This is a genomic window from Streptomyces sp. NPDC018019 (genome assembly GCF_044327805.1).
Taxonomy (GTDB): domain Bacteria; phylum Actinomycetota; class Actinomycetes; order Streptomycetales; family Streptomycetaceae; genus Streptomyces.
This window is the reverse complement of sequence record NZ_JBIRGD010000007.1, coordinates 223,636-281,306: the sequence shown is the minus strand read 5'-3', so window position 1 is coordinate 281,306 and position 57,671 is coordinate 223,636. Positions and strand designations below refer to the sequence as shown.

At 72.6% G+C, this 57,671-nt stretch carries 46 protein-coding genes (2 of these 46 only partly in view); 27 read left to right on the top strand and 19 right to left on the bottom strand.

Going from position 1 to position 57,671, the window contains the following annotated elements:
• On the top strand, positions 1-147 hold the 3' portion of the coding sequence (locus tag ACH4FX_RS15100; protein WP_398478880.1) for a DUF397 domain-containing protein. 63 nt of this gene lie to the left of the window's left edge; only the last 147 of its 210 coding nucleotides appear in the window; its start codon lies off the left edge, out of view; it ends in the stop codon at positions 145-147.
• Between the two features lie 60 nt (positions 148-207).
• Here ACH4FX_RS15100 and ACH4FX_RS15095 read toward each other — a convergent pair whose 3' ends face one another.
• The 5 genes from ACH4FX_RS15095 to ACH4FX_RS15075 form a co-directional block, all read right to left on the bottom strand.
• Entirely contained in the window at positions 208-3,363 is a 3,156-nt protein-coding gene (locus ACH4FX_RS15095; RefSeq protein WP_398478879.1) for an efflux RND transporter permease subunit, read from the bottom strand.
• A 240-nt stretch (positions 3,364-3,603) separates the two neighbouring features.
• Entirely contained in the window at positions 3,604-4,290 is a 687-nt protein-coding gene (locus ACH4FX_RS15090; protein WP_398478877.1) for a response regulator, read from the bottom strand.
• Positions 4,287-5,597 (bottom strand): sensor histidine kinase, encoded by a 1,311-nt coding sequence (locus ACH4FX_RS15085; protein ID WP_398478875.1) that lies wholly within the window; start codon positions 5,595-5,597, stop codon positions 4,287-4,289. The genes ACH4FX_RS15090 and ACH4FX_RS15085 overlap by 4 nt, the downstream gene beginning before the upstream one ends.
• Positions 5,598-5,756: 159 nt before the next feature.
• Positions 5,757-6,035, bottom strand: coding sequence for a hypothetical protein (locus tag ACH4FX_RS15080; RefSeq protein WP_398478873.1), 279 nt, complete (start codon positions 6,033-6,035; stop codon positions 5,757-5,759).
• Positions 6,036-6,110: 75 nt separating this feature from the next.
• A complete protein-coding gene (locus ACH4FX_RS15075; protein ID WP_073761907.1) occupies positions 6,111-6,911 on the bottom strand; it encodes a PspA/IM30 family protein in 801 nt (266 codons plus the stop codon).
• 305 nt (positions 6,912-7,216) lie between these two features.
• On the opposite strand from ACH4FX_RS15075, the gene ACH4FX_RS15070 reads away from it, so the two are divergent.
• The 4 genes from ACH4FX_RS15070 to ACH4FX_RS15055 all read left to right on the top strand — a co-directional run bounded on the left by ACH4FX_RS15070 (position 7,217) and on the right by ACH4FX_RS15055 (position 11,848).
• A complete protein-coding gene (locus ACH4FX_RS15070; protein WP_398478871.1) occupies positions 7,217-7,813 on the top strand; it encodes a DUF3043 domain-containing protein in 597 nt (198 codons plus the stop codon).
• A gap of 86 nt (positions 7,814-7,899) precedes the next feature.
• Positions 7,900-8,628 carry a class I SAM-dependent methyltransferase gene (locus ACH4FX_RS15065; protein ID WP_398478869.1) on the top strand — a complete coding sequence of 243 codons (729 nt, stop codon included), beginning with the start codon at positions 7,900-7,902 and terminating at the stop codon, positions 8,626-8,628.
• Positions 8,629-8,881: 253 nt separating this feature from the next.
• Positions 8,882-10,732 carry an ABC transporter ATP-binding protein gene (locus ACH4FX_RS15060; RefSeq protein ID WP_398478867.1) on the top strand — a complete coding sequence of 617 codons (1,851 nt, stop codon included), beginning with the start codon at positions 8,882-8,884 and terminating at the stop codon, positions 10,730-10,732.
• 15 nt (positions 10,733-10,747) lie between these two features.
• The gene (locus tag ACH4FX_RS15055; protein WP_398478865.1) at positions 10,748-11,848 is read left to right on the top strand and encodes a S1C family serine protease; all 1,101 of its coding nucleotides are present in this window, start codon (positions 10,748-10,750) and stop codon (positions 11,846-11,848) included.
• Between the two features lie 325 nt (positions 11,849-12,173).
• On the opposite strand, the gene ACH4FX_RS15050 is transcribed toward ACH4FX_RS15055, so the two are convergent.
• On the bottom strand, positions 12,174-12,380 hold the full coding sequence (locus tag ACH4FX_RS15050) for a hypothetical protein (RefSeq protein WP_398478863.1): 207 nt from the start codon (positions 12,378-12,380) through the stop codon (positions 12,174-12,176).
• Between the two features lie 234 nt (positions 12,381-12,614).
• Here ACH4FX_RS15050 and ACH4FX_RS15045 point away from each other — a divergent pair, with 234 nt between their 5' ends.
• The 5 genes from ACH4FX_RS15045 (at position 12,615) to ACH4FX_RS15025 (ending at position 18,517) form a co-directional block, all read left to right on the top strand.
• Positions 12,615-13,874 (top strand): bifunctional adenosylcobinamide kinase/adenosylcobinamide-phosphate guanylyltransferase, encoded by a 1,260-nt coding sequence (locus tag ACH4FX_RS15045; RefSeq protein WP_398478862.1) that lies wholly within the window; start codon positions 12,615-12,617, stop codon positions 13,872-13,874.
• Between the two features lie 89 nt (positions 13,875-13,963).
• Positions 13,964-14,905, top strand: a complete 942-nt coding sequence (locus ACH4FX_RS15040; RefSeq protein ID WP_398478860.1) for a class I SAM-dependent methyltransferase — start codon at positions 13,964-13,966, stop codon at positions 14,903-14,905.
• Between the two features lie 10 nt (positions 14,906-14,915).
• Positions 14,916-15,962: a nicotinate-nucleotide--dimethylbenzimidazole phosphoribosyltransferase gene (gene cobT / locus ACH4FX_RS15035; RefSeq protein ID WP_398478858.1), complete on the top strand. Its 1,047-nt coding sequence runs from the start codon at positions 14,916-14,918 to the stop codon at positions 15,960-15,962.
• A 90-nt stretch (positions 15,963-16,052) separates the two neighbouring features.
• The gene (locus tag ACH4FX_RS15030) at positions 16,053-17,822 is read left to right on the top strand and encodes a phosphatidylglycerol lysyltransferase domain-containing protein (protein WP_398478856.1); all 1,770 of its coding nucleotides are present in this window, start codon (positions 16,053-16,055) and stop codon (positions 17,820-17,822) included.
• Positions 17,819-18,517: a hypothetical protein gene (locus ACH4FX_RS15025; protein WP_398478854.1), complete on the top strand. Its 699-nt coding sequence runs from the start codon at positions 17,819-17,821 to the stop codon at positions 18,515-18,517. Before ACH4FX_RS15030 ends, ACH4FX_RS15025 begins: the two co-directional genes overlap by 4 nt.
• A 26-nt stretch (positions 18,518-18,543) precedes the next feature.
• Here the strand turns inward: ACH4FX_RS15025 and ACH4FX_RS15020 are convergent, their stop codons facing one another.
• A complete protein-coding gene (locus ACH4FX_RS15020) occupies positions 18,544-19,281 on the bottom strand; it encodes a hypothetical protein (RefSeq protein WP_398478852.1) in 738 nt (245 codons plus the stop codon).
• A gap of 135 nt (positions 19,282-19,416) precedes the next feature.
• Between ACH4FX_RS15020 and ACH4FX_RS15015 the strand changes: the two genes are divergently transcribed.
• Entirely contained in the window at positions 19,417-20,172 is a 756-nt protein-coding gene (locus tag ACH4FX_RS15015) for an adenosylcobinamide-GDP ribazoletransferase (protein WP_398479013.1), read from the top strand.
• A gap of 17 nt (positions 20,173-20,189) precedes the next feature.
• On the opposite strand, the gene ACH4FX_RS15010 is transcribed toward ACH4FX_RS15015, so the two are convergent.
• The 5 genes from ACH4FX_RS15010 to ACH4FX_RS14990 all read right to left on the bottom strand — a co-directional run bounded on the left by ACH4FX_RS15010 (position 20,190) and on the right by ACH4FX_RS14990 (position 27,623).
• Positions 20,190-21,104 carry an endo alpha-1,4 polygalactosaminidase gene (locus ACH4FX_RS15010; RefSeq protein WP_398478850.1) on the bottom strand — a complete coding sequence of 305 codons (915 nt, stop codon included), beginning with the start codon at positions 21,102-21,104 and terminating at the stop codon, positions 20,190-20,192.
• The gene (locus ACH4FX_RS15005) at positions 21,101-21,796 is read right to left on the bottom strand and encodes a spherulation-specific family 4 protein (RefSeq protein WP_398478848.1); all 696 of its coding nucleotides are present in this window, start codon (positions 21,794-21,796) and stop codon (positions 21,101-21,103) included. Before ACH4FX_RS15005 ends, ACH4FX_RS15010 begins: the two co-directional genes overlap by 4 nt.
• Positions 21,797-21,959: 163 nt before the next feature.
• Positions 21,960-23,423 carry a hypothetical protein gene (locus ACH4FX_RS15000; RefSeq protein ID WP_398478846.1) on the bottom strand — a complete coding sequence of 488 codons (1,464 nt, stop codon included), beginning with the start codon at positions 23,421-23,423 and terminating at the stop codon, positions 21,960-21,962.
• A complete protein-coding gene (gene pelF / locus ACH4FX_RS14995) occupies positions 23,420-24,994 on the bottom strand; it encodes a GT4 family glycosyltransferase PelF (RefSeq protein WP_398478844.1) in 1,575 nt (524 codons plus the stop codon). The genes ACH4FX_RS15000 and pelF overlap by 4 nt, the downstream gene beginning before the upstream one ends.
• Positions 24,995-25,538: 544 nt before the next feature.
• On the bottom strand, positions 25,539-27,623 hold the full coding sequence (locus ACH4FX_RS14990) for a hypothetical protein (RefSeq protein WP_398478842.1): 2,085 nt from the start codon (positions 27,621-27,623) through the stop codon (positions 25,539-25,541).
• Between the two features lie 363 nt (positions 27,624-27,986).
• On the opposite strand from ACH4FX_RS14990, the gene ACH4FX_RS14985 reads away from it, so the two are divergent.
• The 6 genes from ACH4FX_RS14985 (at position 27,987) to ACH4FX_RS14960 (ending at position 37,959) form a co-directional block, all read left to right on the top strand.
• Complete coding sequence (locus tag ACH4FX_RS14985; RefSeq protein WP_398478840.1) at positions 27,987-29,531, top strand: leucyl aminopeptidase; 1,545 nt, start codon at positions 27,987-27,989, stop codon at positions 29,529-29,531.
• A gap of 313 nt (positions 29,532-29,844) precedes the next feature.
• Positions 29,845-31,233: a dihydrolipoyl dehydrogenase gene (gene lpdA / locus ACH4FX_RS14980; protein ID WP_398478838.1), complete on the top strand. Its 1,389-nt coding sequence runs from the start codon at positions 29,845-29,847 to the stop codon at positions 31,231-31,233.
• A gap of 54 nt (positions 31,234-31,287) precedes the next feature.
• On the top strand, positions 31,288-33,090 hold the full coding sequence (gene sucB / locus ACH4FX_RS14975) for a 2-oxoglutarate dehydrogenase, E2 component, dihydrolipoamide succinyltransferase (RefSeq protein WP_398478836.1): 1,803 nt from the start codon (positions 31,288-31,290) through the stop codon (positions 33,088-33,090).
• A 174-nt stretch (positions 33,091-33,264) separates the two neighbouring features.
• Positions 33,265-33,888, top strand: coding sequence for a GntR family transcriptional regulator (locus tag ACH4FX_RS14970; RefSeq protein WP_398478834.1), 624 nt, complete (start codon positions 33,265-33,267; stop codon positions 33,886-33,888).
• Between the two features lie 251 nt (positions 33,889-34,139).
• Entirely contained in the window at positions 34,140-36,806 is a 2,667-nt protein-coding gene (gene aceE / locus ACH4FX_RS14965) for a pyruvate dehydrogenase (acetyl-transferring), homodimeric type (RefSeq protein WP_398478832.1), read from the top strand.
• A gap of 172 nt (positions 36,807-36,978) precedes the next feature.
• Positions 36,979-37,959: a helix-turn-helix transcriptional regulator gene (locus tag ACH4FX_RS14960; RefSeq protein ID WP_398478831.1), complete on the top strand. Its 981-nt coding sequence runs from the start codon at positions 36,979-36,981 to the stop codon at positions 37,957-37,959.
• 112 nt (positions 37,960-38,071) lie between these two features.
• Here the strand turns inward: ACH4FX_RS14960 and ACH4FX_RS14955 are convergent, their stop codons facing one another.
• Positions 38,072-39,151, bottom strand: coding sequence for an SDR family oxidoreductase (locus ACH4FX_RS14955; RefSeq protein ID WP_398478829.1), 1,080 nt, complete (start codon positions 39,149-39,151; stop codon positions 38,072-38,074).
• A gap of 154 nt (positions 39,152-39,305) precedes the next feature.
• Here ACH4FX_RS14955 and ACH4FX_RS14950 point away from each other — a divergent pair, with 154 nt between their 5' ends.
• A complete protein-coding gene (locus tag ACH4FX_RS14950) occupies positions 39,306-39,824 on the top strand; it encodes a DUF4240 domain-containing protein (RefSeq protein WP_398479011.1) in 519 nt (172 codons plus the stop codon).
• Between the two features lie 121 nt (positions 39,825-39,945).
• Here the strand turns inward: ACH4FX_RS14950 and ACH4FX_RS14945 are convergent, their stop codons facing one another.
• A complete protein-coding gene (locus ACH4FX_RS14945) occupies positions 39,946-40,437 on the bottom strand; it encodes a GNAT family N-acetyltransferase (protein WP_398478827.1) in 492 nt (163 codons plus the stop codon).
• Positions 40,438-40,484: 47 nt separating this feature from the next.
• Here ACH4FX_RS14945 and ACH4FX_RS14940 point away from each other — a divergent pair, with 47 nt between their 5' ends.
• Both ACH4FX_RS14940 and ACH4FX_RS14935 read left to right on the top strand, forming a co-directional pair.
• Entirely contained in the window at positions 40,485-41,408 is a 924-nt protein-coding gene (locus ACH4FX_RS14940; RefSeq protein WP_398478825.1) for a TIGR01777 family oxidoreductase, read from the top strand.
• 376 nt (positions 41,409-41,784) lie between these two features.
• The gene (locus ACH4FX_RS14935; protein WP_398478823.1) at positions 41,785-43,011 is read left to right on the top strand and encodes an FAD-dependent oxidoreductase; all 1,227 of its coding nucleotides are present in this window, start codon (positions 41,785-41,787) and stop codon (positions 43,009-43,011) included.
• A 154-nt stretch (positions 43,012-43,165) separates the two neighbouring features.
• Here the strand turns inward: ACH4FX_RS14935 and ACH4FX_RS14930 are convergent, their stop codons facing one another.
• A complete protein-coding gene (locus ACH4FX_RS14930; RefSeq protein ID WP_398478821.1) occupies positions 43,166-44,725 on the bottom strand; it encodes a regulator in 1,560 nt (519 codons plus the stop codon).
• A 360-nt stretch (positions 44,726-45,085) separates the two neighbouring features.
• Here ACH4FX_RS14930 and lipB point away from each other — a divergent pair, with 360 nt between their 5' ends.
• The 4 genes from lipB to ACH4FX_RS14910 all read left to right on the top strand — a co-directional run bounded on the left by lipB (position 45,086) and on the right by ACH4FX_RS14910 (position 48,218).
• Positions 45,086-45,901, top strand: a complete 816-nt coding sequence (gene lipB, locus ACH4FX_RS14925; RefSeq protein WP_398478819.1) for a lipoyl(octanoyl) transferase LipB — start codon at positions 45,086-45,088, stop codon at positions 45,899-45,901.
• A 206-nt stretch (positions 45,902-46,107) separates the two neighbouring features.
• Positions 46,108-47,058, top strand: coding sequence for a lipoyl synthase (gene lipA, locus ACH4FX_RS14920; RefSeq protein WP_398478817.1), 951 nt, complete (start codon positions 46,108-46,110; stop codon positions 47,056-47,058).
• Between the two features lie 217 nt (positions 47,059-47,275).
• Positions 47,276-47,494, top strand: coding sequence for a hypothetical protein (locus ACH4FX_RS14915; protein WP_398478815.1), 219 nt, complete (start codon positions 47,276-47,278; stop codon positions 47,492-47,494).
• A gap of 10 nt (positions 47,495-47,504) precedes the next feature.
• Positions 47,505-48,218: a DUF4191 domain-containing protein gene (locus ACH4FX_RS14910; protein WP_398478813.1), complete on the top strand. Its 714-nt coding sequence runs from the start codon at positions 47,505-47,507 to the stop codon at positions 48,216-48,218.
• Between the two features lie 359 nt (positions 48,219-48,577).
• On the opposite strand, the gene ACH4FX_RS14905 is transcribed toward ACH4FX_RS14910, so the two are convergent.
• Positions 48,578-49,045 (bottom strand): RDD family protein, encoded by a 468-nt coding sequence (locus ACH4FX_RS14905; protein WP_398478811.1) that lies wholly within the window; start codon positions 49,043-49,045, stop codon positions 48,578-48,580.
• Positions 49,046-49,499: 454 nt separating this feature from the next.
• On the opposite strand from ACH4FX_RS14905, the gene glnA reads away from it, so the two are divergent.
• The 3 genes from glnA to ACH4FX_RS14890 all read left to right on the top strand — a co-directional run bounded on the left by glnA (position 49,500) and on the right by ACH4FX_RS14890 (position 54,941).
• Entirely contained in the window at positions 49,500-50,909 is a 1,410-nt protein-coding gene (gene glnA, locus ACH4FX_RS14900; protein WP_398478809.1) for a type I glutamate--ammonia ligase, read from the top strand.
• A gap of 1,196 nt (positions 50,910-52,105) precedes the next feature.
• Entirely contained in the window at positions 52,106-54,505 is a 2,400-nt protein-coding gene (locus tag ACH4FX_RS14895; RefSeq protein ID WP_398479009.1) for a germacradienol/geosmin synthase, read from the top strand.
• A 97-nt stretch (positions 54,506-54,602) separates the two neighbouring features.
• Complete coding sequence (locus ACH4FX_RS14890) at positions 54,603-54,941, top strand: hypothetical protein (RefSeq protein WP_398478807.1); 339 nt, start codon at positions 54,603-54,605, stop codon at positions 54,939-54,941.
• Positions 54,942-55,150: 209 nt separating this feature from the next.
• Here the strand turns inward: ACH4FX_RS14890 and ACH4FX_RS14885 are convergent, their stop codons facing one another.
• The 3 genes from ACH4FX_RS14885 to ACH4FX_RS14875 form a co-directional block, all read right to left on the bottom strand.
• The gene (locus ACH4FX_RS14885; protein WP_398478805.1) at positions 55,151-55,534 is read right to left on the bottom strand and encodes a hypothetical protein; all 384 of its coding nucleotides are present in this window, start codon (positions 55,532-55,534) and stop codon (positions 55,151-55,153) included.
• Between the two features lie 139 nt (positions 55,535-55,673).
• Complete coding sequence (locus ACH4FX_RS14880) at positions 55,674-56,339, bottom strand: hypothetical protein (RefSeq protein ID WP_398478803.1); 666 nt, start codon at positions 56,337-56,339, stop codon at positions 55,674-55,676.
• Positions 56,336-57,671 carry the 3' portion of a sensor histidine kinase gene (locus ACH4FX_RS14875; protein ID WP_398479007.1) on the bottom strand. Its footprint extends 290 nt past the window's final position, so the window shows 1,336 of its 1,626 coding nt (coding positions 291-1,626); its start codon lies off the right edge, out of view; the stop codon is at positions 56,336-56,338. Before ACH4FX_RS14875 ends, ACH4FX_RS14880 begins: the two co-directional genes overlap by 4 nt.

Below are 57,671 nucleotides of genomic sequence, written 5' to 3'. Positions count from 1 at the left end.
AACACCAACGGTGGCGAATGCATCGAGATAACCGAGGACTTCCCCGGCACCGTCCCCGTACGCGACAGCAAAACCCCCCACGGCCCCATCCTCACCTTCCCCACCGCTTCCTGGACCGCGTTCATCGCCAGTCTCAAGGCGGCCTGATATGACTCGGCCCGTCCCAGAACGTTTCTGAGACGGGCCGGGTCATATGCGTCAAGCGCCTCAGACGCCCGCGGGCTCCGGCGTGCGGGGCTCCTCCGCGGGCTGTGCCCGCTTCGCCGCCCGCTTGGCCGCGCGTCGCTCCTTGCGGAGTTCGATCATCGCGTACAGCGTCGGGACCAGCAGCAGCGTCAGCAGCGTGGACGTGATCAGGCCGCCGATGACGACCACGGCCAGCGGCTGGGAGATGAAGCCGCCGTCGCCGGTGACGGACAGGGCCATCGGGAGCAGGGCCATGATCGTGGCCAGGGCCGTCATCAGGATCGGGCGCAGCCGGTGGCGGCCGCCCTCGATGACGGCCTCCACGACGCCGTAACCCTGCGCGCGGTACTGGTTGATCAGATCGATCAGCACGATCGCGTTGGTGACCACGATGCCGATCAGCATCAGCATGCCGATCATCGCCGGGACGCCCATCGGAGTGCCGGTGGCCAGCAGCAGGCCGATCGCGCCGGTGGCCGCGAAGGGGATCGAGACGAGCAGGATCAGCGGCTGGATCAGGGACCGGAACGTCGCCACGAGCAGCATGAAGACGATGGCGATGGCGGCCAGCATGGCCAGGCCGAGCGAGGAGAACGCGTCGGACTGGTCGGCCGAGACCCCGCCGATCTCCGCCGTGGCGCCCTGCGGCAGCTTCAGGTCCTTGATCTTGGACTGGAGCTGCGCGGTCACCGCGCCGGTGTTGTCACCGGTCGGCTTGGCGGTGACCGTGGCGGACCGGGCACCGTCGATGCGCGTGGTCTGCACCGGCCCCGCGACCGTACGGATCGTGGCCAGGTCACCGAGCCTGGCCGGGCCCGCCGGGGTCGGTACGGCCAGGTCGCGCAGCGCGGCCCCGGACGTGACCGGGTGGGCGGACTTGATGACGATGTCCCGCTCGGCGCCGTCGATCGTGGCCTTGCCGCCGGTGGTGCCGCGCACCGCCTGGGCGACGACCTGGCCGAGGGCGGCCTGGCTGTAACCCGCCTCCGCCGCCTTCGCGTTGGCCTGCACGGAGATCCGCGGCACGCTCCGGGCGAGGTCGCTCTGCACGTCGGTGACGTGGTCGAGCCCGGCGACGGCGGACCGTACCTGCTCGGACGCCTTCTTCAGTACGTCCGCGTCGGCGGCCTTGACCACCACGCTCAGGTCCTGGTTGCCGAACCCGCCGCCGGACGAGACGGTGGTCTCGCCGATGCCCTTGCCCAGCTTGCCGAGTTCGGCGCGGAGCTTGTCGGTGACCTTCCCGGAGTCCGCGGAGTCCTTCAGCTTGAGCTGGTACGACGCCTGGTTGGCGCCGCTGCCGCCGCCGAAGGCCGCCATGAAACCGGACGAGCCGACGGTGACCTGGTAGTCCGCGACCTCGTCCAGACCGGCGAGGACCTTCTCCACCTTCTTGGCCTGCGCGTCGGCGGCGTCCAGGCTGGTGCCCGGCGCCAGTTCCTGCTTGACGCCGAGTGTGTTCTGGTCGCCCTGGTCGAAGAAGTTGGTCTTGAGGAGCGGGGCCATGCCGAAGGTGCCGAGGAGCACGACCACGGCGATGACGATGCTGGTGACGCGGCGGCGTGTGGCGAAGCGCAGGACGGGGACGTACAGACGCTGGAGCGGGCTGCCGCTCTCCTTGGCCTCGGCGGCCCGGCGCAGTTCCTCGGGGTCGGTACCCTCGGGGAGCTTCGGGGCGCGCAGGAACCAGTAGGACAGGACCGGGACGACGGTCAGGGAGACGAGGAGCGAGGCCAGCAGGGCCACCGTGACGGTGATCGAGAACGAGCCGAACAGGGCGCCGACCATGCCGCCGACCACACCGATGGGCAGGAACACCGCCACCGTGGTCAGGGTGGAGGAGGTGATCGCGCCGGCCACCTCGCGGACGGCGGTGAGGATGGCCTGCTGCCGTTCCTCGCCGTAGCCGAGGTGCCGTTTGATGTTCTCCAGGACGACGATCGAGTCGTCCACCACCCGCCCGATGGCGATGGTCAGCGCGCCGAGGGTGAGCATGTTCAGCGACAGGTCGCCGGTCCACAGCACGATCAGCGTGATGACGACGGACAGCGGGATGGAGACCGCGGTGACCAGTGTCGAGCGCAGGCTGAGCAGGAAGACCAGGATCACGATCACGGCCATGACCAGGCCGAGCAGGCCCTCGGTGGTCAGCGACTCGATGGACTTGGAGACCGCCGGGCCCTGGTCGGAGACGACCGTGACCTCGGCGCCCTTGCCCAGCGCCGTACGGATCTTCGGCAGCTTGTCCTTGACCGCCTCGGAGATGTCCACGGCGCTGCCGTCCTGGCCCATGGTCACCATGACGGCCAGGCTGGGCCTGCCGTTGGTGCGGGTGATGGACGTCGGGGTGGCGGCCTCCTCCTTGACGGTGGCGACGTCGCCGACGCGTACCGGCTTGCCCGACGCGCCGCCCCCGGAGCCGCCGGGGCCCGCCGCCGGGGTGACCGTCAGGTCCCGGATCTGCTGCGCGGAGGTGAAGCCGGAGCCGACCTGGACGGTGTTGCTCCGCCCCCGCTCGGCGAACGAACCGGCGGGCACGGAGGCGCCGCCCGCCTCCAGTGCCTGGCCGAGCGCGGCGGCCGTCAGCCCGGCCCGGGCCAGCTTGGCGTCGTCGGGGGTGACGGCGACGATGCGGTCCTGGACGCCGTCCACGGTGACCTGGCCGACGCCGTCGATGTTCTTCAGGTCCGGCACCACGCTGCGGTCGAGCTGGTCGGCCAGCGCCTGCTGGTCCCTGCCGGTGGCGGAGACTGCGAGCACGACGGCCGGGATGTCGTCCGTCGAACCGGCCACGACCTGCGGGTCCACGTCCTTCGGCAGCTTGGCGCGGGCCCGGTTGACGGCCTGCTGCACATCGGCGACCAGCCGCTTGGAGTCGTTGCCGTAGTCGAATTGGGCCATGATGACGGCCGAGCCCTCGCGCGCCGTCGAGGTGACGCCCTTGATGCCGTCGACCGCCTGGATTCCGTCCTCCAGCGGCTGGATCACCTGCTTCTCGACGACGTCGGGCGAGGCGCCCTGGTAGGGCGCCAGCACGGAGACCATGGGCAGTTCGATGGTGGGCAGGAGCTGCTGTTTGAGCTGGGGGATCGCGATGGCGCCGAAGGCGACCGCGACGATCGACATCAGCGCTATCAGGCCCCGCTGTACGAGGCTGAGTCGGGACAGCCAGGACATGGGTGGGGTCTCTCTTCTGTTCTGTACGGCGGTCGGTACGGCGGTTCGTACGGCGCCCTCGCAGGGCGTTCGGTACGGCGTTCCGGCGGGCGGGCGGCACTGGCCCGCATAAACGATCCGCCACGCCCCACGCGCTTTCCCTCGCCCGCAGGTCGGTTTCCGCCCCGCCCGCCGTACAGCGTTCGGAGTACGGCGGCCTCCACCCCCTGCTGCACCCGTGGGCCCACCCGGCCCCGGGGCCTACCGCACCCGCGGGCGGACCAGCCCCGATTCGTACGCGATGACCACCAGCTGCGCCCGGTCGCGCGCACCCAGCTTGGCCATGGCCCGGTTGACGTGCGTCTTGACCGTCAGCGGGCTGACCGCGAGCTCCTTGGCGATCTCGTCGTTGGACAGCCCGCCCGCGACCAGCACGAGCACCTCCCGCTCCCGCCCGGTCAGCATGTCCAGCTCCGCCGCTCCCGGCCGCCCGGGCCCGCCCTCGGCGGGCCCCTCCCCCTGCGCCAGGAACTTGGCGATCAGCCCCTTCGTCGCGGCCGGTGACAGCAGCGCCTCCCCGGCCGCCGCGATCCGGATGGCGCTCAGCAGCTCGTCCGGCTCGGCGCCCTTCCCGAGGAATCCGCTGGCCCCGCCCCGCAGCGCCTGCACCACGTAGTCGTCCACCTCGAAGGTGGTCAGGATGACCACGCGTACGGCGGTCAGGTCCGGGTCGGCAGTGATCATGCGGGTGGCGGCGAGCCCGTCCGTCCCCGGCATCCGGATGTCCATCAGGACGACATCGGCCCCCGTGGCCCGCGTCAGCTCGTACGCCTGGGCGCCGTCGGACGCCTCCCCCACCACCTCCATGTCCGGTTCGGAGTCGACGAGGATGCGGAAGGCGCTGCGCAGCAGGGCCTGGTCGTCGGCGAGCAGGACTTTGATGGTCATCCGGTCTCCCCCGGGCAGCAGCTGCGGCCGGAACCACCGGCCTGGTGGGTGGCTTGGGCGGGCTGGAGCGGCAACCGTACGCGGACCTGGAAGCCGCCGGCCGGGCGGGGGCCGGTCTCGACGGTGCCGCGCAGGGCGGCGACGCGTTCGCGCATGCCGATCAGGCCGTGGCCGCCGCCGGTCTCCGGCTCGCCGGGCCCGTGGTCGGCGCCGGTACCGGTACCGGCGCCGTCGTCCAGGACCGTGACCGTCAGGCCGTCGGTGGTGCGGACGATCCGGACCGTGGCGCGGGCGCCCGGGCCCGCGTGCTTGTGGACGTTGGTCAGGGCTTCCTGGACGACGCGGTACGCGGTCAGGTCGATGGCCGCGGGCAGGGCGTCCGCCGCGTGCGGGACGTCGAGGTCGACGGGCAGCCCGGCGCGGACGAAGCCCTCGACGAGGTGGTCCAGGACGGCCAGGCCCGGGGCGGGCTCGGTGGGGGCCCGCGGGTCGTCGGACTGGCGCAGCAGGCCGACGGTGGCGCGCAGTTCGTCCAGCGCCGAGCGGGATGCCTCGCGTACGTGTGCCAGGGCCTGCTTGGCCTGGTCGGGGCGGCTGTCCATGACGTGCGAGGCGACCCCGGCCTGCACGTTGACCAGGGCGATGTGGTGGGCGACCACGTCGTGCAGTTCGCGGGCGATGCGCAGGCGTTCCTCGGCGACGCGGCGCCGGGCCTCTTCCTCCCGGGTGCGCTCGGCGCGCTCGGCCCGTTCCCGTATGGCGGCGACGAAGGCGCGGCGGCTGCGGACCGCGTCACCGGCCGCGGCGGCCATGCCGGTCCAGGCGAAGATCCCCAGGTTCTGCTGCGCGTACCAGGGGCGGGCCCCGAAGAGCATCGCGGCGGCGGTGAGCACGACGACGGTCAGCGCGCCGACGCGCCAGGTGGTGGAGCGGTCCGTACGGGCGGCGAGGGTGCACAGCGCGATGACCACGGAGCAGGCGACCGGGGCGCGCGGCATCTCCGTTTCGAGGAGGAGTTCCAGGACGGTGCAGACGCCGGTGATCGCCAGCACGCTGCGCGGGAAGCGGCGGCGCAGCACCAGGGCGCCCGCGGCGACGGCGGCGAGGACCACCGTGGTGGTGGTCAAATCGCGTTCGCCGAAGCGGGGACCGTGCGGTCCGTGCGGCTCGGCCACCGCGCCGACCAGGATCGCCACGAAGACGGCGAGTGCGAGCGCGCTGTCGCACGCGCGGGGGTGGGCGCGTATCCAGGCGAGCGGGCCGGCGCCCGGACGCGGGCCGGCCTGCCCGGGGGCGAGGGGGGTCACGGGAAAACGGTAGCGCCCCGGTCCCGCGTGGGGGCCGGGGCGCTGCCTGCGCTGGAGGTCGTACGGGCGCCCGGTGGCCGGGCGGCCCGCCGGCCCGGGATCAGGCCGCCGTGGCAGCCTGCGGCCGGACCGCGGTTCAGCCCGTGGTCAGGCTGTGTCTCAGCCCGGGATCAGGCCGTCGTCGCTGAGCATCTCCCGGACCTCGTCGAGGGTGGCGTCCTCGGCGGGGAGGATCAGTTCGGATGGCTCCAGGGCGTCGTCCGGCAGGGGGGCGCCCAGCCGGCGCACCGCGTCCAGAAGGGCGGTGAGGGTGCGCCGGAAGCCTGCCTCGTCGCCGCTCTCCATCTCTTCGAGCAGCTCGTCGTCCAGCTTGTTCAGCTCGATGAAGTGCGAGTCATCGAGCTTCACCTGCCCCTCCCCCATGATCCGTACGATCACGACGGTCTCCTTCTGGTCCGGTGCGACGATCCCGTGCGATGCGGCGGCCCTGACGAGGCTAACCGCCGCCGGCCGTCACTGCTTGTCGAAACGCGGCTGCCCGGGCTGCGCCTGCGGGGCCTGCTGTCCCTGGCCCGCCTGGCCGCCCTCGATGGCCTGCTTGTCGGCGCCCGGACCGGCCAGCTCGGCCTTCATCCGCTGGAGCTCCAGCTCGACGTCCGTACCGCCGGAGAGCCGGTCCAGCTCGGCGGTGATGTCGTCCTTGGCCATGCCGGTCGGGTCGTCCAGCGCGCCGGAGGCGAGCAGTTCGTCGATGGCGCCGGCCCGGGCCTGCATCTGCGCGGTCTTGTCCTCCGCGCGCTCGATGGCCATGCCGACGTCGCCCATCTCCTCGGAGATGCCGGAGAACGCCTCGCCGATCCGGGTCTGGGCCTGGGCGGCGGTGTACGTGGCCTTGATCGTCTCCTTCTTCGTACGGAAGGCGTCGACCTTGGCCTGGAGGCGCTGGGCCGCGAGGGTGAGCTTCTCCTCCTCGCCCTGGAGCGTCTGGTGCTGCGTCTGCAGGTCCGTGACCTGCTGCTGGAGCGCGGCACGGCGGGACAGCGCCTCGCGGGCGAGGTCCTCGCGGCCGAGCGAGAGGGCCTTGCGGCCCTGGTCCTCCAGCTTGGACGACTGGTTCTGGAGCTGGTTGAGCTGCAGTTCCAGGCGCTTGCGGGAGGTCGCCACGTCGGCGACCCCGCGGCGTACCTTCTGGAGCAGCTCCAGCTGCTTCTGGTACGAGTAATCAAGGGTCTCGCGCGGATCCTCGGCCCGGTCCAGGGCCTTGTTGGCCTTCGCGCGGAAGATCATCCCCATCCGCTTCATGACACCGCTCATGGGCCTCGCGCGCCCCCTTCTGACCGAGTTACATCGGGCTTCGGCTCCAGCACATCTACAGACCCCACAGTACGGGCCCCGGTTCCATTACCGCACTGTTCGGGCCCGGATGCGCTCCTCCTGCAGGACGATCAGGGCGGCGCCGGTATCCGGCGCAGGGAGTAGGGAATGCCCGAGGGCCCCGCCATCCGCCCCTTTCGCCCCGTTACATCCCCGACGGCGCACCGGTCACGGAACCGCGCCGTTGCCGGATCGTTCCCCATGCCGCTGTGGTCCATGCACCGCCAACCCGTACCCTTGCGTATGTGTTCCGAAGCCGTTCGAAGGATGAGCAGGCCGCGACCGCCAAGGTGACCGCGTCCGAGCCCAAGCAGCCCCGCGATCCGCAGGCCCCGAAGGGCCGCCCGACGCCGAAGCGCAGCCAGGCGCAGTCGCAGCGCCGCACGCGTGCGCACACGCCGGCCAACCGCAAGGAGGCACAGAAGGCGGCGCGGGAAGCGCGGCGCGCCGACATGGCCCGGCAGCGCGAGGCGCTGGCCAACGGTGACGAGCGGTTCCTGCCGGTGCGCGACAAGGGCCCGGTGCGCCGCTTCGCGCGCGACTTCGTCGACTCGCGCTGGTGCGTGGCGGAGTTCTTCCTCCCGATGGCCGTGATCATCCTGGTGCTGACGATGCTGCGCCAGCCGGCCATCCAGAACATCGCGCTGCTGCTGTGGCTGTTCATCATCGTGCTGATCGTGATCGACTCGGTCGTGCTGTGGTTCTCGCTGGGCAAGCGCCTCAAGCAGCGCTTCCCGAACGAGAGTCACAAGGGCGTCAAGCCCTACGCGCTGATGCGCACGCTCCAGATGCGCCGGCTGCGTCTGCCGAAGCCGCAGGTCAAGCGCGGAGAGCGGCCCTGAACGCGACCCCTTCGGGCTTCTCGCCCGGCGCCGGGCGATGGCTGGGCGGGCTCGGCGGGCTGCGCAACACCGTCCGCCAGGAGCTGGTGGCCCGCCAGCTGGAGGAGCAGATCTCCGCACGCTTCCCGGTGGGGCAGCGGCTGCGGGTGCTGGACGTCGGCACCGGCCAGGGCACCCAGGCGCTGCGGCTGGCCCGTGCCGGTCACAAGGTCACCGGCCTGGAGGCGGACCCGGCGATGCTGGCGGCGGCCCGCGCCGCGCTGGCGGAGGAACCGGCCGGCATCCAGGAGCGGATGGAGCTGATCGAGGGGGACGGCCGGGACACCGGCGTGCTCTTCCTCCCCGGCGCCTTCGACGTGGTGCTGTGCCACGGCGTGCTGATGTACGTGGCGGAGCCGGACCCGATGCTGGCCGGGCTGGCGCGCGTCCTGGCACCCGGCGGACTGCTGTCCCTGCTGGTGCGCAACGCCGACGCGCTCGCCATGCGCCCCGGCCTGTCCGGCGACTGGAACACCGCGCTGGGGGCCTTCGACTCCCCCGAGTACGTCAACCGCCTGGGCCTGAAGGTGCGGGCCGACCGCCTGGCGGCGCTGACCGTCACGCTCGACGGCATCGGCGCGCCGCTGGAGACCTGGTACGGCGTACGGGTCTTCACCGACACCGCGGCGGACGACGCGCCGCTGCCCGCCGACGGCGAACTGGAACACCTGCTGACCGCCGAGGACCGGGCCGGACGCACGGACCCGTACCGCGCGGTGGCGGCGCTGCTGCACCTGTGCGGCGTACGGGGCGGACCGGGCGGCGACGGGCGCTGAGGCGCGGGGCTCGCGGGCACTCCCGGCCTACCGGCACGGCCGGCTAACGGGGGCGGCAGACTCACGGGGGCGTGCCGGGCTCACGGGTGCGTGCCGGGCTTGCGGATGCGCCGGGGTGCGCGCCGGATGGTGGTGTGCACAGCGGGCGTACGGACCCGTGCGCACGCTCCGGCTCCCCTCCCCGAGCCCGCAGCGCACCGGATTCCGCCGGGCAGAAGACAGGTAAACACCCTTCTCCTGCGTCCTGTTCTTCGTGAGCACCGAGACCGCCGGGACCACCGGGACCACCGACGCGCAAGCACCGCAGCCGTCCCTCTCCGCCCGCAGGACGTGGCGGGTGCTGTACGGCCACATCCGGCCGCACCGCGCCGCCATCGCGCTGGGCGGGCTGCTGACCCTGATCGGCTCGGCCACCGGCCTGATCCAGCCGCTGGCCGCCAAGACGCTCGTGGAGCACCTGGGTTCGGGTGAGTCGATCGGCACGCTGCTCGTCCTGCTGACCGTCCTGGTGGTGGCGGGCACCGCCCTGGACGCGACCGGCGCCTACGTACTGGAGCGCACCGCCGAGTCCGTGGTGCTCGCCGCGCGGCGGCAGCTCATCGCCCGGCTGCTGCGGCTGCGGATGCCCGCGGTGGACCGCAGCCGGCCCGGCGACCTGATGTCGCGGGTCACCTCGGACACCACCCTGCTGCGCGCGATCACCACCCAGTCGCTGGTCTCCGCCGGGACCGGCGCCGTCACCCTGGTCGGCACCATCGTGCTGATGGCCCTGCTGGAGCCGGTGCTGCTCGGTGTGACGGTCGCCGTGATCGTGCTGATCGGCAGCTCCATGGGGCTGGTGCTGCCCCGGATCTCGAAGGCGACCAAGCGGGCTCAGGAAGCCGTGGGGGCGATCGCCACCGCGCTGGAGCGCACGTTCGGCGCGTTCCGTACGGTCAAGGCGTCCGGCGCGGAGCGGCGGGAGGAGGCGGCCATCGAGGCGGCGGCGCGCGAGGCGTGGCGCGGCGGCGTCCGGGCCGCGAAGTGGCAGTCCCTCGCGCTGTCCTCGGTGGGGCTGGCGGTCCAGGTCTCCTTCCTCGCCGTGCTGGGCGTGGGCGGCGCGCGGGTGGCCTCGGGGGCCACCGGCATCGCCACCCTGGTCGCGTTCCTGCTCTACCTCTTCTACCTGATCGACCCGATATCCCGGCTGGTGGAGGCGGCGTCCGCCTATCAGGTGGGGTCGGCCGCGATCGCCCGGATGGCGGAGACGGAGTCCCTGGAGACCGAACCGCTGGAGACGGAGCCGCTGAAGACGGAGCCCTTGGAGGCGCCGTCGGCGGCGCCCGCGCGATCCGCGAAGCCCGCGAGCGTCGCCTTCGAGCAGGTGACCTTCCGCTACCGCCCGGACCTGCCGCCGGTCCACCACGGCGTGGACTTCACGGTGCCCGGCGGCGGCATGACGGCGTTCGTCGGCCCGTCCGGCGCCGGCAAGTCCACCGTCTTCGGGCTGCTGGAGCGGTTCTACGAGGCGGACGGCGGGCGGGTCCTGGTGGACGGCACGGACGTACGGGACTGGCCGCTGGACCGGCTGCGCTCCCAGATCGGCTACGTCGAACAGGACGCGCCCGTCCTGGCCGGCTCGCTGCGCGAGAACCTGCTGTTCGCGGCGCCCGGCGCCACCGACGACCAGCTGACCCGCGTTCTTGAGCGGACCCGGCTGGACGGCCTGGTCGCGCGGCTGCCGGAGGGCCTGGACACTCCGGTGGGCCACCGCGGCAGCAAGCTGTCGGGCGGCGAGCGGCAGCGGGTGGCCATCGCGCGGGCGCTGCTGCGCGAACCGCGGCTGCTGCTCCTGGACGAGGCGACCTCGCAGCTGGACGCGGTCAACGAGCTGGCGCTGCGGGACACGGTCGCGGAGGCCGCCCGTACGACGACGGTGCTCGTGGTGGCGCACCGGCTGTCCACGGTCACCCTCGCGGACCGGATCGTGGTGATGGAGGCGGGGCGGGTGCGCGCGGTCGGTACGCATGCGGAGCTGGTGGCGGCCGATCCGCTGTACGGGGAACTGGCGGCGACGCAGTTTCTCGCCACAGCGCCGGATGACCGGGCGCATCACGCGTCCTGACGGGACACTTCAGACATGACGCCTTCACCGACCTCCCTGCGCGGGGCGGCGGTCGCCGCGGCGGCCGCCCTGTGCGCGAGCGCACTGCTGGCCGGCTGCTCCGGCTCCGGCTCCGATTCCGCCGAAGCCACGGCGGAAGCCCCCTCGTCGGCCCCCGCCACCTCCCCCGCGAAGGCGGCGGCCCCCAGCGTCAGCAACGACCTCCAGAACGCCTACCAGAAGGTGGTCAAGGACGTCCTGCCGTCGGTCGTCCAGATCACCACCGGGGAGGGGCTCGGCTCCGGGGTGGTCTACGACGCGCGCGGGCACGTCGTGACCAACGCCCACGTCGTGGGCGACGAGAAGCGGTTCAAGGTCACCACGGCCCGTGGCAGCCGTTCGCTGAACGCCTCGCTGGTCGCCTCGTACCCGGAGCAGGACCTCGCCGTCATCAAGATCGAAAAGGCGCCGGACGACCTGAAGCCGGCCACCTTCGGCGACTCCGCCAAGGTGGAGATCGGGCAGATCGTGCTCGCCATGGGCAGCCCGCTGGGGCTGTCCGGCAGCGTCACCCAGGGCATCGTCTCGGCGACCGGACGCACCGTCAGCGAACCGAGCAGCGGCGGTGGTACGGGCGCGACCCTCGCGAACATGGTGCAGACCTCCGCCGCCATCAACCCCGGCAACAGCGGCGGCGCCCTGGTCAACCTCTCCGACCAGGTCATCGGCATCCCGACGCTGGCCGCCAGCGATCCGCAGATGGGCGAGGGCGCGGCCCCGGGCATCGGCTTCGCCATCCCGGCGTCCACCGTCCGCAACATCGCCGACCAGATCATCAAGAACGGCAAGGTCACCAACTCCGGCCGGGCGGCGCTCGGCATCACGGCACGCACCATCGTCGGCCCGGACTTCGAGGGCGCCGGCGTGAGCGTCGCGAGCGTCAAGGAGGGCGGCCCGGCGGACAAGGCGGGCATCGAGGCCGGGGACGTCATCGTGAAGTTCGACGGGACGGCCGTCCGCACGATGCAGAACCTGTCGGAGGCGCTGGCGGGCCACAAACCCGGTGACAAGGTGGAGGTGACGGTCGACCGGGACGGCGACCGGAAGACGGTGCGGGTGACGCTCGGGACGATCTAGACGGTCCGGCGGGGCCGGGCCGGCGGGGGCACCCGCCGGGCGGGTGCCGGTGCGGGTGCCTGGGACGGGGACGGGCCGGTGCCGGGACGGGCCGGTGCCGTGCCGCGGCGGACGGTGTCCGGCACGGCACGGCCACCCACGGCCCGTCGGCCCACCGGCCCGCCGCGGGCCCGTCACCCACCGGCCCGCCGCGGGCCCGTCACCCACCGGCCCGGCACGCCCCGTCGGCCCACCGACCCGCCGTGGGCCGACGGGCCGCCCCGCCGGTCACCCCCTGCCGATCACCGGGTCACCATCCCCCGGTCGCCCGGCCCCGGCCGCCCGGTCACCCCACGTCCGCGTGCAGGCTCATCCCGTAGATCTCGGTGCCGTCCTCGAAGAGCGTCACCCTGTCGGCGCCCCCGTCGACGAGGTCCTTCCACACCTCGCCGATCCAGGACTCCGCGTCCCCCTGGGTCGTGAAGTCCTCCGGCTGCACCGCGGGCTCCACCTCCGTACCGTCGGCCTTCTCGAACCGCCACGTCCACGCCATGTCCGCCTCCTGGTCCACCGAGTGCCTGCTCGTCGCGTACCGCTGCCGCACCGGCGCGCCACGGAGCCGTGCCGCCCCCGTCCGCGCCGGTGCTCCGTGCGAGCGCCGTACGTGCGGCGTATGCCCCGCCAACGCGCGGTGTACGTCCCGCGTACGTGCTGTTCCGCAGCCTAACGGCCGTGTCGAGACCGGCCCCCGCGCGCCCGGTCGGCACGGACGGGAGAAAATCGGCGCGTGGAACTGACTCTCCTCGGCACCGGAGCCCCCCGCGGGCTGCCGCGCCCCGGCTGCCCCTGTGCCGCCTGCGCCACCGCCGTCGGCGACGAGGCGCGGGCGGCCACCGCGCTGCTCATCGACGGGGCGCTGCTCCTGGACCTGACCCCGGGCCCGGCGTTCGCCGCCGCCCGCGCCGGGCACTCGCTCACCGCCGTACGGCAGGTGCTGCTCTCGCACCCGCACGACGGGCCGGCGATGGAGGTGCCCGCCGGGCTGCCGCAGCCGGGGCGGGTCGCGGACGGCCGGGAGCTGGCGCTGCTGGACGGGCACCGGGTGCGGGCCGTCGCGGTGGACGTGCCGGGCACCGGCTACGAGGTCGGCGGCCCCGAGGGCGAGCGGCTGCTGTACCTGCCGCCCGGCGCCGCGCCGGCCGGGCTGGGCGAGGACGAGGGTCACGGGCGGGGCACCGGCCCGTACGACATGGTCCTGCTGGACGTGCTGGGGCGGCCGGACGCGCTGGCGCGGCTGCGGGCGAGCGGGGCCGTGGACGCGGCGACCGACGTACTGGGCATCCACCTGGACCACGACGTGCCGCCCGGTCCCGAACTGCACCGGCGGCTGGCCTCCGCGGGCGCGCGGACCGTGCCGGACGGCACGTCGCTGCTGGTCGGCGAGTACCACGCGGTGCCCGACCTGCCGCGCCGCACGCTGGTGCTGGGCGGCGCGCGCAGCGGGAAGTCGGCGGAGGCCGAGCGGCGGCTGGCCGCCTTCCCGGACGTCCTGTACGTCGCCACCGGCGGCACCCGGGACGGGGACACCGAGTGGGCCGCACGGGTCTCGGCCCACCGCGAGCGGCGCCCGGCCTCCTGGCGCACGACGGAGACCTGCGACCTGCTGCCGCTCCTGGAGGGCGGCACCCGGCACGAGGACCGGCCGGACGGCCCGCCCGCGCCGGACGACTCGCCGCTGCTCATCGACTGCCTCGCGCTGTGGCTGACGCACGCCATGGACGAGGTGGACGCCTGGGACGACGGGAAGTGGGCCGCGGGCGGTGAACGCGAGCTGCGCGCGCGGGTGGACGAGCTGGTCGCGGCGGTGCGCGAGACCCGCCGTCCGGTGGTCGCGGTGAGCAACGAGGTCGGCTCGGGGGTGGTCCCGGCCACCGCGTCCGGCCGCCGCTTCCGCGACGAACTGGGGCGGCTGAACGCGATGTTCGGCGCCGAGTGCGAACACGTCCTGCTGGTCGTCGCCGGGCAGGCGCTCGCGCTGCGCGGCTGACGCGGGCGTTTGCGCTGCGCGGATGACACGGCCCGCGCCGCGCCCGTGTCCGCTTGCCCGCGCCCGCGGCGGCGGGTGGTCTTGGCCCTGTGACCGATACGGATGGCACGGTGACCGGCGCGGGCGGCGGGGTGACCGGTACGGACAGGCCGGTGACCGGTACGGACGTCCCAGTGACCGGTACGGACGGCTTCACGACCGGCGGGAACGGATCAGCGTCCGACGGGGACGGGCCGGCATCCGACAGAGACAGCCCCTGGACCAGCCCGGAAGCCCCACCGGCCGGCCCGAACGCCCCACTCCCCGATCCGACCGCCCCCGAATCCCCCCTCTCCCGCCGCTTCGACGCCGCCGTACGCGCCTACGTACAACGGCACCCCCGTGCCACGGTCGTCGCGCTCGGCGAGGGACTGGGGGCCGCCTTCTGGCGGCTGGACAACGGGTGGCTGAGCTGGCTGACCGTGGAGCCCCCGGAGACCGCCGCCGTACGCCGGATGCTGCTGCCGGACGGGCCCCGGCGCCGCGTCATCGCCTGCGCGGCGACCGACCTCCGCTGGCTGGACGCCGTCCGCGCGCCGGAGCGCGGGGTGGTGGTGACCGTACGGGGGCTGCTGATGTTCCTCCGGCCGCCCGAGGTCCGCGCCCTGTTCGCGGCGTGCGCGGAACGCCTCCCCGGCGGCGCGCTCGTCTTCGACTCGGTGCCGCGCTGGTGCGTGGGCCGGGACCGGCCGCGGACGGGCGCCCGTACGAACCCGGACCAGCCGCCGCTGCGCTGGGGCCTGGACGCCGCCGACCGGCCGCGGGTGGCGGGCGCGCACCCGGGCATCGTCGCCGTCCGCGAGGTGCCGCCGCCCGGTCGCGGACCCCTCGCCGGGCGCCTGGCGCGATGGCGGCAGCACGTACCGCTGCTGCACACGCCCGCCCGTACGGTCACCGAGATCCGCTTCGGCACCCGCCGGACCTCCGCGGGTGTCCGCCCGGGGAGCACACCGGGCGACCCGGAGCGGCCCGCCGGGCGCCGTTCCCGGTAATCTGCGCCGAATGAGCGCCCTGAACCTCGATGACTTCGCCCACCTGATCGAGCGCCCCGACGGCGGTGCGCGCCGCGATGCCGAGGAGCGCCGGGCCCGGCTGGCGGTACGGCCGGGAGCCCTGGGCCGGCTGGACGAGATCGGCGAGTGGCTGGCCGCCGCGCAGCAGCAGGTGCCGGTGCGGCCCGTCGAACGGCCGCGGGCGGTGCTGTTCGCGGGCGACCACGGGGTGGCGTCGCTGGACGTGTCGGGCCGCCCGGCCGGGAGCACCAGGGACCTCGTCCGGGCCGTGCTGGACGGGGCCAGTCCGGCGGCGGTCCTGGCGCGCCGGGCCGGGGTGCCGGTGCGGGTGGTGGACGTGGCGGTGGACTGCGACCCGGCGGAGCTGCCGGAGGACGTCACCCGGCACCGGGTACGGCGCGGTTCGGGCCGGATCGACGTCGAGGACGCGCTGACGGCCGAGGAGGCGGAGCGCGCGTTCCGGGCGGGCATGGCGGTGGCCGACGAGGAGGCGGACGCCGGTACCGACCTGGTGGCGCTCGGCGACCTCAGCGTGGGCGGCACCACCGCGGCGAGCACGCTGATCGCCGCGCTGTGCGGCACCGACGCGTCGGTGGTCACCGGGCGCGGCGGCGCGGGCATCGACGACCTGGCCTGGATGCGCAAGTGCGCGGCGATCCGCGACGCGCTGCGCCGGGCCCGGCCGGTCCTCGGCGACCAGCTGGAGCTGCTGGCCGCCACCGGCGGCGCCGACCTGGCCGCGATCACCGGCTTCCTGCTGCAGAGCGCGGTCCGGCGCACCCCGGTGATCCTGGACGGGGTGGTCTCGGCGGCCTGCGCGCTGGTGGCGCAGCGGGTGGCGTTCCGGTCGCCGGACTGGTGGCTGGCCGGGCAGGTCAGCGGCGAGCCGGCGCAGGCGAAGGCGCTCGACCGGATCGCACTCAACCCTTTGCTCGATCACGGCGTCACTGCTGGTGAGGGGACAGGGGCGCTGCTCGCCCTGCCACTGGTGCAGGCGGCCGCGGCCCTGGCGGCAGACCTGCCCGTACGCGACTGAGGCGCCGGCCGGCAACGGCCCGCGCGCCCGCGAAGCGGCCGGATTCCAAGGGATCCGGGCGTCGACGGCGCCCCCATATGATCAAGCTTCATGGGAGAAGTCCGTTTGAGCCCGGATGAGGACCGCACCCGCGGTCGGTGGTCACAGCGCGGTGCCGCATGCGCCGTCTGGTACCTGCGTGCCGTCACCTTCGTCAATTTCCTCAGTGCCGTGTGGGTGTCGTTCGGCAACGACATCCGCCGGCACAACGTCGATGAGTTCTTCACTCCCTATCTGCTGACCGCGGGCTTCGCGTCGGGCGTCTTCTCGCTGTTCTTCGCGGTCACCATGCGGCGCCGCAAACGCGCCGCGTGGATACTGAACCTGGTCCTCTCCGGGCTGTTCCTGCTGCTGTTCGCCTTCGCCATGGTGGCGGCGCCGGAGTTCCGCCGGCACGGGCAGAACTGGTTCTCCTTCGTGGTGACGCTGCTGTTCGTCGTCTCGCTGCTGGTGGGCCGCCGCGAGTTCTACGCCAGGGGCGACCGCTCCAACCCCAGGCTGGCGGCGGCCGTGGCGCTCGGCGGCCTGCTGGTCACCTCGCTGCTCGCGGCGCTCCTGGTCACCGTCGCCAACACCGCCGGGGACGGCCACCACTCCACGTTCGCGGACCGCTGGCGGTACGGCGCCATGCGGCTGGTCTCCATCGCCGCCGACGAGTCCCGCTTCCCCGGCATCGCCACGCCGAACTGGGTCAACGTCGTCATCAACGTCATGAGCACGGTCCTGCTGCTGCTCGTGCTGTGGGCCGCCTTCCGTTCCGTACGGAGCACCGACCCGATCACCGCCGAGGACGAGGAGCGGCTGCGCGACCTGCTGGGCCGCCAGGGCGACCGGGACTCGCTGGGCTACTTCGCGCTGCGCCGCGACAAGAGCGTCATCTGGTCCCCCACCGGCAAGGCCGCCGTCACCTACCGCGTCGTCGGCGGGGTCTCGCTCGCCTCCGCCGACCCGATCGGCGACCCGGAGGCGTGGCCCGGCGCCATCGACCTGTGGCTCGCCGAGGCCCGCGGGCACGGCTGGACGCCCGCCGTGATGGGCGCGAGCGAGGAGGGCGGCACGATCTACGCCCGGCACGGTCTGGACGCGCTGGAGCTGGGCGACGAGGCGATCGTGGACACGGAGGAGTTCACGCTGGAAGGGCGCGCGATGCGGACCGTCCGGCAGGCGTACAACCGCGTCAAGCGGGCCGGCTACACCGTCCGCATCCGCCGCCACGAGGACATTCCCGAGCCGGAGATGGACCGGCTGCTGAAGCTGGCCGACGACTGGCGCGACGGGGAGACCGAGCGCGGCTTCTCGATGGCGCTGGGCCGGCTGGGCGACCCGGCCGACGGGCGCTGCGTGATGCTCGAATGCACCGACGCGGACGGGGAGCTGCGCGCGCTGCTCAGCTTCGTGCCGTGGGGCCGCAACGGCCTGTCGCTGGACCTGATGCGCCGCGACCGGGACTCCGACAACGGGCTGATGGAGTTCATGGTCCTGGAGCTGATCCAGCGCGCGAAAGAGGTGGAGATCACTCAGGTCTCGCTGAACTTCGCGATGTTCCGCTCCGTCTTCGAACGCGGTGCGCGGCTCGGCGCGGGCCCGGTGCTGCGCCTGTGGCGCTCGCTGCTCAGCTTCTTCTCCCGGTGGTGGCAGATCGAATCGCTCTATCGCGCCAACGCGAAATACCGGCCCATCTGGGAGCCCCGGTACATGCTCTTCGAAAAGAGCACCGACCTGCTGCGCATCGGCCTCGCCAGCGCCCGTGCCGAAGGCTTCCTGGAAGCCCCCGGCCTGCCGAAGTGGCTCAACCGCACACACCTGGAGACCAAGAGATGAGCGAGCCGGTCCTGCGCCGCGCCGTGCGTGCCGAGTGGGGCCTGCTGTTCCGGACCGTGTGGTCGGGGCTGCGCACGAAGAAGCTGCGGGCGATCCCGATGACCATCGCCGCGGTCCTGCTCACCTCCGTCTTCCAGATCGTCCAGAACCAGTCCTGGGGCTATCAGTTCGTCCAGAACATCGGCTCCGTGCAGGCCGACGAGCACCTGTGGCTGGCGCTGCTGCGCACGCCGCTGTCGCTGTTCGTGCCCGCCCTGGACCTGCCGGTGTGGGGCGCGCTGGCGCAGATCCTGCTCGTCTTCGGCATCGGCGAGATCTGCCTGGGCCGGGCCCGGACGCTGCTGATCGCGTACGCGGCCACGCTGGCCGGGACGATGTACGCGCGGATCGGCATCTGGCTCGGCCCGGACCACCCCCTCGGCCTGCCGCCGACCGACGCGTTCGTGCACGACACCGGCCCCTCGGCAGCCGTGGTCGGCCTCGGGATCTTCGTGTGCTGGGTCTACCGGGCGTGGTTCACCTGCGCGCTGGTGGTGCTGTCGATGGTCTACGAGGTGGTGTTCATCAAGAACAACCTCGCGGGCCGGGAGCACATCGCGGCCGTGGTGGTCCTGCTGGTGCTGTGCGGGGTGTGGGAGGTCTGCCACCAGCGCCGCAAGCCGCGGGGCGAGCAGCGGGTCCGAGCCGGCGCCTGAATCCGGCCGGGCGGGGACGCCGGCTCTCAGGAGCTCGGCGTCCCGCCGATGACGTGGTTCACCCGGCGGCGCAGGCCGTTCCAGCGGCGGTCGTGCCGGAAGGCGCGTACCTTCGCCTTGGCGCGGGCCTTGGGGCGCCGCCGGTAGAACCGCTTCGCCCAGGGAGAGTTGGGGCGGGCCAGCCGGACGGCCCCGAACAGGGCGACGAACGGTACGAACACCCCGATCACCGCCATCCGGCCCTTGCCCTTGAAGAGGGCCACCAGGGCCAGCAGGAAGTTGAGCCCCACGGTCCGCACCACCCGGAACCGGTTGTGGAACTCGTCCGGGTCCAGCTCGTTGACCCCGAACGGCAGCGCGCCGCCGAGGATCAGCGCCACCAGCGCGAACGTGACGATCACGATCTCCACGCTCTTGGTGCCCTGCTCGCTCCAGTACACGTCGTCCAGGTGCAGGATCAGCGCGAACTCGTCCAGCACCAGCCCGACGCCCATCCCGAACAGCACCGCCGCGATCCCCGACCCGTATCCGTGACGCCCGCCGGCCAGGGCGGTGAACCCGCCGACCACCATCAGCACCACCCCCGGGACGACGTGGTGGATGTGCAGGCCCCCGGGCGCGATGTTCCGGAAGGGGCCCTTCCCGGCCCGGATCAGCCGGGTGATCACCCGGGTCACGGCGAAGGTCAGCACGAAGGAGACGAGCGCGAGCAGCAGGGGGAGCTTCCCCGGCTCGATGATGTTGCGGAACCACCAGTGACCCATGCCACGTACTCCCCATTTGTCGCGTATAGCGGCAATTTAACGCCGTACGGTGCGGGGCGGCCGGGTTAGCCTGCCGCGGTGAACGACGCCGCCACCTCCTCCGGCCCCCCGCCTTCCCCCACCCTCGGGGACGCCATGCGTTTCGCCTTCGGCACGCTGACCGTGCTGCCGGTACGGCTGCGCCGCTGGGACCGGGCGGCGGCGCGCGGCGGCATGCTGTGCGCGCCGGTGGCGGGCCTGGTGATCGGCCTGGCCGCCGCGGCCCTCGGCACCCTGCTGCTCCTCCTGGACGGCGGCCCGCTCCTCGCCGCCGTCGCCACCGCGGCCGTCCCCGCCGTCCTCACCCGCGGCCTGCACCTCGACGGACTCGCCGACACCGCCGACGGCCTGGGCAGCGGCAAGCCCGCCGAGGACGCGCTGCGCATCATGAAGCAGTCCGACATCGGCCCGTTCGGCGTCATCACGCTGCTGTTCACCCTGCTGGCGCAGGTGGCCGCCCTGACCCACCTGTACGAGCAGGGCTGGGCCCGCGGCGCCACGGCCGCCGCCCTCGCCGCCGTCACGGCCCGCTGCGCCCTCACCCTCGCCGCCCGCCCCGGTGTTCCCCCGGCCCGCCCCGAGGGCCTGGGCGCCGCGGTGGCGGGCACGGTGCCGGTGCGCCGGGCCATGGCGGCGGCGGCCACGGTCATCGCCCTGTCCGCGGCCGCCGGCGCCCTCCACGGCCCCTACGAGGCCCTCCACGCGGGCGCGGCCGCCCTCCTGGCCCTGCTGGCGGGAGAAGCGGCCCTGCGCCGCTGCCGCCACCGCTTCGGCGGCATCACCGGGGACGTCTTCGGGGCGATCGCGGAGACGACGGGGCTGGTGGCGGTGGTGGTCCTGGCGCTGGGGTGAACCACCCCGCGCCGGCGTCAGCAGGCCTGGCGCCAGGCGTCCAGATGGAGGCGCTTCTGCATGGAGCTGAGGCCCAGGCGCTTGGTGTCGCGGCAGAAGCGGGCGGCCGGGAGTTCGTATTCGACGTGGAAGACGGGCTTGCCGGCCTTGATGAACGGGGTCATGGTGGCGCACTCGTCGTACTGGGCGCACTGCTCGTTGACGGCGAAGTCGAAGTCGCCGACCAGCTGGGGGATCTGGTCGAGGTCGTTCTTGAGGCCGACGGACAGGCCCCGTTCGTGGGCCAGCTCGGCGATCATGCGATTGAAGGCGAGCTGGTGCCCGGCCGTCAGATCGAAGCCGGTGTCGTTCTTGTAGCCGTCGACGTTGTCCGGCTCGACGGCGTCGAAGCCCTTGTCCCGGCACATGTCGAAGCGCTTGGCCATCAGCGGGCGCAGTACGTCGAGACGGCGGATGTCGAGCCAGCGCTCGCCCTCCCAGCCGTTCTCCTCGCCGATGACGTTCTTGGGGAAGCTGCGCGCGTCCGGGCGGAAGTCCTCGTGGGCGCCGACGCTGACGTAGCAGATGACCTTGCGGCCGCGCTCGTGGAGATCGGCGACCGTGGCCGCGTTGTGGTTGAAGCCGTCGATGTCGTAGACGGGCGCGTCGACGGACAGGTCGAGCTTTCCGGTCAGCTGCCACTGCCAGGCGACACCGGGCTCGGGGTGCCAGATGGGCTTGGGCGAACTTCCGGGGCTGCCCGGAGTGCTCGGCGTGCCGGAACCGCTCGGCCCGCCGGTGCCGGTGCTCGGGCCGTGGCCGGGCTTGCCGCCCGGACCGTCCGGCGCCTGGGAACAGGCGGTGGTGACGAGCAGCAACGAGCCGAGGAGAAGCAGCAGTTTCTTGCGCAGCAGATTCTTGTGCGGTTTCCCGCGGAAGCGCAGGGACGTCATCGGGGTGTCTCCAGGAAGGGGGGAAGGGCGTCCCAGGGGTGCGGCGCGGTGCCGGGGACGGCGCAGTGCACGGCGGCCCCGCGCTGCCGTGCCAGCTCGGCGGCGGCCTCCGCGCAGCTCTCGGGGAGGCCGTGGATGAGATGGCAGAACCGTTCGGGCGGGTGGTGGGCCGTCCACTCCGGGACCTCGGCGCTCTCGTACACCGCCCAGCTGTTCTCGAACGTGACCAGGAGGTCGGCGAAGTCGAGGTAGCGGGGGTGCGGGTGGAGGCCGTGGTTGAGCACGACGGTGCCGGCGCCGGCGGCGCGCGCCGCGACCGTCAGACGGCCGTAGTGCGCAAGGAACCCGGCGTCGGCCGCGGCCTGGTCGAAGAAGGCCCCGTCGGCCCCGTACCAGTCGCGGTGCCGCATCAGGTCCTGGACGACGGCCGCGTGCGGGCGCCGTCCGTAGTCGGTGTCGGTGTAGCCGAGGAGGCGTACGCCCGCCGCCCGTAACCGCCCGGCGACCTCGGCGAAGTCCGGGTCGGGGGCGGTACCGGGACCGCTGGCCGGGTTGAGCACCACGCCGTAGAGGTCGGGCGCCGCCGCGATCAGCCGCCGCCAGGCGTCCGGGCGTTCCGCCGGGTGCTCGTAGAGCGGGACCAGCAGTTGACGGGAGGGCGGACGGGGCTGCCCCGCGGACGGCCGGGTCATGGTTCGGTGGCTCCTGTCGCATATGGGACGAGATGCTGAGGATACGAGCACGTGCGACGGCACGTGGCCCCGGTACCGGTTACCGGCCGGTTCGGCCAAGAGGCGGGGACGGAGACGCATTTGAGGGCGTGAGGGCGGCGGCCGTCGGCCGGCCGCCGCCCGCTCAGCGATGCGCGGTGGCGCGCCCCAGGAGGGCGGACACGAGCGCGCCCAGGACGAGTGCGGCCACGCCGCAGACCGTCAGCTGGGCGACGGCCGGCGGCAGCGGGCCGGTCAGCAGGGCGATCGTCTGGGCGACCGCGGCCAGACCGCACACCACCGCCGCCACCGGCACCGCCCCGAACGCCTGGAGGAGCAGCGCGGTCCACAGCACCGTCCCCAGGCACAGCAGCCCCAGCGCGTGCGGCCAGTCCATCGGCGGCCCCTGCCGCCACACCAGGCTCCCGACGCCGCCGAGCAGCGCGAGCACCGCCAGGTAGCAGGCCAGGCAGCGGGCCAGCGCGCCGGAGACGGCGCGCCGGAAACCGGCGGGGGTGGTGCTGGAGCGCAGCCCGGCCACGGCCCGGCTGCGGAAGCGGTACAGCAGCCACTCGGCCGGCCCCATGCTGAGCGTCAGGGCCACCGCCGCGGGCGCCGCGACCTCGGCGTGGGCCCCGTACCGCAGCACGTCGCCGAGCGCCGTGTGCAGCACCAGCACGCCGATGGCCAGGCCGAAGAGCCCGTACGGCACGGAGGCCACCGCACGGGGCGCCGGCCCGTCGTGCCGGGGCTCGCGCCGGCAGCGCAGGACGGTGACGGCGGCCAGCACCAGGGCCGCGCCGAGCGATACGACGAGCAGCCCTTCCCGTACGGCGTCCGGCGGTACGTACACCGCCATCAGCGCGGCACCGAGCCCGACCGGGGCCAGCGCGCACAGCAGCCACCGCTCCCGGCCGAAGACGAGCAGCGCGGTGGCCGCGCCGAGGTAGGCCGCCTGGCCCGCGGCGAAGACCACCGCGCCGGGGGCGTCCGCGTCGGCGGTGCCGACCACCCAGGCGACGGCGGCCCCGGCCAGCGCGCCGAGCGGCGCGCCGACGGCCAGGGCGCGGGCGGCGGGCCACCGTTCGCCCAGGCCCAGCCAGGAGTACGCGCGGTGCGCCAGCGCCTGGTTCCAGACCCAGCCGGTCAGGGCGCCCGCCAGCAGCGGGAGGGTGCCCGCGGGCAGCCCGCGGGCGTCCGGCGGCCCGGACAGCAGGTGCGAGCCGACGACGTAGGCCAGGCCCGGCAGGGCGAAGACCAGGGCGCGCAGCAGGCAGCCGAGCAGGCTGACCCGCCAGGGGTCGGTGACCGTGCGGTCCGGTTCGGGGTAGCTGCGCGGCACCCGCTCCCACAGGTCCTCGGCGAGGGCGAAGGAGTTCTCGCGCCCGTAGGCGAGCTTGATCTGGTCGTCGCTCATGCCGTCGGACTCGATGATGGCGGCGATCTCGTCGGGGTGGACGGCGGCGGCGATCAGATGCTCCATCCGCCCGGCGAGTTCGTCGACCGGGTCGGGGGCGGCCCAGCGCGGGCGCTGCGGGCGCGGCACGTCCGGCAGGTCGTCCGTACGGTCCTTGCCCTCCCCGGGGACCAGCCACAGGGAACCGCTCACCAGCCGCCCCCGTCCGCGGCGAGCGGGGTGCGCCACGGGCCGCGCAGCTGGAGGGTCCACTCCTCCTGCGGCTCCTCGGCGGGCTGCCCGGCACCGTCGAGTTCGCGGTAGATGGTGCGGAAGCCGTCGACCGAGCGGCGCAGCGTGAACTGGTCGATGACGCGCTGGCGCGCCCGGCTGCCGAGTTCGGCGCGCTTCTCCCAGCCGCCCTTGAGCAGTTCCAGGGTGGCCTCGGCCATCGCCTCGGGTTCCCGCGGCGGTACCACGCGCCCGGTGTCGCCGACCGCCTCGCGCACCCCGCCGACGTCGGTCGAGACGGTGGACCGGCCGCAGGACATGGCCTCGATCAGGCTGAAGGGGAAGCCTTCGGAGATGCTGGAGAGCATCACGATGCTGCCGGCGGCGTAGGCGCGGGCCACGTCGTCGATGCGCCCCTCCCAGCTGATCCCGTCGGTCACGCCGAGCGAGGCGGCCAGCTTCTCGCAGCGGGTCTTGTACGCCTCGCCGCCGGCCGGCACCCCGCCGAACAGGCGCAGCCGCAGGTCGGGGACCTCGGCGCGGCACAGCGCGTAGGCGCGGATGAGGGTTTCCAGGTCCTTGATCGGGTCGATGCGCCCGGCCCAGCTCAGCGTCGGCGCGTCCGGTTCCTGCTCGGCGTGCGGGAAGAGCTGCACATCGACGCCGTTGTAGACGGTGCGGATCTTCTCGGGCGGGGTGCCGCCGCGCTCCTCCCAGCGCTTGTTGTACTTGTTGCACGGCGTTATCAGGTCGGCGGCCCGGTAGCTCTCGATCGTCAGCTGCCGGTAGAAGCCGAGCATCAGGGCCTTGACGGGCCAGCGCTGGGCTTCGCGGCGGTAGCCGAGGTAGCGCTCGCGCAGGTATATGCCGTGCTCGGTGAGCAGGAACGGTACGCCGTCGAACTGCTTGGCGGCGAGCGCCGGCAGGCAGGCCAGGCCGTTGCTCACCGCGTGCGCGACGCTGTCCTCCGGTACCCGTACCGCGAGCGGGCGCAGCGCGTGTTCCAGCAGGTCGGTGGCGGTCAGCGCGTCATGGACGGTGGGCTCGGCGGCGCGCGTGGCGACGTGCGGCAGGGACCAGATCCACATCAGGGAACGCAGCGCGGACTCGGTGCGCAGCGCGGCGCTGAGCCGCCCCTCGCGGGCCAGCGCGGCGAGGGCGTACAGCTCGGTGCCGAAGTCGGTGCAGGACTGCGGGTCGAGCATGGAGAGCAGGAAGCGCTCGTAGGTGTCGATGAAGCGGCGGCGCTCGCGCCCCCGGAACAGCCCGGCGGTGCGCCGGCCCGGCGGCGGGCCCCACATCGGTACGGAGGAGTGCGCGTAGACGTTGGCGGGCAGGTCCCAGGTCACCGGTTCTCGGCCGCTGCCGGTGAGCGCGATGACGTTGAAGCGGACTTCCGGCATGCCCCGTACGAGCTGGTCGCACCAGGTGGAGACACCACCGTGGACGTGCGGGTAGGTGCCCTCGGTGAGCATCGTGACGTGCCCGCCGGGCCGTGGCGCGCCGTCCGTCCGCGGACTTCGGCTGCCGACCTCGTACAGGGTTGCTTTCATGGCGGATTCCCCCCGGGAACTTAGGTGCTGGGCAAAGCGGTGTGGGGTGCTGGGCAAAGCGGTGTGGGGCGCGCGGGCGCGGGTGCTGCGGGCACCGTGCGGGCGCGTTGACCGGGCCGGCGGCCGTGCCGGCCTGGTGCGGCGTGCGCGTGCGGAGTGCGGGGACGTGCGCGGGCACGGTGGTGCGGCGGGCCGGTGCCGGGGTGCGGGCACGCCCGCGGGACACCGGTGCGGACGCGTCCGTACCTGCGCGTCCGCACCGGTGTCCGGGTGCGCCCTGCTGCACCGGTGCGTCGGTGCGGGCGCGGTGAACGGTGAAGAGTGCGGGTGGAGCGGCGTGCGGTGGTGCGGGTACGGCCGGGCGCGTGCGGGGCGGGTGCCCGCGCGTGGCCGTGGTGCGCCGTCATCGGGATGGTGCGTGCATGCGGTCGGGCAGGGGTCGGCTGGGGACGTCGGTCGCGGCGGTGGCGGGACGCGGCGGGCACCGGCCGCCCGGTCCCGGCCCGCCGGGCCGGGACAGCGGGCCGGCGACGCCGGGGACGCGTCAGGCGGTCGTCGGGAGCTTGAGCGTGATGGCCGCTCCGGGCGACTGCGCTGTGGCCCACTCCGATACCCGTCCGGCATAGCGAGTGCCGAATTCCGCGGTTCCGTCCGAGAGTTGTGTTCTGGTTCCGACGGGCATCGTAGCCGCAGCGGCCACCCCGGCCGGCGACGTGACGGTGACGGTGTCGCCAATTCTGTACGCCGTCACCGTCCCGGCGTCCAGGGCCCGCTGCCAGGCCGCACGCTGCTGCATCTCGCGTCCGATGTCCCGGTGGCGCTGGTTGACCACGGGTGTGTCGGCGGCGAAGAATCCGCGATAGTCGGCCAGAACTTTGTCCAGAACCGGGTAGGCGATCCGGTCCTCGGCGAGGTTCGACTGGTGGATGTAGTGCGGGCGCGGGTCGTTGGCCAGAGCATGCCCGAGAGCGGTGCGCGCCTCCTGCGGGACGATGTACGAGGCGTAGCCGGTGGAGGTCGGCAAGGGCGCGGGCAGACAGGTCGAGTGGGGGTCGGTCTCGCAGATCCCGCTGCCGCCGTCGGCCTTGCTCGTGTAGATCCAGTTGTACTCGTCGGTCTGCTCGGCCGCCGTGCCCGCGTTGTAGAACACGTTCATCGGGTAGCGCGGCACGGTCAGCGCCGGGCCCGCCTGCCGCTGCGCGGCTTCCCGCGAGTTGTCGCCGGCCAGCCACTTGACGCCGGTGGCGGTGAGCGCCGGCGCGAGGTTGGGGTTGTCCTGCGGCTGCTGCGGCAGGGTCTTCAGGCCGGAGTGCTCGCCGGTGACCAGCTCCGCGGGGTCCAGGTCCAGGCCCTTGGCCACGCCCCAGGCGTGGTTCTTCTCGATCTCCGCGGTGATCTCGCTGCGGCTCACCCACCGGGTGCTGCCGAACAGGTCCTTGGCGCAGCGCCACGGCACGACCGAGGTGTCCTGGACGCAGCCCAGGAAGGGGTGGGTGTAGGTGTGGTTGACCCAGCGGTAGGCGGCCTTGTCGGCCAGCAGACGGTCGGCCAGCGCGTCCACGCCGCCGTGCTCCGCCTTCCACTCCTCGCCGGAGCCCGCGTTGTAGACCATGTCGAGCCGGTAGCCGCGGTCGCGCTGCCACTGGGCGGCGTACGCGGCGTCCGCCTCGGTCATCCGGATCTGCGCGGTGTCCGGCACGCCCGGCGGGCAGTCGAAGTCCCCGGGGGTGCAGTTGTTCTCGGTGTCCCAGCGGGAGTCCGGCGCGAAGACGTCGTCGACCTGTACGGAGAAGTAGTTGCGGCTCTGGCCCAGGTGGACGCCCTGCGTCAGCCAGTCCACGATGCCCCGGGCGAGCAGCCGGAACTGCTGCTGGTATCGATTCTGCGCGAAGGTGACGACCAGCTCGCGACGGCCGTCGTGGGCGTACTCGCCGACCAGCGAGCCGCGCGCGGAGCCGCCCGGCACCGCCGCGTCCAGGTACGTCGTGAACGTCGCGCCCGCGGGCGGGTCCGCGACCGGCTGGGCTATGTAGCCGTATGCCTCGGAGACCTTCGGGTCGGCGTCCTCGAAGGGCACCGCGCCCTTGAGGTAGCCGAAGGGCCCGGCCTTGCCCGCGTCGGTGGTGCGGCCGGCGAACCCGTCCAGCACCCCGGCGTATCCGCCCTCGTCGGGCGTGCGCAGGCCGACGTCCGGCCGCGCGTAGGTGTACGCGTCCACCTGCGGGATCTTGTAGGTGGTCTCGTACGCCTTCAGGGCCGCCAGCTCCGGGGAGGACGCCGTGCCGAAGGGGTTGTCGTTCGGCAGCACCACACCCTGGAACTTGGCGCGCGGCCGGCCGTCCACGGTGTCGCTCAGGAACGCCTGGTCGATCACCGGGCGGCCGGGGCTCGTCAGGTCGACGGTCGTGTACGGGACACCCTGGCCGCGCAGTTCCCCGACGATGGCGTCGGTGCTGTCGCCGCCGTCGGTGACCACGAGCACCCGCAGGTCGATGCGCGGCTCGGCGGCCGGGGCCGCCTGCGCGGGGGGCGCGCTCACCACCGCCAGGGGGAGCGCCGTGACGAACGCCGTGGCGAGCGCCGTGAGGATCCTGCCCGGTCTGGCCGGCGTCTTGTCATTGCTGCCCATGGGCGCAACCCCTTCCCCACGGAAGTCCCCCTGCTTCCGGAAGCGCACCGGGCAGGCTCGTGGACATCATGCGAAGGTTCACGCCCCCTTATCCCACAGTCACCACGACTGTGACGCACGTCTCATTCGACGCACAGGTGTTGACGCGGAGCCCGGCACTCCGGTTCGCCGCCTTTGCGCGCGCTACCGGCAACTCCCCCGGCCTCGGACGGCGTTGCGGCCCCTGGTGCGGGTGATGAAGTGGTGACAGGACGGGCCGATACGGCATCAAGCGGTTACGGGCGGCGGAGCCGAGCGTAGGCTCAGCCGCAGCAGCGCCCTGGGCGCGAACGGATTCCCGGACGGAACAGGACCTTCATCACCGTGACTGCACTGACCCTCAGCACATCCTCCGCCGCGACGCTGCGTGCGGACGCCGTCGTCGTCGGCGTGGCCAAGACCGCCAAGGGCGCCGTCGTGGCCCCCGGCGCCGAGGCCGTGGACAAGGCGTTCGACGGCAGGCTCGCCGCCGTACTGGAGACCCTCGGTGCGAGCGGCGCCGAGGGCGAGGTCACCAAGCTGCCCGCCGCCTCCGGCCTGAAGGCCGCGGTCGTGCTGGCGGTCGGTCTGGGCGACGCGCCGGCCGAGGACGAGGAGTACGACGCCGAGGCGCTGCGCCGCGCCGCGGGCTCCGCCGCCCGCGCCCTGGCCGGCACCAAGAAGGCCGGCTTCGCGCTGCCCGCGGCGGACGCCTGGGCCGTCGCGGCGGTCGCCGAGGGCGCGCTGCTCGGCGCGTACGCCTTCACCGCGTACCGCGGCAACGGCGGCGACGCGAAGGCCGCCCGCGCCAAGAAGGCCGACGGCAGGTCCGCGCCGCTGGCCGAGGTGGCGATCCTCGGCGGCAAGCCGCGTGACAAGGAGCACAAGGCCGCCGTCGAGCGCGCCCAGACGCTGGCTGCCGAGGTCAACCGCGCCCGCGACCTGATCAACACCCCGTCCAACGACCTCACCCCGAAGTCCTTCGCCGCGCAGGCCCAGGCCGCCGCGAAGGAGTTCGGCCTCAAGGCCGAGGTGCTGGACGAGAAGGCCCTGAAGAAGGGCGGCTACGGCGGCCTGATGGGCGTCGGCCAGGGCTCGGAGAACCCGCCGCGGCTGGTGCGGATCGCCTACACCCACCCGAAGGCCGAGAAGACCCTGGCGCTGATCGGCAAGGGCATCACCTACGACTCGGGCGGCATCTCCCTGAAGCCGGCCGGCCACAACGAGACCATGAAGTGCGACATGAGCGGCGCCGCCGCGGTGTTCGCCGCGGTCGTGGCCGCCGCCCGGCTGGGCCTGCGGGTCAACGTCACCGGCTGGCTGGCGCTCGCCGAGAACATGCCGTCCGGCGCCGCGCTGCGCCCCGGCGACGTGCTGACCATGTACAGCGGCAAGACCGTCGAGGTGCTGAACACCGACGCCGAGGGCCGGCTCGTCATGGCCGACGCGCTGACCCGCGCCTCGGAGGAGCGGCCGGACGCGATCGTGGACGTCGCCACGCTGACCGGCGCCATGGTCCTGGCGCTGGGCAACCGCACCTTCGGGATCGTGGCCAACGACGACGCCTTCCGGGCGAGCATCCACGAGATCGCGGAGGAGGCCGGCGAGCCGTCCTGGCCGATGCCGATGCCGTCCGAGCTGCGCAAGACCCTGGACTCCCCCATCGCGGACCTGAAGAACATCGGCGAGCGGGCCGGCGGCGGCCTGCTGGCCGGTGTGTTCCTCCAGGAGTTCGTGGGCGAGGGCATCCCGTGGGCGCACCTGGACATCGCCGGTCCGGCCTTCCACGAGGGCGCGCCGTTCGGCTACACCCCCAAGGGCGGCACCGGCTCCGCGGTCCGCACCCTGGTGCGGCTGGCCGAGCGCACCGCCGACGGCGACCTCGGCTGACGCTTTACGGGTTGCTCCTGTTTTGTCCGTACGGCTCCGGGCCCGGCGCCCGGGGCCGTACGCGCGTGTTCGCCCTCGACGAAATCCGCACGCCCGTACGCCGGAGTAATCCCGAGCGCAACCCCCGGGAACGGCCGTCGTGCCGTCCCCCAGCCCGGCCCGCCGTCCCGCCCGCCTTCAACAAGTGCGAAGATGGGTTCTTGGCAGGACAGGGCCCCCCTTACCCAGGGCCGATCCAAGAAGCGGCCGATCAACAGCCGCCGCCCGGTCACCGACGACCGGCTCCGGCGTACCCATGCATGGAGGACGTGACGTGGCGAACGACGCCAGCACCGTTTTCGACCTAGTGATCCTCGGAGGCGGTAGCGGCGGTTACGCCGCTGCCCTGCGCGGGGCGCAGCTGGGCCTGGACGTCGCCCTGATCGAGAAGAACAAGCTCGGCGGCACCTGCCTGCACAACGGCTGCATCCCCACCAAGGCCCTGCTGCACGCCGGCGAGATCGCGGACCAGGCTCGCGAGGCCGCCCAGTTCGGCGTCAAGGCCACCCTTGAGGGCATCGACATCGAGGGCGTGCACAAGTACAAGGACGAGGTCATCTCGGGCCTGTACAAGGGCCTGCAGGGCCTGGTCGCCTCGCGCAAGGTCACCTATATCGAGGGCGAGGGCCGGCTGTCCTCCCCCACCTCCGTCGATGTGAACGGCCAGCGTGTCCAGGGCCGCCACATCCTGCTGGCGACCGGCTCCGTGCCGAAGTCCCTGCCGGGCCTGAACATCGACGGCGACCGCATCATCTCCTCGGACCACGCGCTGAAGCTGGACCGCGTGCCGAAGTCCGCGATCGTGCTGGGCGGCGGCGTCATCGGCGTCGAGTTCGCCTCCGCGTGGAAGTCCTTCGGCACCGACGTGACCATCGTCGAGGGCCTCAAGCACCTCGTCCCGGTCGAGGACGAGAACAGCTCCAAGCTGCTGGAGCGGGCCTTCCGCAAGCGCGGCATCAAGTTCAACCTCGGCACCTTCTTCGACAAGGCCGAGTACACCCAGGACGGCGTCAAGGTCACGCTGGCCGACGGCAAGACCTTCGAGGCCGAGGTGCTGCTGGTCGCCATCGGCCGCGGCCCGGTCTCCCAGGGCCTGGGCTACGAGGAGGCCGGGGTCGCCATGGACCGCGGCTACGTCCTGGTCGACGAGTACATGCAGACCAACGTGCCGACGATCTCGGCCGTCGGTGACCTCGTCCCCACCCTCCAGCTCGCGCACGTCGGCTTCGCCGAGGGCATCCTGGTGGCGGAGCGGCTGGCCGGTCTGAAGACCGTGCCGATCGACTACGACGGCGTGCCGCGCGTGACGTACTGCCACCCCGAGGTCGCTTCGGTGGGCATCACCGAGGCCAAGGCCAAGGAGCTGTACGGTGCCGACAAGGTCGTCGCCCTGAAGTACAACCTGGCGGGCAACGGCAAGAGCAAGATCCTCAAGACCGCGGGCGAGATCAAGCTCGTCCAGGTCAAGGACGGTGCCGTGGTCGGCGTCCACATGGTCGGTGACCGCATGGGCGAGCAGGTCGGCGAGGCCCAGCTGGTCTACAACTGGGAGGCCCTGCCGGCCGAGGTTGCGCAGCTCATCCACGCGCACCCGACGCAGAACGAGGCGCTCGGCGAGGCCCACCTGGCCCTGGCCGGCAAGCCTCTGCACTCCCACGACTGATCCCGGTCCGGGCGCGACCACATACCGTACTTTTCGTAAGGAGCAAGAGAAACCATGGCGGTTTCCGTAACCCTTCCGGCGCTCGGCGAGAGCGTCACCGAGGGCACCGTCACCCGCTGGCTCAAGGCCGAGGGTGAGCGCGTAGAGGCCGACGAGCCCCTGCTGGAGGTGTCGACCGACAAGGTCGACACCGAGATCCCCGCCCCCGCCGCCGGCGTGCTGGCCTCCATCAAGGTGGCCGAGGACGAGACCGTCGAGGTCGGCGCCGAGCTGGCGATCATCGACGACGGCAGCGGCGCGCCCGCGGCCGAGTCCGCCCCTGCGCAGGCCGAGGCCCCGGCCCAGCCGGAGCCCGCCGCGGCTCCGGCTCAGGAAGCTCCGCAGCAGGAGGCCCCGGCTCAGGCCGCAGCCCCCGCCGGCGGCGCCCAGGGCTCCGGTGCAAGCACCGGCTCCACCGGAGCCTCCGGCACGGATGTTCTCCTCCCCGCGCTCGGCGAGAGCGTGACCGAGGGCACCGTCACCCGCTGGCTCAAGGAGGTCGGCGAGGAGGTGGCCGAGGACGAGCCGCTGCTGGAGGTCTCCACCGACAAGGTCGACACCGAGATCCCCGCCCCCACCGCCGGCACCCTGCTGGAGATCCTGGTGGGTGAGGACGAGACCGCCGAGGTCGGCGCCAAGCTGGCCGTCATCGGCCAGAAGGGTGCTGCTCCGGCGCAGGCCGAGGCTCCGGCCGCCCCTGCTCCGGCCCCCGCCCAGGAGGCCCCGAAGCAGGAAGCCCCCAAGCAGGAGGCTCCCGCCCCGCAGGCCCCGTCGGCGCCCGCACCGCAGCAGGTCACCACCCCCGCCCCGGACCCGGCCCCGGCCGCTCCGGCCCCCGCGCCGGCTCCGGCCGCCGCACCGGTCACCCCGGCCCCGGCCGCGGGTGAGGCGGACGCCGCGTACGTCACCCCCCTGGTCCGCAAGCTGGCCCAGGAGAGCGGCGTCAACCTGGCCACGGTCAAGGGCACCGGCGTCGGTGGCCGCATCCGCAAGCAGGACGTCATCGCCGCCGCCGAGGCCGCCAAGCAGGCCGCCCCGGCCGCTGCCGCCGCTCCGGCCGCCGCGTCGAAGGCCCCGGCCATCGAGGCGTCGCCGCTGCGCGGCCAGACCGTCAAGATGCCGCGGATGCGCAAGGTCATCGGCGACAACATGATGAAGGCCCTGCACGGCCAGGCGCAGCTGACCTCCGTGGTCGAGGTGGACATCACCAAGATCATGCGGATGCGCAACAAGGCCAAGGACGCGTTCGCGCAGCGTGAGGGCGTCAAGCTCTCCCCGATGCCGTTCTTCGTCAAGGCCGCGGTCCAGGCGCTGAAGGCCCACCCGGTCGTCAACGCCCGGATCAACGAGGACGAGGGCACGATCACCTACTTCGACACCGAGAACGTCGGTATCGCGGTGGACGCGGAGAAGGGCCTGATGACCCCGGTCATCAAGGGTGCGGGCGACCTGAACATCGCCGGCATCGCCCGGAAGACCGCGGAGCTGGCCGGCAAGGTCCGCACCAACAAGATCAGCCCGGACGACATGTCGGGCGCGACCTTCACGATCAGCAACACCGGCTCGCGCGGTGCGCTGTTCGACACGGTCATCGTGCCGCCGAACCAGGTCGGCATCCTGGGCATCGGCGCCACCGTCAAGCGCCCGGTGGTCGTGGACCACCCGGAGCTGGGCGAGACCATCGCCGTGCGCCACATGACCTACCTGGCGCTCTCCTACGACCACCGCCTGGTGGACGGTGCCGACGCGGCCCGTTACCTGACGACGGTCAAGCAGATCCTGGAGGCCGGCGAGTTCGAGACCGAGATCGGTCTCTGAGCACGGCGGCCACCGCATAGGTGAGCAGGGTCGGCCCCGGTCCGTACGAGTTCGTACGGACCGGGGCCGACCCGTTTTCGTTGCACGGATAATGGCCGTCCTGCGGTGGCCCTCCGTACCGCCCCCGGTGCGGGCCCCGGCCGCCGTCCGCCGCCCGCTCTGAAGGAGCACGTCATGACCCCGCCCGTCGTCCATTCGCTCCGCGAGCAGATCCGCGAGCACATCCTCGAAGGGATCGTCAGCGGGCGCTGGCAGCCCGGGGAGCGGATCGTGGAGCGGCGGATCGCGGTCGAGCTGGCGGTCAGCCAGACGCCCGTACGGGAAGCCCTGCGCGAGCTGGAGTCGCTCCAGCTGATCGAGTCGGCCCCGAACAAGGGCGTCCGCGTGCGGAACCTGACCGCCGACGACCTCAAGGAGAGCTACCCGGTGCGGGCCGGGCTGGAGCAGGTGGCCGCCGAGCTGGCCGCCGGGCGGCTGGCCGAGGACACCACGGCGCTGGACCGGGAGGTGGCGGCGTTGTGCGAGGCGGACCGGCACGGCGACGGCGAGGCGCAGGTGCGGCACACGGTCGCCTTCCACCGCGAGATCGTGCGCGCGGCCCGCAACGCCGTCCTGCTGCACACCTGGGAGTCGCTGGGCGTCGAGGTGTGGACCACGCTGTCCATCCGCTGGTTCAGCCCGGAGCCGCGCTCGCACGCGCGGGACCACCAGGAGATCGTGGACGCGTTCCGGCGGCGCGATCCGAGGATCGGCGACCTGCTGAAGACCCACGTCCTCAGCTGCGCCCCCCGGGTCTGAAGACCCCGGGGCCCGGCTGCGCGCCCCGGAGCTGATTCCGCAGGTCCGCAGCCTTTGCGCCTACGATTCGGAGCCGCAGACAGCCTGGCACCCCGTGCCTAGAAGGCTGGCACCCCGTGCCGACCTGCGGTTTTTCCTTCAACCTGCATTGATCGATCATCGATCAGAGGCGTATCGTCGTCGGTGGGGCGCGACCCCTGCCTGCCAAGCACTCATCGCACCTCCCTCCTTCGTCCGGAAAGGGGCCACCCATGCCCGATCCCGTACGCATGCCGTACAGCCAGCTCGACCAGGTCCCGGACCGCGACCCGGAGGAGACGGCCGAGTGGCGCGCGTCCCTGGACGCCGTCACCCGGGCGGCCGGTCCGCACCGCGCCGCCTACCTGATGCGCCGCGCCGTGGAGCACACCGGCGCCCCGGGCCTCGCGCCGCTGGAGACCGACTACATCAACACGATCCCGACCTCCGCCGAGCCCGAGTTCCCGGGCGACGAGGCGATGGAGGCCAGGATCACGGCGTGGAACCGCTGGAACGCCGCCGCCATGGTCACCCGCGGCTCCCGCCTCGGCCTCGGCGGCCACATCGCCACCTTCGCCTCGGCGGCCTGGCTCTACGAGACCGGCTTCCAGCACTTCTTCCGCGGCAAGGAAGCCGACGGTTCCGGGGACCAGCTCTACATCCAGGGCCACGCCTCCCCCGGCATCTACGCCCGCGCCTTCCTCGAAGGCCGCCTCACCGAGGACCAGCTCGACCGCTTCCGCCAGGAGGCGGCCGGTGACGGCCTGCCCTCGTACCCGCACCCGCGGCGCCTGCCCTGGCTGTGGGAGTTCCCCACCGTCTCCATGGGCCTCGGCCCGCTCTCCGCGATCTACCAGGCGCGCTTCAACCGCTACCTGGAGCACCGCGGCATCAAGGACACCTCGAACAGCCACGTGTGGGCGTTCCTGGGTGACGGCGAGATGGACGAGCCCGAGTCGACCGCCGCCCTGGCGCTGGCCGGCCGCGAGGGGCTGGACAACCTGACCTTCGTCATCAACTGCAACCTCCAGCGCCTGGACGGTCCGGTCCGCCCCAACTTCAAGATCGTGCAGGAGCTGGAGGCCCAGTTCCGCGCCGCCGGCTGGAACGTCATCAAGTCCCTGTGGGGCCGGGCCTGGGACGAGGTCTTCGCCCAGGACACCGACGGCGCGCTGCTGCGCCGCCTGCGCGAGACCCCGGACGCGCAGTTCCAGACGTACGCCACCCGCGACGCCGCCTACCTGCGCGAGCACTTCTTCGGCTCCGACCCGGCGCTCGGCCGCATCGCCCAGGGCCTGTCGGACGCCAAGCTGCTGGAGCTGTTCCAGACCTCCCGCGCGGGCCACGAGCCGCGCAAGGTGTACGCCGCGTACAAGGCCGCCCTGGAGCACAAGGGCGCGCCGACCGTCATCCTGGCGCAGACCGTCAAGGGCTACACCCTCGGCGAGGGCTTCGAGTCCCGTAACGCCAACCACCAGATGAAGAAGCTCACCGGCGAGCAGTTCCGCGCCATGCGCGACCTCCTGGAGCTGCCGATCCCGGACAGCGCGCTGGAGGCGGACGTGGTGCCGTACGCCCACCCCGGCGCCAACTCGCCCGAGATGGAGTACCTGCGCGAGCGCCGTGCCGCCCTCGGCGGTCCGGCCCCCGCCCGCAAGGTCGTCGCCAAGCCGCTGCCGATGCCCGCGGACAAGGCGTTCGACGCCCTGAAGAAGGGCTCCGGCTCCCAGGAGATCGCCACCACCATGGCGTTCGTCCGCCTGGTCAAGGACCTGATGCGGGACAAGGAGACCGGCAAGCGCTGGGTGCCGGTCGTGCCCGACGAGGCCCGTACGTTCGGCATGGAGTCGCTGTTCCCGTCCGCCGGGCTCTACTCCCCCGTCGGTCAGACCTACGACCCGGTCGACCGCGACCAGCTCCTGTACTACAAGGAAGCCAAGGACGGCCAGATCCTCAACGAGGGCATCACGGAGGCCGGTTCGCTGGCCGACTTCACCGCGGCGGCGACCTCGTACGCCACCCACGGCGAGCCGATGATCCCGTTCTACATCTTCTACTCGATGTTCGGCTGGCAGCGCACCGCCGACCAGTTCTGGGCGCTCGCCGACCAGCTGGGCCGCGGCTTCGTCATCGGCGCCACGGCCGGCCGTACGACGATGACCGGTGAGGGCCTCCAGCACGCGGACGGCCACTCGCACCTGATCGCCTCCACCAACCCGGCGGCGCTCTCCTACGACCCGGCGTTCGCCTACGAGGTCGCGGTGATCGTCAAGGAGGGTCTGCGCCGGATGTACGGCCCGGACGCGGAGGACATCTTCTACTACCTGACGGTCTACAACGAGACCAAGGTGCAGCCCGCCATGCCGGCGGGCGAGGGCATCGAGGAAGGCATCCTCAAGGGCCTCTACCGCTTCAAGGAGGCCGAGCCCGCCGCTGCCGACGCCCCCCGCCTCCAGCTGCTGGCCTCCGGCACCGCCATCCACTGGATCCTGGAGGCCCAGGAGATCCTGGCCCGCGACTGGGGCGTGGCGGCGGACGTCTGGTCGGCGCCGTCCTGGACGGAGCTGCGCCGCGACGCCCTGGAGTGCGACGCCGCCCGCCTGGAGGGCGAGGACAGGGTCCCGTACGTGACCCGCGCGCTGGCCGGCGCCCCCGGCCCGGTCGTCGCGGTCAGCGACTGGATGCGGGCCGTACCCGACCAGATCGCCCCGTGGGTCGAGCAGGACTGGACCTCTGTCGGCACCGACGGCTTCGGCCTCTCCGACACCCGTGAGGCGGCCCGCCGCCACTTCGGCGTGGACGCGCAGTCGGTCGTGGTGCAGGCGCTGGCCGCGCTGGCCCGCCGCGGCGACGTGAAGGCGGAGACGGTCAAGGAGGCCAAGGAGCGGTACGGCCTGTAGACCGCCGTGGACGCGGCGGGCCGCCCGCCGCGTCCCCCCGGCGCCGACTCCGGCCGGCGCCCCCCTGCTCCCGTGCGGAGACCACCTCAACCGCGCCCGGGGTCTCCGCACGGGATTTTCGTCGCGTACGGGAAGCGCGCCGGGGCGCAGCGCCGCACGGCATGATGCAGCCATGCGTGCTGCCCGGCTGATCAGAATGGTGCTGCTGCTCCAGTCCCGTCCGTCGATGACCGCCGCCGAGCTGGCGCGGGAGCTGGAGGTGTCGGAGCGTACGGTCGCCCGCGACGTGCTCTCCCTCTCCGAGGCCGGGGTGCCCGTCTACGCGGACCGCGGACGGGCCGGCGGCTACCGCCTCATCGGCGGTTACCGCACCCGGCTGACCGGACTCGGCCGCAGCGAGGCGGAGGCCCTGTTCCTGTCCGGCGTGCCCGCCGCGCTGCGCGACATGGGACTCGCGGACGCCGCGTCCGCCGCCCGGCTGAAGGTCTCCGCCGCGCTGCTGCCCGAGCTGCGGGACGCCGCGGACGGCGCCGCCCAGCGCTTCCACCTCGACGCGCCCGCCTGGTACCGCGAACCGGCCACCCCGGAACTGCTGCCCGCCATCGCGGACGCGGTCTGGGACGACCGGCGTGTGGCCGCCCGCTACCGCCGCAAGGACACCGAGGTGGCACGGGAGTTGGAGCCGTACGGGCTCGTCCTCAAGGCGGGCGTCTGGTACCTCGCGGCACGGGCCGGCGCGGACGTGCGGGTCTACCGCATCGACCGCTTCACGGCCGTCACCCTCCTCGACGACCGCTTCACCCGGGACCCGGACTTCGACCTGCCCGCCTTCTGGGCGGAGCGGGCCGCCCAGTTCGCCCGCTCCCTCCTGCGCGACGAGGTGGTCGTACGGCTGACGCCCGCGGGCGCCCGGCAGCTGCGGCACGTGACCGACCGGGCCGCCGCCGAGGAGGCGGTGGGGCGGGCGGAGCAGGCGGGCGGGCCCGACGACCAGGGCCGGCTCACCGTCACCCTGCCCGTCGAGTCCCTGGATGTCGCCTACGGCCAGCTGCTCGGCCTCGGCCCGGAGGCGGAAGTACTGGCGCCGCCGGAACTGCGGGAACGGTTCGCCGCGGCGGCGGGGCGTATGTATGCGCTCTACGGGCGGATGTGAGGTACGGCGGCTGTGAGGTGACGGACGTGAGGTGCGGCGGCCGGTGACGGTCTCCCGGTGCCGTGCCTGTGCCCAGTGCCGCTACCAGTGCTCGGTGCCTGTGCCGGTGCCGCTACCGGTATCCGGTGGTGTCCGCCGGCTTGCCCTTCTGCTCGACCTCGGTGATGTAGCGCCAGGCGTCCGGCGCCGAACCGTCCACGTCCGTGAAGCCGTACTCCTTCGCCAGCCCGCCGCTGGACAGCGCCTGCCCGTTGAAGCGCGCGACATCCGGATCGGTGGCCAGCGCCGCCACCGCCCGCCCCACGAACACCGGCGTCTCGGAGATCGCGAAGTGCGGGTTCTGCTCACAGCCCGCCCGCCAGTTCTCCTCGGTGACCTTGAAGTACGTGTCCAGCATGGCTTCCGACCGCAGCCAGCCCGGTGTCACGCACACCGCCGTGCACCCGTACTCGGGCAGCTCCTCGGCGAGCCCCTTCGCCATCCTGATGGGCGCGCTCTTGGCCAGGTCGTAGTAGAAGGGCTCCCGGTAGCGCCGGTTGGACTCGGCCGTGCCGTCCGTCACCTCCACCACCAGCCCGCCGGGCCGGCGGATCAGCAGCGGCAGCGCGAACCTGCTGGTCACGATGTGGCTCTCCACCCCCAGCCGCAGCACGCGCAGCCCCTTCGCCAGGTCGTGCTCCCACATCTTCCTGCCCCACTCGACATGCACATCACCTCCCCACAGGTCGTTGACGAGGATGTCCAGCCGCCCCTGCTCGCGGTCGATGCGCTCGGTCAGCGCCCGGACCGCGTCCGAGTCCAGGTGGTCCGTCGGTACGGCGATACCGGTACCGCATCCGGGGGCGGTGCCGGCCTCGGCCCCGGTACCGGAACCGGCCTCGGTACCAGTACCGGGCTCGGTCCCGGCCAAGGCTTTCCGGGCCGCCTCGCCCGCCGCCGTCACCAGCTCGGCGGTCTCCTCGATCGTCTCGGTCGGACGGCCGACCTCGCTGGTGTGCTCGCGGGTCGTACGGCCGGTGACGTAGACCGTGGCACCCGCCCGGCCCAGCTCCACCGCCATCGCCCGGCCCGCGCCCCGGGTGGCACCGGCGACCAGGGCGACCTTCCCGGCCAGCCGGCCCGGTGTGTCCGTCGCCGCGTCCGTCCTCGTGTCCGCCGTCGCTTCGGAGGTGCCCGTCGCCGATTCGGTCATGATTCGTTTCCCTTCACGCATGGGACGACCGTCGCGCGGAAACCCGACACCTTGTGTCCGCATTACCCGAAGGAATGTGTGTGCATAACGACACCGTCGCATCTGGGGTAGTCCGCGTGCGGCGCCGCGCGGCAGGAACGATGCTGGACCCGTGATGGACGAGACGGAGTTCTGGCAGCTGATCGACAGCTCCCGCGAGGTCGCCGAGGGCGACCCGGAGGAGCAGGCGGACGCGCTCGTCGAACGGCTGGTGACCCTCGACCCGGACTCCGTGGTGGACTTCGCCCGGCACTTCGAGTCCCGCTACAACCGCGCGTACCGCTGGGACCTGTGGGCCGCGGCCGCCCTGCTGCTGGGCGGCGCCGGCGACGACGCCTTCGACTGCTTCCGCTGCTGGCTGATCGGCCAGGGCCGGGAGGTCTTCGAGGGGGCGCTGCACGATCCGGACAACCTCGCCGGCCTGCTGGACGCGTTCGACGACGAGGTGGACGGCGACGCGGAGGAACTGGGCTACGCGGCGGACGAGGCGTACGAGCAGCTGACCGGCGCCGAGACGCCGGACCTCGGGCTCCCCGACCCGCCGGCCGAACCGCTGGGCAGCTACCTCGACATGGACGACGACCGCGTCCTGGCAGAACGCTTCCCCCGCCTCTGGGACCGCTTCGGCACCTGACGCCCGCCACCCTCCGGAACGACCCGTCGCCTCGGACGCCCGCCACCCTCCGCAACGCCCCGTCGCCTCGGACAGCCGCCGTCCTCCGGAACAGCACGTCACATCTGACGGCCGCCGTCCCTCAGGTCAGCACCTTGCCCATCATCACGTCGTCGACGTACTCGCCCTCCAGCAGGAACTCTCCGGGCAGCACGCCCTCCACGCGAAAGCCCGCCGACTCGTAGAGCCGGCGGGCCGGGGCGTTGTGGCCCAGGACGCGCAGGGTGACGCGGCGGGCCCCCTCGTCCAGGGCCTGCGCGCAGGCCGCGTCCAGCAGGGTCCGGGCGACGCCCCGGCCGCGCGCCCAGGTGTCCACGGCCAGGCCCTGGATCTGCCGTACATGCGCGTTGCAGGGCAGCGGCGTCGGCGGCACCACCCGGATGTAGCCGGCCAGCCGGCCCGCGATCTCCGCCACGAGCAGGTCCTCGGGGCGGTGCCGCTCGTCGAAGAACCGGTCGTACGGAGGCTGCGGCCGGGGCGTCACCGCGTGCAGCGTGGACCATGTACGGCGGTCCAGCACCGCGAGCTGCTCCTCGTCGGCCAGGACGGCGGTACGCACGAACGGTTCGGACATGCGTGCCACTGTGTCATGTGTCCGCGAACGGGGGCAGTATGGCTGCCATGCGGATCGCGATCACCGGCTCGGCCGGTCTCATCGGTACGGCACTCGTCCGCTCCCTGCGCGCGGGGAGCCCCACCGGGCCGCCGGACGGCACCGGCGCACCCGAGATCGTCCGGCTCGTACGGCGCGAACCGCGCGCCGCCGACGAGGTGCGCTGGGACCCCGAGCGCCAGACGGTGGACACCGCCGGGCTCGCGGGCTGCGACGCCGTGGTGCACCTCGCGGGCGCGGGCGTCGGCGACCACCGCTGGAGCGACGCGTACAAACGCGAGATCCGGAACAGCCGGGTCCTCGGCACGGCGGCGCTCGCCGAGGCCATCGCCTCCCTGGACACCCCGCCGCGGGTCTTCGTCTGCGGCAGCGCCATCGGCTACTACGGAGACACCGGCGACCGGCGGACGGACGAGACCGCGCCGCCCGGCGACGACTTCCTGGCCCGGCTCTGCGTCGACTGGGAGGAGGCCGCCGCACCGGCCGCCGAAGCCGGCATCCGTACGGTCTTCGCCCGCACCGGGCTGGTCGTGGGGCGCCGGGGCGGAGCCTGGGGGCGGCTGTTCCCGCTCTTCAGGCTGGGCCTGGGCGGGCGGCTGGGCAACGGCGGCCAGTACTGGAGCTTCATCTCCCTGCACGACCACATCGCCGCGCTCCGGCACCTCGTGGACACCGACGGCCTGCACGGGCCGGTCAACCTCACCGCGCCCGAGCCGGTCACCAACCGAGAGGTCACGGCGGCGATGGGCCGCGTCCTGCGCCGCCCCACCCCCTTCCCCGTACCGGCCGCGGCCCTGCGGATCGCCCTGGGCGAGTTCGCCGACAACGTCCTGGCCAGCCAACGCGTCATCCCCCAGCGCCTCCTGGACTCCGGCTTCACCTTCACCCACCCGAAGGTCGACGAGGCGATCCGCGCAGCACTCAGCTCCTGACTCCCGTGCCGGGGCACGGCCGCCACGGAAACGGCCGCACCCCGCGCCGGAGGCGGGCGCCGCCGTACCCGGTGTGCCCACCTCCGTCGCGAGACCACCCCGCGGCGAAACCACCCGCGGCGAGACCGTCCCCATGGCGAGATCGCACCCCGTGCCACCTCACCCACCGCCGTGGGCGACCACGGCTCCGCGCCCCCCACGGACGGCGGTCCGCGGCACTGCGTGCCGCACCGTGCACCCGTGCGCGGTCTACGCGCGATCCCTCCGGCCGCACCCCCGTTCTTAAGGTTCCAACCTCACGAACTCGGCATCCCGCGCGCCGGTACGGGGCAGGAGCCCCTTAGCGCCGGCACCGGGACCGACCTCGGGAGGGCACGTGCTGCGCACCGCATCGACCGTGGACGTCGTCATCGTCGGGGCCGGCCTCGCCGGTCTCGCCGCCGCCCACCACCTGACCAGCGCGGGAGCCACGGTCACCGTGCTGGAGGCCGCCCCGTACGTCGGCGGCCGGACCACCACCGAACATCTGGACGGCTTCCGGCTGGACCGCACCGGCCAACTACTCGTCACCTCGTACCCCGAACTGCGCACCACCCCCGGCCTCAATGGCCTGTCCCTGCGTCACTTCGCTCCCGGTCTGTGCCTCCACAACGGCCAGCGGGCCCAGCGTGTGGGTGCCCCCCGGAGCACAAGGGGCGCACTTTCGGCCGCGCGCGCCCTTTCGCGCGCCGAGCGACGCGCCGACCGTTCCATTGGACAGGCACTGGCGGCCCGTCCGGCCTTCCCGCCGTACATCCCCGACGGGTTCCTCCGCCCCCTCCTGTCCACCCTCCTGTGCGACCCCGGGCTCACCGGCTCCAGCCGCAGCGCCGCCCAGGCCCTGCGTGCCTTCGCCCGCGGCCGGCTGTGCCTGCCCACCGGCGGGGCCTCGGCCCTGCCCGAACTCCTCGCCGCCTCCCTCCCCCCGGGCACCGTACGCACCTCCGTACGCGCCGTGTCCGTCTCGACCACCAGCGTCGGCACCGCCGCCCACGGGCAATTCCCCTGCCGCTCCGCGCTCGTGGCCACCGGCGCGCGCGATGCGGCAGGGCTGCTCCCGGGGCTGCGGGTCCCCGATTTCCACCCGGTGACCATCGTGCACCACACCACTGACAGTCCCCCGGCCCGCGAGCCCGTGCTCTTCCTGCCGGCCGAAGGCCCGGTCGCGCACACCTACGTCGCCAGCGAGGCCGATCCCTCCCGCGCCCCGGCGGGCCGTGCCCTGGTCACCACGACCGTGCTGGGCTCCCCGGCCACCCTGCCCACCCGCGCCCTGGACAAGACCGTCCGCCCCCAACTCGACCGGATCTACGGCACGTCCACCGACGCCTGGGAGCTGCTGGCCGTCCACCACGACCCGGAAGCGGTTCCGGCCATGCCCGTACCGGACGATCCGCAGCGGTCCGTCCGGCTGCTGGCCGGGCTGTACGTGTGCGGCGACCACCGGGACACCGGCACCGTCCAGGGCGCCCTGCGCTCCGGCCGCCGCGCCGCCCGTGCCGCCCTCGACGACCTGCGGCTGCCCCCGTTCCGCGAACCCTGCGAACTCTCCGCCGCGGCCTGACCCCCGACCGGGCGGAACCGGGCACGACCCGGCGCACAACGGGGCGGGGCCGCGCATCCGCGCTCCCCGCCCCGCCTGCCCGCACCCGCGCCCAGGCCCACACCCGCGCCCGTGCTCGGGCCGGAAGCCGTGCCCGCACCCGGGCGCCCGCCCGTCAGGCCTTCATCGCCGCCACCCGGTCCCGGTACCCCCGCACCGCCGCCGCGTCCCGGTACGGCTCCAGCCGGCGCTCGAACTCGCGGACGTACTCATGCGCCCGTACGGACCGCATCTCGGACGCCTGGAGCGCCGCCTCCGCGCCCAGCGCGCACGCCTGCTCCAGCTCGCCCAGGCCGAGCCGCGCCGTCGCCAGCACCACCCGGCAGAACAGGCGGCTGCGCGCGAACCCGGCGCCGCGCAGTTGCAGCGAGCGCTCCGCGTGCTGCGCCGCCGCCCGGAACTGCTGGAGGTCGCGGTGGCAGTGCGCCAGCTCGTCGGCGAGCTGCGCCTCGTCGAAGAAGCGCGCCCAGTAGGGCGTGTCGTCACCGGGCCGCGCCGTCTCCAGCGCCCGCTCCGCCCGCGCGAGCGAGGCCGTGCACGCCCGTACCTCGGTCAGTACGCCGTGCCCGCGCGCCTCCGCCGAGTGCAGCAGGGCCTGTACGACGGGCGGCGCGTTGCTGCCGACTCCCTGCTGGGCGACCCGCGCCAACTGGACGGCCTCCCGCCCGTGCCCCAGGTAGACGGCCTGCCGGCTCATCGTCACCAGGACGTACGCGCCGTACGCGCGGTCCCCGGCCGCCTGCGCCAGCCGCAGCGCCTGGACGAAGTAGCGCTGGGCCAGGCCGTGCGCGGCGATGTCGTACGACGTCCAGCCGGCCAGCCGCGTCAGGTCGGCGGCGGCCGCGAACAGCCGCCGCCCGGCCGCCTCGCCGTACGTGCCGCGCAGCATCGGCTCGACCTCGTGCTCCAGGTAACGGACCAGGGCCTGGCGCGCGTGCCCGCCGCCGTACGCGTGGTCCAGCGCCCGGAACAGCTCGCCGACCGACCGCAGCGCCTTGATGTCCCCGGCGGACACCCGGTAGGCGTGCGCCCGGTCGGCGCGTTCCGCGCGCTCGGGGCGCTCCGTGCGCCCCGCCCGCTCGGCGTGGCCGGGACGCTCGTGACCGGGCCGTTCGTGCCCAGGACGCTCATTGCCCGGGCGGTCCAGCTGCCGCTGCCGGGGCACCGACACCTGCATCCGGCCCGGCGCGGGCAGCCGGCCGGCGGGCTCCGCCGCGTCACCGTGCGCGACCCGCTCGTCGGCCCGGCCGATCAGCCAGTCCCGGCTGGGCACCACCAGCCCGGCCGGGGTGAAGGCGATCTTCCGCAGCTCCGCGTGGCTGCCGGAGTCCTTGCGCCACAGCCCGCTGACGATGTCCACCGCCTCGCTCGGCGTGGCCGCGAACTCCAGCCCGGCGTACACCGGCGCACAGGCGTCCAGGCCGAGGTCCTGCGCCGACAGCCGGCGCCCCAGTCTGCGCGTGAAGACCTCGGCGATCAGGGCGGGGGTGGTGCCTCTGGGCTGCTGTCCGCGCAGCCAGCGCGTGACCGACGTCTTGTCGTACCGGAGGTCGAGCCCGTGCTCCAGGCCGAGCTGGTCGACCCGGCGGGCCAGCCCGGCATTGGAAAATCCCGCCTCCGCGATGAGTGCGGCGAGCTGTCGGTTGGGCGTGCGCTGTGGGGGTCGGTCCGTCATCAGCTTTACCGGTCTCCTGCCTTCCGGGCCGAGCTGCCCGGGTTCGGCGGACCCTGACCGGCGCTGCTCCCTGCCCTCGTGGAACGGCGTGAATGTAACGGCCGCGGACGGCTTTCTCGCCGCCTTCGCCACGCGTTCATCCGATCGTGTGAGCAGGGCTCGTACTGTCCTCCACGCCTCCGCGGGCAGCCTCCGCCCGGCCCCGTACGGGCGGCCCCCGGAGCGTCCCCGGGGCTCCCGGGGCACGGCCGCGCGCCCGCGCGCCGGGCCCCCGCACCGGGCGCCTGCGGGCCCCGTCCGCCCCCGCCGTACAGTTGGCGTGGGCGCAAAGAACGCAACAAAGTTCGAAGAGGAGCTGCCGTGACTGCGATCTCTCGGGGGGACACCCCCGCACCCGAGGGGCTGCGCTTTGTCCAGCTGGGCTTCGGCGCCGACGCCGTCGACTACGAGGAGGCGTGGCAGGAACAGCGCAGGGTGCACGCCGCCCGGTTCGCCGACGAGGTCCCGGACACCTGCCTGCTGCTGGAGCACCTGCCCGTCTACACGGCGGGCCGGCGTACGGAGGACAGCGAGCGCCCCCTGGACGGCACCCCGGTGATCGACGTCGACCGCGGCGGGAAGATCACCTGGCACGGCCCCGGGCAGCTGGTCGGCTACCCGATCCAGAAGCTCCCGCGCCCGGTCGACGTCGTCGCCCACGTACGGCGTCTCGAAGAGGCCCTCATCCGCACCTGCGCCGCGTTCGGCCTGGAGACCACCCGGATCGAGGGCCGCAGCGGCGTCTGGGTGCTGGGCGACCCGGTCGCCGACCGCCCGTCGCTGGGCGGCCTGTCCCTCGACTTCGATCCGCGGACGGCCGACGAGGAGTTCGACCCGCGGCTGAACGGCCCGGAGTACGCCCCGTCCAACGCCGGCCAGCGCCGCGAGGACCGCAAACTGGCCGCGATCGGCATCCGCGTCGCCAAGGGCGTCACGATGCACGGCTTCTCGCTCAACGTGAACCCGGACAACACCTCGTTCGACAAGATCGTCCCCTGCGGCATCCGGGACGCCGGGGTGACCTCCCTGGCGGGCGAACTCGGCCGGGACATCACCATCGCCGACGTCCTGCCCGTCGTCCAGGAGCACCTGCGCGACGTGCTGGAGAACGCCGTGCTGCTCCCCCGGGCGGTCTGAACCGGCCAGGGACCGGACGCCTGAACCGGCCGTTCCCCGGACGGCCCGGACCGGTCCGCGGACCGGCCGCGCCGCCTCCGGACCGGCCGGAACCGACCGCGAGGAATGCCCCCCTGCCATACGGGGTTGGCCTGCACGTAAAGACGTGCGAATTGACGGGCGTACCCTGGTGTACGCCGAAGAAACGAAGTCGTAGGGAGCCGGACGTGTCCGCTGTCGCACCCGACGGACGCAAGATGCTGCGCCTGGAGGTCCGGAACAGCCAGACCCCCATCGAGCGCAAGCCCGAGTGGATCAAGACCCGGGCGAAAATGGGCCCCGAGTACAACCACCTGCAGGGCCTGGTCAAGAAGGAGGGCCTGCACACGGTCTGCCAGGAGGCGGGCTGTCCCAACATCTACGAATGCTGGGAGGACCGCGAGGCGACCTTCCTGATCGGTGGCGACCAGTGCACCCGGCGCTGCGACTTCTGCCAGATCGACACGGGCAAGCCGCAGGAACTGGACCGCGACGAGCCGCGCCGGGTGGCCGAATCCGTCCGGACCATGGAGCTGAAGTACGCCACGATCACCGGCGTCGCCCGTGACGACCTGGAGGACGGCGGCGCGTGGCTGTACGCGGAAACCGTCCGCCAGATCCACGCAGCGATGCCCGGCACCGGCGTCGAGCTGCTCATCCCCGACTTCAACGCGGTCCCCGAGCAACTCGCCGAGGTCTTCTCCTCGCGCCCCGAGGTGCTCGCGCACAACGTCGAGACGGTGCCGCGCATCTTCAAGCGCATCCGCCCCGGCTTCCGCTACGAGCGCTCCCTCGAAGTCATCACCAAGGCCCGCGAGGCCGGCCTGGTCACCAAGTCCAACCTCATCCTGGGCATGGGCGAGGAGCGCGCGGAGATCAGCCAGGCCCTCCAGGACCTGCACGACGCGGGCTGCGAGCTGATCACGATCACGCAGTACCTGCGCCCGTCGGTGCGGCACCACCCCATCGAGCGCTGGGTCAAGCCCGCCGAGTTCGTGGAGCTGAAGGAGGAGGCCGAGGAGATCGGCTACGCCGGTGTCATGTCCGGCCCGCTGGTCCGCTCCTCCTACCGCGCCGGCCGCCTCTACCAGCAGGCGATCGAGCGCCGCCAGGTCGAGGAGTCGGCCCGGGCCGTCTGACCCGATGACCTGTATGGGGCACTGCTGACCCTTGGGTCGGAATGTGAGACCCGGCACATGCTGCGACGACGCGGCCCGCACCACCCCAGGCAGGGGCGGTGCGGGCCGCGTCAAGGTTTCATCGGTGTTTGACCGCCGGGTCATCAGTTGGTAACACCGATCCGTGACGATGGTTTCACGCACCGCATCCACCATTCCTCCAGAAGGGGAACCCGTCATGCAGGCCGCGCCCGCTCGCGCCACCGCCGCTCTCCCCATCCCGTCGGTCACCGACGCCCTGCGCGCCGTGGAGTCCGTGCTGATGCGCGGCGGCCAGCGCACCGCCCGCCGGAACGCGTGGACCTCGGTGCTGGAGGACCGCCGCCGCGCCAGGGACCGGCGGGAGGCCCAGCACGTACTGGAGGCCGCGGCGACCGAGGGTCCGAACGCCACGTAAACTGCGCCCCATGGCGAGGAAGGCAAAAGCAGACAGCGCTGAGGGCGCTGCGAACCCCGGGCGACTGAAGCAGATCGCCCAGACCTACAAGATGACCCGTCGGGTCGACCCGAAGGTCGGTCTTGTCGTCGCCGGCGTGGGCATCGTCGTTTTCGGCGTTCTCCTCGTCCTCGGCTTCCTGATCGGCCACCCCGTCTACCTGGGCATCCTGGGCTTCGTCCTGGCCTTCCTCGCGATGGCGATCATCTTCGGCCGGCGCGCCGAGCGGGCCGCCTTCGGTCAGATGGAGGGCCAGCCCGGCGCGGCGGCGGCCGTACTGGACAACGTGGGCCGCGGCTGGACCGTCACCCCGGCGGTCGCGATGAACCGCCAGCAGGACGTCGTGCACCGCGCCGTCGGCAAGGCGGGGATCGTCCTCGTCGGCGAGGGCAACCCGAACCGCGTACGCGGCCTGCTGGCCGCCGAGAAGAAGCGGATGGCCCGGATCGTCGCGGACGCCCCGGTCCACGACTTCGTGGTCGGCGACGGCGAGGGCGAGGTCCCGCTGAAGAAGATCCGCACCACCCTGCTCAAGCTGCCGCGCACGCTGCCCGGCCCCCAGGTGACGGCCGTCAACGACCGGCTGCGCGCTCTCGGCGACCTGATGAGCAACATGCCGGTCCCGAAGGGGCCGATGCCCAAGGGCATGCGCATGCCGAAGGGCGGCGGCGGCAAGATGCGCTGAGCCGCGCCCGCGGACACCGCGGAGCACGGCTCACCTCACCGGAACGGCCGAGGGGCCCGGGACCTTTGTGGTCCCGGGCCCCTCGGGGTTTGTGGGGTGGCCGGGGGCGAACCGGTGCTGACCGGGGCTCGGCGTCCCGCGTGCGTGCGGGGCGGCGTCCGGGCATCCGTACGGGCCGGTGTCCGTACGCACGCCGTCGCTCCGTACGTATACGAAATCCGCGCGCGCCTCACCTCAGGCGCCCGGCCGGAGCGTACGGCCCGCCGGAACGTACCGGCCGCATGGACCGCATCCATCGAGACTCCTGCGGAGTCCCGGGGCATCCGCCCCCGCCCGGTCTCCTACGGAGTCCCGACAGCTCAGATCCGCACCTGCACGGCGCGGGCGAGGCGGTCGTGGAGGCCGCGGCCGTCGCGGTCCCAGATCACCGCCGGGATGACCACGATCAGCGCGACCGTACGCAGGACGACGCGCGGCAGCGACAGCCGGCCACCGCCCTCGGCGACGACCCGCAGGCCCAGCAGCCGCTTGCCCGGCGTGAAGCCCACCGTGCCGACCGTGAGCACGCTCAGCACCGCGAAGACGGCCAGCGCCCAGTTGCTCGTCGCGTTCGCCCGGCCGTCGCTGAGCAGCCCGTACGCGATGAGCATGCACAGCGCCCAGTCGATGAAGAGGGCGGCGAAGCGCCGGCCCGGGCGCGCGACCGAGCCCGGCCCTTCCTCGGGCAGCCCGAGCTGCTGCCCGCGGTAGCCGAACTCGACGCCCATGTCCTCGGCTGCCGCACGGGGCCCGGAGATCCACGATCCGATTGCTTGCCTGTTGTCCACCCGTCCACGGTACTGCGACCGCATACGTTCCCCCCTTCGCGGGGCACGGCCGGGAGCCGCCGGGGCCGCGCAGGGGCCGCCGCGCCGGGACCGCCGCGCACCGGTCCCGTCCGGGCTACGACCGTACGGGCGCAGCCCGCCCCCGAGCCCTGCCCCGACACCGCCCCGGGGTGCCCCGATCTCGCCGTGGGCCCGCCACGGCCCCGCCGCGGCCCCGCCACGGCCTCGGCCCGGCCCCGCCCCACTCCCCCGGAATGATCAATTCCACCGCCCCTTCCCCCGTACATCACCCCCCGAAATAGGCCGCGCGGCGGTTAACCTCGGCGAAACAAATGGGTCATGCTTGGGAAATCCCGCCTGCCTATGGTCGGGCAAGCGCGCCACCGCACATGACGCGCTCCGAGTAGCAACCCCGTGTACGCCGATCGTCGGTGACCGGGCTAGGAGGAGTTGGATGTTCCAGAACGCCGACGAGGCCAAGAAGTTCATCGCGGACGAGGACGTCAAGTTCGTCGACGTCCGGTTCTGCGACCTGCCCGGTGTGATGCAGCACTTCACCGTGCCGGCGGAGGCGTTCGACCCGGCCGAGGAGCTGGCCTTCGACGGCTCCTCGATCCGCGGCTTCCAGGCCATCCACGAGTCCGACATGGCCCTGCGCGCCGACCTCTCCACCGCCCGCGTGGACCCGTTCCGCCGCGACAAGACCCTCAACGTCAACTTCTTCATCCACGACCCGATCACCGGCGAGCAGTACAGCCGTGACCCGCGCAACGTGGCGAAGAAGGCCGAGGCGTACCTGGCCTCCACCGGCATCGCCGACACCGCGTTCTTCGGCCCGGAGGCCGAGTTCTACGTGTTCGACTCGGTCCGCTTCGAGACCTCCGCCAACCGCTCGGTGTACGAGATCGACTCCGAGGCCGGCGCCTGGAACACCGGTTCCGAGGTCAACAACCGCGGCTACAAGGTCCGCTACAAGGGCGGTTACTTCCCGGCTCCCCCGGTCGACCACTTCGCCGATCTGCGCGCCGAGATCTCCCTGGAGCTCGACCGCGCCGGCCTGAAGGTCGAGCGCCAGCACCACGAGGTCGGCACCGCCGGCCAGGCCGAGATCAACTACAAGTTCAACACCCTCCTGGCCGCCGCCGACGACCTGATGCTGTTCAAGTACATCGTCAAGAACGTCGCCTGGCGCAACGGCAAGACCGCCACCTTCATGCCCAAGCCGATCTTCGGCGACAACGGCTCCGGCATGCACGTCCACCAGTCCCTGTGGGCCGGCGGCGAGCCCCTCTTCTACGACGAGCAGGGCTACGCGGGCCTCTCGGACACCGCCCGCTACTACATCGGCGGCATCCTCAAGCACGCCCCGTCGCTGCTCGCCTTCACCAACCCGACGGTGAACTCCTACCACCGCCTGGTCCCCGGCTTCGAGGCCCCGGTCAACCTGGTCTACTCGCAGCGCAACCGCTCCGCCGCGATGCGCATCCCGATCACCGGCTCCAACCCGAAGGCCAAGCGCGTCGAGTTCCGCGCCCCGGACCCGTCCTCCAACCCGTACCTGGCCTTCTCCGCCCTCCTCCTCGCGGGCCTGGACGGCGTCAAGAACAAGATCGAGCCCGCCGAGCCGATCGACAAGGACCTCTACGAGCTGGCCCCCGAGGAACACGCCAACGTCGCCCAGGTCCCCACCTCCCTCCCGGCCGTCCTCGACGCCCTGGAAGCCGACAACGAGTACCTCCAGCAGGGCGGCGTCTTCACCTCCGACCTCATCGAAACCTGGATCGACTACAAGCGCACCGCCGAAATCGCCCCCATCCAGCTCCGCCCTCACCCGCACGAGTTCGAGCTGTACTTCGACATCTAAGATCGCCGCAGATCAGAGCCAACTCTCGCTCTCCTGGGCCAACTGTCCGCCGGCCGTGCTCTTCCCCATCGGAAGGCACGGCCGTCGGCTGTTTTTCAGTGGTTGCGCTCCGGCTGCGGCCATCGCTCCCCCGTTGTGCCCGCCGTCCTCTCAGCGATAGCCCTTGTTACAGGAATCTCAGCTCGGGTCAGCTGGTGACGGAAGGCGAAGCCAGGCAGTGCGGCGCGAGCGGTGATTGTCTCGGCCAGTGCAGTTGCGTACTTACCTTCGCAGGCGACTTCCGTCTCGCTTCGAACACGGGTGTCGTCTGTGTATACGTTGCAGGCGTGTTCTTCGCATCGCTGAGCCATCTACGTTCGCGGGCGGTGTTTCGCGGCGGTCGATGCGTCAGGAGCGGGCTGTAGGGCAGTAGGCGAGAGCGGCGGCCAGGCCCAGAGCAACAAGCGGCGGGGACGAGGCCGTCGGGGTACCCGCAAGCACCGGTCAGGGGCAAGCCCGCCGGAGGCGGTGAACTCCGCTCAGTGAGGATGTTGTCGGCCCTGGCCTTCACGCTGCCGCACTGCAGCGCATAATTGGGCCGTATGGCCGTGTTCGGTACATTCAGTAAAACGATCGGTCCGGACAACGGTGACCGAATCGTGGGCGCGTTCGCGGCAATTCAGCCAGATGCACATGCCCTTGCCTATCCAGGCGACAGACGGGCTCGTGCGCGGCCCAGCGGGTCCAGACATGGCCACACATCGACGGGCATAGCTTTCCATAACATTCATCGCCAGAGGCGAAGAAATTCACCCACTCTACTCAGCAAAGACATACTTCGTGAGCGCGGATCGAAGCTCCCGCTGATCTCCTGCTGCAGCGCACCAGTCGAGGAACATCACCTGTTCCGACGCTCCTCCGGGGGCAGCTTCGGGTGGCTGGCGTCGACGGTGGTCGTAAGTTCGTGCGATTCAGGGGTGGTGGTTGCGTGTGCTGCGGCTTTCGGGTCTCTGTGGGGTCGATGCCGGGAAGTGAGGTGTCTCCCGAATCATACGTACTTACGGTCTGTCAAGACGGTGGGTAAGTGGTGGGTGGGGTGGGTAGTGCTGTGGCCGCTGGGCGGGTGGCGTGGGGAGTTGGTGATGGCCGGCTTGCTTGCGTGGCGGGGGGGCTCGTCCCGTGGAGTGGAGAGACGGACGAGGAAGGGGTGGGTCGTGGTGGGGCAGCCGTTTGAATTGCCGGGGTTTTATTTGCCTTATCCGGCGCGGTTGAATGGGCATGTGGAGGAGGCTCGGGAGCATTCCAAGGAGTGGGCTCGGGGGATGGGGATGTTGGAGGGGTCGGGGATTTGGGAGGAGGGGGATCTGGATGCGCACGATTACGCGTTGTTGTGCGCGTATACGCATCCGGACTGTTCGGCGGACGTGCTGTCGCTGGTGACGGACTGGTATGTGTGGGTGTTCTTCTTCGACGATCATTTCCTGGAGGCGTTCAAGCGGACGCAGGACCGGGTCGGCGGGAAGGCCTACCTGGACCGGCTGCCGTTGTTCATGCCGATGGATCTGGATACGCCGGTGCCGGCGGCCACCAACCCGGTGGAGGCGGGGCTCGCGGATCTGTGGGCGCGTACGGTGCCTTCGATGTCGGAAGGGTGGCGGGCGCGGTTCCGGGAGAATACGGAGCACCTGCTGAACGAGTCGCTGTGGGAGCTGTCGAACATCAACGCGGGGCGGTTGCCCAACCCCGTCGAGTACATCGAGATGCGGCGGAAAGTGGGGGGCGCGCCCTGGTCGGCGGGGCTGGTGGAGTTCGCGGCGGGGGCCGAGGTGCCGGCGGCGGTGGCCGGGTCGCGGCCGTTGCGGGTGCTCAGGGACACATTCGCGGACGGGGTGCACCTGCGGAACGACCTGTTCTCGTACCAGCGGGAGACTGAGGATGAGGGGGAACTCAGTAATGGAGTGCTGGTGCTGGAGAACTTCCTGGGGTGTTCGACTCAGGAGGCGGCGGATGCCGTCAACGATCTGATCACCTCGCGGGTGCAGCAGTTCGAGAACACGGTGGTGACAGAGCTGCCGGTGCTGTTCGCGGAGAAGGGGCTCAGTCCGCAGGAGTGCGCGGATGTACTGGCTTATGCCAAGGGGCTGCAGGACTGGCAGTCGGGTGGGCACGAGTGGCACATGCGGTCGAGCCGGTACATGAACGGGGGCGGGGCCGGAAAGGCGGCGGGGACGGCGGAAACCTGGTCGCCGTTTGTGTTCGGAGGGCTGGGGACTTCGGGCTTCGATGCACGGCGGGCCGTCGCGGTCACCGGCGCCAAGCGGATGCGGAACTTCACGCATGTGCCGTTTCAGAAGGTCGGGCCTTCGCAACTGCCGGACTTCTCCATGCCGTTCCCGACGACGCTCAGTCCGCATCTGGACGGGGCCCGGGTGAACGCGGTGGAGTGGGCGCGGCGGATGGGGATGTTGCGACCGCAGGCAGGGGTGCCGCTGTCGGACATCTGGAGTGCCGAAAAGGTGGCGGATTACGACTTTCCGCTGTGTGCTGCCGGACTGCATCCCGAGGCGACGCCGGAGGAACTGGATCTGGGGTCGCAGTGGCTCACCTGGGGTACGTACGGGGACGACTACTATCCCGCGGTGTTCGGGGCGGTACGGGACCTGGCCGGGGCGAAGGCGTGCAATGCACGGCTTTCGCTGTTCATGCCGGTGGAGGACGGTGAAACTGCACCGGAGCCGGCGAATGCGATCGAGCGCGGGCTGGCGGATCTCTGGGGCCGTACGACGCAGTCGATGGATGCCGCGGCGCGGCAGATGTTCCGGGACAGCGTCGAGGTGATGACGGCCGGGTGGATCTGGGAGCTGGAGAACCAGGCGCTGCACCACATTCCCGACCCGGTGGATTACATCGAGATGCGGCGGGCGACGTTCGGCTCCGACATGACGATGAGCCTGAGCCGTATCGGGCATGGGCGACGGGTTCCGGAGGAGATCTACCGCAGTGGTCCGATGCGTTCGCTGGAGAACGCCGCTGTCGACTACGCGACGCTGCTGAACGACGTGTTCTCGTACCAGAAGGAGATCGAGTACGAGGGGGAGGTGCACAACGGGGTCCTGGTCGTGCAGAACTTCTTCGACTGCGATTACCCGACGGCACTGGCCATCGTCCACGATCTCATGACGTCGCGTATGCGGGAGTTCCAGCACGTGGCGGCGAATGAGCTGCCGGTGCTGTACGACGACTTCGACCTGTCGGAAGAGGCGCGGGCGCTGCTGGACGGGTATGTGAAGGAGCTGGAGAACTGGATGGCCGGGATTCTCACCTGGCACCGGGGGTGCCGGCGGTACCGCGAGGAGGACCTGCGGCGTCATAAGGGGGTCGCGGGTGCGCCGGTGGCATCCGGGGCCGGTGTGGGGACTGCGGTCTCTGCGAAGTCTGTGACCTCTGCGGGTTCTGCGAACTCTGCGGGGCTTGGCCGGTGGAGTGGTGGGCCCACCGGGCTGGGGACTTCGGCGGCTCGGGTCGTGCCGGGGACGGCGGGAGCGTCGAGAACGGTACGGACGTCGGGGGCCTCGGAGACGTCGCGTACCGCTGGAGTGGCTCGACGGTCGCGGTGAGGGCGAGCCGGCAGTGACAGTTCAGGGCAATGGGATGAAGGGTGTGGTGCGGATGCGGTTGATGCGAAGGGCTGTTTCGGGGGTCGGGGCGGTCGCGTTGGCTCTCGGGGGTGTGCTGGCCGCGGGGCCGCCCGCGGTGGCGGCCGGGAAATGGTGCAACCACTCCGTTTGCATCGAGACGTACGACACCGGCACGTACCTCGGCCGGGTGGAGGTGTCGGTCGTCAACACCAATCAGCCGCACCGGATCTCCGCCCGCGTCTGGACCACGAACGGCTGGGGTGCGAACACCAAGGTCGAGGATGTCGCCGCGTTCCGTACCTATCGCGATCAGGCATATCCGCAGCGGCACTTCCCGGCCGGGACGCGGCTGTGCGCGGAAGGGTTCCGCGGGGGTGCGAGCGTGGGACTGCCGTGTGTGACGCTCACGGACTGAACGGAGTGAGGGGCACGCAGCGAAGGTGAGGGTCTCGCGTCCGCGGGCATGACGTGTGGCCCCTCCTGGGTCAGGGCCGGGAGGGGCCGCCGGGGCCGGCCGGCCGCATCGAGGACGGTGGCGGGGCCCGGTCGTCAGGTGGTCAGGTCAGGGTCGGTTGGAGTCGTCGCTCGTATTCGCGCGCAGGCGGCGGCGCGGCGCCTGCCGGTTCAGCGGGCGTTCTCAGTGATGAGGGAACGGACCAGGCGGCAGGTGGTGTTGGAGGGCGGGTGCACTCCGATACGGGCCGCGGTGGTGCGTATGGTGCGGTTGCGGGCCCGCTCCGGGGTGTAGACACCACCGTCGAGCAGGGCTATCGCCAGGCGCATGGCCTTCAGACGGCGGTTGTGGGCTTCGTACCACTCGCGCGGGAGACCGGCGGGCAGCGGCTTCTTGCCCATCGGCGTGCGGCGGACGGCCCGGCGCGCGGTGGTCTTCCCGTACGAGCGCTTTCCGTCCGAGCGTTTACCGTCCGAGGGCTGTCCGTAGGTGGTCTTCCCGTAGGTGGTGTGCTTCGCAGCGGTGGGGTTCGTGGACGGTGCGGCTACGGCCATCGGCAACCTCCTGGGTCGGCGCGGAAGCAGTCCCGGACTGCTTCCTTTCTGCCTCCGATTTTAGTGGGCACCACTGACAAAGCCCCCTGGTCAGGGAGTACTTCGGCGGGAGCCCGGGCCATGGTGCGGCAGTGCGCGTTCAGCGCGTACCGGGGCTGCCGGAGCCGTCCGGGGCGGGGGTGGGAGCGGGGGTCCGGGAGCCCTCTGGTCCGGTGGCTGCCGGGAAGGCGATGCCGCTGCTGGAACAGCGCACCGTCCACGGCTCACCGCGGCCCGCCGGCTCGTAGATGCGTACGTCGACCTGGGTGGCCGGGCGTCCACCGGGGATGTCGGCATTGGCGGCGGTGCACGCGATCTGGTGGATCGCCGCCGCCTCCATCCGGGCCACCGGCGTGGGGAGGTGGACGCTCACCGCGCCGGTCGCGGGGACGGCGGTCAGCCGGCCCGGCATCGGTGGCACCACGCTGACCAGCCCGCGCGCCCGTTCCGCGGCGGTCGGTCCGCTGACCAGCAGGTCCAGGGCTTCCTGCGGCCCGACCGGGCCGTCGGCCGGACGGGCGGCGGCGCGGATGCCGAGAGGGGAGACGAAAAAGATGCGGGCGGTGTAGGTGTCGGTGCCGGGCTGCCGGATGCCTTGCGCGGGGGCTCCTGCCTGTACGTAGCCGGTGGGGGTGATGCCGCAGCCGGTGAGGAGGAGGCCGAGGAAGGGGAGGAAGAGGAGGACGGCGGTGCACAGAGTGGTGCATGTGGTCGCGGTGGCGGGTGTGAACCTGGTGAGCGGTGTGGGGCGGGCGGGGCTCCTCATGGGCGGTCCTCGGGAGCGGGGGCAGGGGCGGGAGCGGGAGCGGGAGCACTGGGGTGGGAGCCCGGGGCCCCCGGCCCCGGGCCTGGCCCCGCCCCGCCCCCTTCAGGCCCCTCCAGCGGATCCACCGGCAGCTCCACCGTGAACACCGCTCCCCCGCCGGGCGCGTTGGCCGCGCGCAGGGTGCCTCCGTGCAGCCGTACGTTCTCCATCGCGATGGCCAGGCCCAGGCCGCTGCCGCTGGAGCGTGCCCGGGCGGCGTCGGCCTTGTAGAAGCGGTCGAAGACGTGGGGAAGGGCTTGCGGGTCGATACCGGGGCCCTGGTCCGCCACGTCGATACGCAGCCGTCCCGTCGTCGCGTACGCGGTCAGCCGTACCGGTGCGCCGCCGTGCCGCAGCGCGTTGCCGACCAGGTTGGCCACGACGACGTCGATGCGGCGCGGGTCGAAGCGGGCCCGCAGGCCCTCGGGGAGGCGGGTCTCGACCTGGTCCTGCCAGCCGCGCAGCTGGAGTGTCTTGCGGAGCGCCACGGCGACGTCGATCTCGTCGAGGTGCAGGTCGGCGGCGCCCGCGTCAAAGCGCGAGACCTCTATCAGGTCCTCCACCATGCGGGCGAGCTTGGTGGTCTCGTCGCTGATGAGACGTACCGCGTCGGCGGTGTCGGGGTCCAGCCGGGCGGCGTCCTCGTCGAGGACCTCGGTGACGGCGGACATGGCGGCCAGCGGGGTGCGCAGCTCGTGCGAGACGTCGGCGGCGAAGCGCCGGGCGTTGGCTTCCATACGGCGCAGTTCGGCGTCGTCCTTCTCCAGGGCGCGGGCCATTTCGTTGAAGGTGACGGTGAGGTCGGCGAGTTCGTCGCGGCCGGTCACCGGAAGCCGGGTGTCCAGTTCGCCGGAGGTGATGCGCTCGGCCGCCTCCCGCAGGCGGCGGACCGGCCGCAGCACGCGCCGGGCGGCGAACAGCGCGGGTACGACGGCCAGCGCGAGCGCGGGCAGGGCACCCGCCTGAGCGGCGGTGACCAGGGCGGAGATGTCGGCCTTCTCGTCGTCGAGGGCGAATTCCGCGTAGACGACGAGGCCGGAGGGCTTTCCCTTCCGGGGGCCGGCCGACGGCGTACCGGTGGGGGCGGCCCGGTCGCCTTCCCGTGCAGCGTTGTCGGCATCGCCGTCGTCATCCCGGGCGGCACTTGCGCCGGAGTCCGTCCGGCCCGGCCCGTGCCCCCCGGCCGCCGGGCCGGTGAAGTCCACCGGCATGCCGATCGCCAGCCAGGGCTGCCCGTCCCGGTCCACCCGCTGGAAGATCGGCGCGTGGTGCTCGCGTACGGCCTGGCGCAGA

Excerpts from the sequence above, each read along its gene's own strand:
- ACH4FX_RS15095 (WP_398478879.1), bottom strand. The coding sequence starts at position 3,363 with ATGTCCTGGCTGTCCCGACTCAGCCTCGTACAGCGGGGCCTGATAGCG.
- ACH4FX_RS15090 (WP_398478877.1), bottom strand. The coding sequence starts at position 4,290 with ATGACCATCAAAGTCCTGCTCGCCGACGACCAGGCCCTGCTGCGCAGC.
- ACH4FX_RS15075 (WP_073761907.1), bottom strand. The coding sequence starts at position 6,911 with ATGAGCGGTGTCATGAAGCGGATGGGGATGATCTTCCGCGCGAAGGCC.
- ACH4FX_RS15055 (WP_398478865.1), top strand. The coding sequence starts at position 10,748 with ATGACGCCTTCACCGACCTCCCTGCGCGGGGCGGCGGTCGCCGCGGCG.
- ACH4FX_RS15050 (WP_398478863.1), bottom strand. The coding sequence starts at position 12,380 with ATGGCGTGGACGTGGCGGTTCGAGAAGGCCGACGGTACGGAGGTGGAG.
- cobT (WP_398478858.1), top strand. The coding sequence starts at position 14,916 with ATGAGCGCCCTGAACCTCGATGACTTCGCCCACCTGATCGAGCGCCCC.
- ACH4FX_RS15030 (WP_398478856.1), top strand. The coding sequence starts at position 16,053 with ATGGGAGAAGTCCGTTTGAGCCCGGATGAGGACCGCACCCGCGGTCGG.
- ACH4FX_RS15025 (WP_398478854.1), top strand. The coding sequence starts at position 17,819 with ATGAGCGAGCCGGTCCTGCGCCGCGCCGTGCGTGCCGAGTGGGGCCTG.
- ACH4FX_RS15020 (WP_398478852.1), bottom strand. The coding sequence starts at position 19,281 with ATGGGTCACTGGTGGTTCCGCAACATCATCGAGCCGGGGAAGCTCCCC.
- ACH4FX_RS15015 (WP_398479013.1), top strand. The coding sequence starts at position 19,417 with ATGCGTTTCGCCTTCGGCACGCTGACCGTGCTGCCGGTACGGCTGCGC.
- ACH4FX_RS15010 (WP_398478850.1), bottom strand. The coding sequence starts at position 21,104 with ATGACGTCCCTGCGCTTCCGCGGGAAACCGCACAAGAATCTGCTGCGC.
- ACH4FX_RS15005 (WP_398478848.1), bottom strand. The coding sequence starts at position 21,796 with ATGACCCGGCCGTCCGCGGGGCAGCCCCGTCCGCCCTCCCGTCAACTG.
- pelF (WP_398478844.1), bottom strand. The coding sequence starts at position 24,994 with ATGAAAGCAACCCTGTACGAGGTCGGCAGCCGAAGTCCGCGGACGGAC.
- ACH4FX_RS14990 (WP_398478842.1), bottom strand. The coding sequence starts at position 27,623 with ATGGGCAGCAATGACAAGACGCCGGCCAGACCGGGCAGGATCCTCACG.
- sucB (WP_398478836.1), top strand. The coding sequence starts at position 31,288 with ATGGCGGTTTCCGTAACCCTTCCGGCGCTCGGCGAGAGCGTCACCGAG.
- ACH4FX_RS14970 (WP_398478834.1), top strand. The coding sequence starts at position 33,265 with ATGACCCCGCCCGTCGTCCATTCGCTCCGCGAGCAGATCCGCGAGCAC.
- aceE (WP_398478832.1), top strand. The coding sequence starts at position 34,140 with ATGCCCGATCCCGTACGCATGCCGTACAGCCAGCTCGACCAGGTCCCG.
- ACH4FX_RS14960 (WP_398478831.1), top strand. The coding sequence starts at position 36,979 with ATGCGTGCTGCCCGGCTGATCAGAATGGTGCTGCTGCTCCAGTCCCGT.
- ACH4FX_RS14955 (WP_398478829.1), bottom strand. The coding sequence starts at position 39,151 with ATGACCGAATCGGCGACGGGCACCTCCGAAGCGACGGCGGACACGAGG.
- ACH4FX_RS14950 (WP_398479011.1), top strand. The coding sequence starts at position 39,306 with ATGGACGAGACGGAGTTCTGGCAGCTGATCGACAGCTCCCGCGAGGTC.
- ACH4FX_RS14945 (WP_398478827.1), bottom strand. The coding sequence starts at position 40,437 with ATGTCCGAACCGTTCGTGCGTACCGCCGTCCTGGCCGACGAGGAGCAG.
- ACH4FX_RS14940 (WP_398478825.1), top strand. The coding sequence starts at position 40,485 with ATGCGGATCGCGATCACCGGCTCGGCCGGTCTCATCGGTACGGCACTC.
- ACH4FX_RS14930 (WP_398478821.1), bottom strand. The coding sequence starts at position 44,725 with ATGACGGACCGACCCCCACAGCGCACGCCCAACCGACAGCTCGCCGCA.
- ACH4FX_RS14915 (WP_398478815.1), top strand. The coding sequence starts at position 47,276 with ATGCAGGCCGCGCCCGCTCGCGCCACCGCCGCTCTCCCCATCCCGTCG.
- ACH4FX_RS14910 (WP_398478813.1), top strand. The coding sequence starts at position 47,505 with ATGGCGAGGAAGGCAAAAGCAGACAGCGCTGAGGGCGCTGCGAACCCC.
- glnA (WP_398478809.1), top strand. The coding sequence starts at position 49,500 with ATGTTCCAGAACGCCGACGAGGCCAAGAAGTTCATCGCGGACGAGGAC.
- ACH4FX_RS14885 (WP_398478805.1), bottom strand. The coding sequence starts at position 55,534 with ATGGCCGTAGCCGCACCGTCCACGAACCCCACCGCTGCGAAGCACACC.
- ACH4FX_RS14880 (WP_398478803.1), bottom strand. The coding sequence starts at position 56,339 with ATGAGGAGCCCCGCCCGCCCCACACCGCTCACCAGGTTCACACCCGCC.